The following is a 56,201-nucleotide window of genomic DNA, read 5'->3' as shown; positions in this document are numbered from 1 at the left end:
TGGATGTTGGAGACGACCTTGGAGTGCACGAGCGCGGAGTGCCGCGGCGACGGCACGAGCACGAACACCGGCTGCCCCGGCTCGATCAGCGCGATCGGACCGTGCTTGAGCTCGCCCGCGGCGAAGCCCTCGGCGTGGATGTAGGAGATCTCCTTGAGCTTCAGCGCGCCCTCGAGGGCGATCGGGTAGCCCACGTGACGGCCGAGGAACAGCACCGAACGGGTGTCGGCCATCCAGCCGGCGAGCTGGGTGACGTGCTCGTGCTCGCTCTCCAGCACCTTGGCGACCTTCTCCGGCAGCGCGGCGAGCTCCTCGACATCGGTCGAGGCGTCGGCCACCACACCGCGGACCCGTCCCATGTGCAGGCCGAGCAGCAGCAGGGCCGTGATCTGGGCGGAGAACGCCTTGGTCGAGGCGACGGCGACCTCGGGCCCGGCGTGCGTGTAGACGACGGCGTCCGACTCCCGCGGGATCGTCGCGCCCTGCGTGTTGCAGACCGACAGCGTGCGGGCGCCGCGCTCGCGGGCGTACTTCACGGCCATCAGGGTGTCCATGGTCTCGCCGGACTGGCTGATGGAGACCACGAGGGTGTCGGCGCCGATGACCGGGTCGCGGTAGCGGAACTCATGGGCGAGCTCGACGTCGACCGCCACCCGGGCCCACTGCTCGATCGCGTACTTGCCGACGAGCGCGGCATACGAGGCCGTGCCGCACGCGGTGATGATGACGCGGTTGATGCCGACGAACAGGTCGTCGAGACCGTCGAGCTCCGGGATCACGACCTGGCCGTCGCGGATGCGGCCGCGGATCGTGTTGGCGACGGCCTCCGGCTGCTCGGCGACCTCCTTGGCCATGAAGCTCGACCATCCGCCCTTCTCGGCGGCGGCGGCGTCCCACGACACGTCGAACGGCTCGGCGGTGACGGGGGTGCCAGCGAAGTCGGTCACGGTCACCGCGTCGGGGGTGATCGACACGATCTGATCCTGACCGATCGCAAGGGCCTTGCGGGTGTGCTCGACGAAGGCGGCGACGTCGGAACCGAGGAAGTTCTCACCCTCACCCAGACCGATCACGAGCGGCGAGTTGCGGCGAGCGCCGACGACGAGTCCGGGGTGGTCCTGGTGCATCGCGAGGAGGGTGAAGGCGCCCTCCAGGCGGTTGACGACAGCACGGAACGCGAGGGCGAGGTCGTGCCCGTTGCCGGCGTACTCGCGGCCGAGGAGCGCCGCAGCCACCTCGGTGTCCGTCTCGCTGCGGAAGGAGACGCCGTCGGCGAGGAGCTCGTCGCGCAGAGCCGCGAAGTTCTCGATGATGCCGTTGTGGATCACCGCGAGCTTGTCGTCGTCGGCGAGGTGGGGGTGCGCGTTGACGTCGGTCGGGCCGCCGTGCGTCGCCCACCGCGTGTGCCCGATGCCGGTCGTGCCGTCGGCGAGGGGCGCATCACCGAGCGAGTCGCGCAGCATGGCGAGCTTGCCCGCCTTCTTGCGCATGCCCAGCGTTCCCTCGCCATCGATCACGGCGATGCCCGCGGAGTCATAGCCGCGGTACTCGAGCCGGGCGAGGCCGGCGAGAAGGATGTCCTGGCTGGGCCGCGGGCCCACGTATCCGACGATTCCACACATGGGGATAAGGGTAAGCGGGATTTTTTGCGAGTCGTCCGAACAATAGAGGGCTGCAGGAGGGGCTCAGAGCTTGCGCAGGAGCACGCTCTCCACGTCGTGATCCGCGCCCTTCCGCAGGACCAGCCGCGCGCGGTGCCGGGTGGGCATCACGTTCTCGACGAGGTTCGGCATGTTGATCTCGTTCCAATATCCCAGTGCGGTCGTGATCGCCTCCTCGTCGGTGAGGTGCGCGAACACGTTGAAGTAGGACGACGGGTTGCTGAAGGCTCCCTGCCGCAAAGCGAGGAACCGGTCGACGTACCACTTCTCGATGTGCGTGGTGTCGGCGTCCACGAAGATCGAGAAGTCGAAGAGGTCGCTGACCGCGACGTCGTTCGGGGCCGGCGGGGGCTGCAGGACGTTGAGCCCTTCGACGATGACGACATCGGGGCGGCGCACCACGACGTGCGCGTCGGGGACGATGTCGTAGCGCATGTGGGAGTAGAACGGCGCCCGCACCTCAGGGGCTCCGCTCTTGACCTCCGTGAGGAACTCGATCAGCGCCCGGCGGTCGTACGACTCCGGGAAGCCCTTGCGATCCATGAGACCGCGACGCTCGAGCTCGGCATTCGGGTAGAGGAAGCCGTCCGTCGTCACCAGCTCCACCCGCGGCGTCCCCGGCCATCGGCTCATGAGCTCGCGGAGGAGCCGGGCGATGGTCGACTTGCCCACGGCCACGGAGCCGGCGACACCGACGACGAACGGCGTGGTCGTGTCGTCCTCCTGGAGGAACGACGAGGTGGCCGCGCCGAGCTGCTTCGTCGCGCTCGCGTACAGGCTCAGCAATCGGCTCAGCGGGAGGTAGACCTCGCGGACCTCGGTGAGGTCGAGGCGGTCGCCGATACCTCGTAGCTCCACGACCTCGGTCTCGGTCAGGGGCTGGTCGAGTCCGGCGGCGAGACGCGCCCATTCCGCGCGCCCGATCTCCCGGTACGGCGACAGCGGCAGCGTGGGGTCGGCGGTGGTCACGTCGTCCATCGTAACCGCGCGCGAGTATCCTCATCCCGTGCGCCTGGGAGTCCTCGACATCGGATCCAACACCGTCCACATGCTCGCCGCCGATGTGCGGCCGGGCGGACGACCACTCGCCACCACGAGCGACCGGACCGTGCTGCGCCTCATGCGCTACCTCACACCGGACGGGGCGATCGCGGAGCAGGGCGTGCAAGCCCTGGAAGCGGCCGTCGCGCAGGCGCGCCGGGTGGCGGAGGAGGAACGCGTGGACGCGCTCCTCGCCACGGCCACGAGCGCCGTCCGCGATGCCCGCAACGGGGCTGAGGTCATCGCCCGCATCGAGGCCGTCCTCGGCCAGCCGCTCCAGGTGCTCGACGGGGAGACCGAGGCCGCGCTCACGTTTCTCGCCGTGCGGCGCTGGTTCGGGTGGTCTGCCGGCCAGCTGCTGCTCCTCGACATCGGCGGCGGCTCCCTGGAGATCGCCGCCGGTGCCGAGGAGGTGCCGGACGTCGCCGCGTCCGTCCCCCTCGGAGCCGGGCGCATGACCGTGCAGTTCCTTCCGCAGGACCCTCCGGGTGAGGACGACGTGGAGCGCCTCCGGGCGCACGCCCTGACGACGCTCGACGGGGTCACCTCGCGGTTCCGCAGCCTCCCCCGTCCGGACCACGTCGTGGGCTCCTCCAAGGCGATCCGCTCACTGGCCCGGCTCGTCGGCTACCCCGTACCCGGCTGGTCGGGCATCGAGCGGATGCTGCTCCCCCGCGACGCCCTCGGGTCGTGGATCCCGCGTCTCGCGCGCCTCCCCGCCTCGGCACGGCAGGAGCTCCCGGGGATCACGCCCGACCGGACCTTCCAGATCGTGGCGGCGGCGGTGTCGCTGCATGCCGCCATGAGCGCGCTGGATGTGGAGGAGCTGGAGGTGTCGCCGTGGGCGCTGCGCGAAGGCGTGCTGCTGCGGTACATCGAACAGCTCGGCGGCTGACCGCCCCGGCCCGGAGACGACGAACCGGCCGGCCGCCGAGGCGACCGACCGGTTCGGAGACGACGGGCTCAGAGCGCGAGGCGCTCCTGCACGACCGCCGCGAGACGTTCGGCGTAGGTGCGGGCCGACTCAGAGTCGGCGGCTTCGACCATGACGCGCACGAGCGGCTCGGTCCCGGACTTGCGCAGCAGCACGCGCCCGGTGTCGCCCAGTTCGGCCTCCACGTCGCGGACGGCCTGCTGCACGACCTCGTCGTCGGCGACGCGATCCTTGTCGACGTCGCGGACGTTGATCAGCAGCTGTGGGTAGACCGTCATGACCGAGGCGAGCTCGGCGAGGGACTTGCCCTGCCGCGCCATCTCGGCCACGAGGTGGAGTCCGGTGAGCAGGCCGTCGCCCGTGGTCGCGTACTCGCTCATGATGACGTGGCCGGACTGCTCGCCGCCGAGCGCGTACCCGCCCTCGTTCATGTCCTCGAGCACGTAACGGTCGCCGACGGCGGTCTGGCGCACCGTGATGCCGTGCTCGCGCATCGCGACGTGCAGACCGAGGTTGCTCATGACCGTCGCGACGAGCGTGTCGTCGGTGAGGCGTCCGCGCTCCTTCATCGACAGGGCCAGGATCGCCATGATCTGATCGCCGTCCACGACGTTGCCCTGCGCGTCGACCGCGAGACAGCGATCAGCGTCGCCGTCGTGCGCGATGCCCACGTCGGCGCCGAGCCGGACGACGGCTTCGGCGAGCTTGTCGAGGTGCGTGGAGCCGACGCCGTCGTTGATGTTCCACCCGTCGGGGTCGGCACCGATCACGGTGACCTCCGCGCCGGCGTCGCGGAACGTCTCGGGAGAGACTCCGGAGGCGGCACCATGGGCGCAGTCGAGCACGACGTGGACGCCCTCGAGACGGTGCGGCAGCGAGCCGAGCAGATGGACGACGTAGCGGTCCTCCGCGTCGGAGAAGCGGTCGATGCGACCGACGCCGGCGCCGGTCGGGCGCAGCATCTCGCCGTGCATGGCCTCTTCGATGCGCTGCTCTACCACGTCGGGGAGCTTGCGTCCGCCGCGGGCGAAGATCTTGATCCCGTTGTCGGGCGCCGCGTTGTGCGATGCCGAGATCATCACGCCGAAGTCCGCATCGCGATCCGCGACGAGGAATGCCAGAGCGGGCGTGGGGATGACCCCTGCCTCGAGGACATCGACGCCCGAGGAGGCGAGGCCCGCGGCGACGGCAGCGGTCAGGAAGTGCCCGGAGACCCGCGGGTCACGGGCGACGACGGCGGTGAGTCGCTTGCCTTCGGCCTTGCGAGCCTCCGCCGTACGGCCCTGGCCCAGGACGACAGCAGTCGCCTGGGCCAGGGTGAGCGCCAGGTCGGCGGTGAGGATGCCATTGGCGAGTCCTCGCACGCCGTCCGTGCCAAAGATCGGCATCGGAGCAGTGGACCTTAACGCTTCGAGTACTGAGGCGCCTTACGGGCCTTCTTGAGTCCGGCCTTCTTGCGCTCCTTGACGCGGGCGTCGCGCGAGAGGAAGCCGGCCTTCTTCAGGGTCGGACGGTTGTTCTCCGCGTCGATGCCGTTGAGGGCACGCGCGATGCCGAGACGCAGGGCGCCGGCCTGGCCGGAGTCGCCACCACCCGAGATGCGGGCGATCACGTCGTAGGCACCGGCGAGGTTCAGCGCGGTGAACGGGTCGTTGATGAGCTGCTGGTGCAGCTTGTTCGGGAAGTAGTCCTCGAGCGTACGGCCGTTGACCGTGATGGTGCCCGAGCCGGGAACCAGACGCACGCGGGCGATGGCCTGCTTGCGACGGCCGACAGCGGCGCCGGGGACGCTCAGCACGGGGCGGGGAGCCGCCTCGACCGCGTCGGTCTCCGGGGTCGACGTCGAGAAGTTCTGGAGGTTTTCGGTGGAGTCCTGGATGTCAGCCACGAGTATGTCCTTAGTCTGTACGGCGCTTACTGGGCGACCTGGTCGAGGGTGTACGGCTGGGGCTGCTGCGCGGCGTGCGGGTGCTCGGCACCGGCGTACACCTTCAGCTTCGACAGCTGCTGGCGGCCCAGGCTGTTCTTCGGGAGCATGCCACGGATGGCCTTCTCCACGGCGCGGACCGGGTTCTTCTCGAGGAGCTCGGCGTAGCTGACGGCCTTGAGGCCACCCGGGTAGCCGGAGTGGCGGTACGCCATCTTCTTCTGGAGCTTCTGACCGGTGAGCGCGACCTTGTCGGCGTTCACGATGATGACGAAGTCACCCGAGTCGATGTGGTTGGCGAAGGTCGGCTTGTGCTTGCCACGCAGGAGCGTCGCCGCGTGCGAAGCGAGACGGCCGAGAACGACGTCGGTGGCGTCGATGACGACCCAGTCGCGCTGGACTTCGCCAGCCTTGGGGGTGTAAGTGCGCGTCACGATAGTGCTGCTTTCTTGTCGAACGGAGGTGTTCGTGAATCCCACTCCGGGGTGGTTCTTCCCGACGGGGAGGAACACGCCAGTGGAGGGCTCACGTTCGGATGTGCATCTTCCCCGCAGGCAGGGAAGGGCACCAAAGAGTCAGCATACGCCACCGGAACGGCATTCCCAAACCGGCTCGGACCGGCGGCGTCAGTTCGGCCGGACGGTCACGAGGATCGGGCGGTGATCGCTGGAACGCTGCGGGAGCGTGGTGATGCGTTCGATCTCGAAGCCGGACGAGGTCGCGAAGTCGTAGTGCCCACGGAAGACCCGGTAGCGGGTGTACGTGTGGTCATCGCTGAGGGACAGGGCGTAGCCCTGGTCGCGGACCGCCTGCCCGAGGTTCTCCTTGAACACGGGGTAGTTGTAGTCCCCCACCATGAGCTGCGGCAGCCCCTCGCCCAGCGTCGCGAGCTCGGCGAGCGCGGCGCGGATCTGGTGCCGGCGGAGTGAGTTCAACGCCGTCAGGGGCGCGGCGTGGAAGGACGCCACGATGAATTCTCCGCCGTCGTCGATGTCACGCAGGCGGGCGCCGAGGACGCGCTCGTGCGCCGGTTTCGCGATCCGGTCGTGCAGCGACTTCTTCAGGCCAAGGGTGCGGATGCCCTGCAGCCGATAGGTGCTCTCCCGGTAGAAGAGGGCGAGGCCGAGGCGGTTGCCCTGCGTCGCATCCGCCAGGACGAGGCCGCCGATCCGATCCGGAAGCTCCGGGACGTCGCACTCCTGGAGGCAGAGGATGTCGGGATCATGCTCATCGACGAGCGCCGCGAGCTCGCCGGCGGCGCGGTGCTTGCGCAGGTTGTAGGAGATGACCTTCATGATCGTCCCCACGCTACCCGCCCCATCTGTGCCCCGGCTCCCGATCCCGGCGATCAGTCGCTCTCGCGGTCGCGTCGGGCCCTGGTCTGCGCGGCCCTGGCCGCCAGCAGCTCGTCGGCCGGATACCCGACCTCGGTGAGCGTGAGACCGCGGGCGGCGAGGAGCTTGAACTCGCTCGTCCGCGTCAACGCATCGCGGAGCACGACGAGGTCGTCCACATCGAGTCGCCCCTCCCCCACCGCCGCGCAGGCGCCGACCAGCGCCCGCACCATGCTGTGGCAGAACGCGTCCGCCTTCACCTCGGCCACGAGCACGCCCTCCGCATCCCGCTGCCACCGGTAGTCGAGCAGCGTCCGGATGGTGGTGGCCTCCTCGCGCGGCTTGCAGTAGGCCGCGAAGTCGTGCAGGCCGATGAGGGTCCGGGAGGCGGCGTCCATGGCCTCCGCGTCCAACCGGCCCCGGATGGTGGTGGTGTCGAGCCGTCGCAGCGGGTCGTAGCCGGCCAGGTCGTCGGCGAGCCGGTAGCGATAGCGTCGCCAGACCGCGGAGAAGCGCGCGTCGAAGCCCTCGGGGGCGAGGGAGGAGCGCACGACCGTCACGTCGGGGTAGGCGCCGAGCACACCACGCATCCGCGCGGCGATGCTGCCCGCCGGGTCCTGCGCTGCACGGCCGTGACGCGCCTGGATCCGCGCCCACTGCGCCTCGTCGAGATCCACGTGCGCGACCTGTCCGCTCGCGTGCACGCCGGCGTCCGTCCGCCCGGCGACGACGAACCGCACCTCGGAGCCGACGATCCGGGCGAGCGCCGCCTCCAGCGTCCCCTGGACCGTGCGGAGTGTGGGCTGCGTGGCCCACCCGCGGAAATGGGTGCCGTCGTAGGCGATGTCGAGCCGGATGCGCACGAGGCCAGCCTAGGACAGCCGCGCGCGCACCCTGCGCCTCAGATGCCGCCGTCGACCGAGCGGATCATCGCGCCCGGCTCCTCCGGCACCATCACCTCGGTCTCCCGGTTCAGGCTCTCGCCCCGGAAGAACCGCTTCGACCGCGGGAACAGGTACCAGAGGAACATCAGGACGAGGCCGATCGCGAGCGACCCGATGCCGATCACGAACGTGCCGCCGATGCCGAAGAGCACGGTGTAGCCGTAGTCGACGTCCCACATGTCGATCGCCGACTGCACGAACGCGCCGGTCAGCAGCAGCGCTCCGAGCAGCGGGAAGATGCCCTTGAAGAACAGGTCGCGGGTCGAGCGGCGCAGGTCGGCGCGGAAGTACCAGACGCAGGCGAACCCGGTGATGGCGTAGTAGAACGCGATCGCGAGGCCCAGCGAGAGGATCGAGTCCTGCAGGATGTTGTCGCTGATCAGGGTCATGCCAACGTAGTAGAGGGAAGCCACCACGCCCATGACGATGGTCGAGAACGACGGCGTCTTGTAGACCGGGTGCACGTCCTTGAACTTCGCCGGGAGCGCCCGGTACACGCCCATCGCGAGCGTGCCGCGGGCGGTCGGGAGGATGGTCGTCTGGGTGGACGAGATCGCCGAGATGATGACCGCGACCACGAGCACCCAGCCGAACGGACCGAGCAGCCCATCCTTGATGGCCAGGAAGAAGTCGTCGGCGTTGGCCTCGTTGCCGAGGCCCGTGCCGTCCTCGCCGAGTCCGGCGTACATCATCGCGGCGATCGTCACCGCGACGTACGTCACCAGCAGGATGACGCAGGTGAGCACCGCGGCCCGGCCGGGGATGCGCTTCGGATCCTTCGTCTCCTCGTTGAGGGCGAGGCAGGTGTCCCACCCCCAGTAGATGAAGAGCGCCAGGAGGATCGCCTCCGTGAAGCCCGACCAGTCGGTGAAGCCGAACGGGTTCAGCCACTCCCACGAGAACGGGGTGGCGTCGGGGGCGTCGCCCGTGAAGAACTGCCAGAGGGCGGCCACGATGAAGATGGCCAGCGCGAGGTACTGGATCGCGAGGAGCACGTTCTGGATGCGCTCGCCGATCTCGACCCCGCGCCAGCTCACCCAGGTCATGGCCGCGATGAAGAGCACCGCCACGACGACGACGCGCCAGTCGTTGTTCTCGAGGTCCTGCCCGATCAGCGACCAGAAGTACACGGAGGCGATCTGGGCGAGGTTCGCGAGCACGACCATGCCGGCGACCGCGACGCCCCAGCCGCCCATCCAGCCCACCCACGGCCCGAAGGCCTTGGTGCCCCAGGTGAACGTGGTGCCGCAGTCGGGGACGGCGTTGTTGAGCTCGCGATAGGCGAAGGCGATCAGGAGCATCGGCACGAAGGCGATGATGAAGGCGATCGGCGCCTGCGCGCCGACGGCGAGCACGACGAAGCCGAGCGTCGCGACGAGCGAGTAGACGGGGGCCGTGGAGGCGAGCCCGATGACAGTGGAGCCCCACAGGCCGAGGGTGCCTGCGGCCAGGCCCTTGCCGTCGGGACGTTCGAGGTGGATGGGCGTCGTTGCCATGTCCTGAACAGTACGGCGCGCCGCGGTATCCCGTCAATCCTTTTGTTTCTGCAACGGAATCCATGTGCCGCGTTCAGATACGCGAAGGATTCCGTGGGTCAGTCGCGACCGAGCATCCCGTCGGCGTGCGCCGCGACCCACTCCATCAGAGGAAGCATCCGCTCCATGAGGTCACGCCCGAGCGGCGTGAGGCTGTACTCGACGTGCGGGGGCACGGTCGGCAGCGACTCCCGGTGCACCAGGCCGTCATCGGTGAGGGTCCGCAGGGTCGAGGCGAGCATCTTCTCGCTGATGCCGTCCACCTCCCGACGCAGCTCACCCCAGCGCCGCGTGCCGTCGGAGAGGCAGGAGAGCACGAGCACACCCCACTTGCTCATGATGTGGTCGAGGATGACGCGCGTGCCGCATCCCTGGTCGAAGAGAGCAGGCCGCGAATCGCGGATCTGCGCAAAACTCACCGTCATGTGGGTACCTTACCGAAAAGTGGGTACCCACCGGAAGGAATGCGCGGCACGGGCGCGAGGGTTGTCCGGGGAGTCAGCTACGAAAGGACTCTCATGACCATCCTCGTCACCGGTTCGACCGGTCACCTCGGCCGCCTCATCGTCGCCGCCCTGCTCGAGCGCGGCGTCGACCCGCAGGCGATCCGCGCCGGTGCGCGCGACATCGCCAAGGGCGCCGACCTCGGCGTGCCCGTCGTCCGTCTCGACTACACCGACCAGGAATCGGTCGCCGCGGCGCTCGACGGCGTGGACACGGTCGTGCTCGTGTCGGGCTCGGAGGTGGGCCAGCGCGTCGCGCACCATCGGGCGGTCATCGACGCCGCAAAGGATGCCGGGGTGTCGAAGTTCGTCTACACGAGCGCCCCGAAGGCCACCACGAGCTCGCTCGTCCTGGCTCCCGAGCACAAGGCCACCGAGGAGCTCATCGCGGCCGCAGGTCTTCCCGCGGTGATCCTCCGCAACAATTGGTACACCGAGAACTACGCCGCCGACCTCGCTCGTGCAGCGGAGACCGGCACCCTCAGCGCCGGCACCGGAGAGGGCCGCGTCGCCTCCGCCAGCCGGAAGGACTACGCCGAGGCCGCCGCCGTCGTCGCCACCGAGGACGGACACCTCGGTGCGGTCTACGAGCTCGGCGGGGACGTCGCATGGACCTACGCCGACCTCGCCGCCGCGATGACCGAGGTGACGGGCCGCGAGGTCGTGTTCGTCCCGCTGTCGGCGGACGAGCAGCTCGCGGCGCTCCGAGCGGCCGGTCTCGATGAGGGCACCGCCGGGTTCGTCGTCGCCCTCGACGCCGGCATCCGCGATGGCGCCCTCGCGGACACCGACGGCACCCTCCGCCGCCTCATCGGCCGCCCGACGACGCCGCTCGTCGAGGGCCTCCGCGCGCTGGTGTGACGCGAGGAGCGCCGCCGGCCCCCGTCACGGGCGGCGGCGCTCCCCCGGCGCCGGCTCCACGGCGCTCTGCACGTAGGCGACGGTCAGCGTGATGCTGCCACGGCGCAGGCCCTCCGCACGCAGCACCGCGTCCACGGCGTCACGAGCGTGCCGCAGTGTCGCGACACTGCGAACCCGCCCGTCGACGCCGATCGCCGCCTCCACCGCCACGCCCTCCGCTCCGGCGGCGACGGACACGATCGGTTCGGCTCCGCGCTCGTTCCCCCACGCCGACGCGCCCGCACGCAGGAGGTTGGAGACGAGGGAGCCCGATCGGTACACGCCGCGCACCCCGGAGCAGGCGCGCAGCGCCGCCTCGATCCGGAGCGCGAGACCCGCGCGCTCCTCCTTCGACAGCTCGGTGCCGGTCATCATGCCCCCTCCCTGACGTCGGTGATCGCGACATCGATCGCCGCGACCCGCAGGTCGGTATGACGACGCAGCTGGTCCTCCACCTCCGCGCGCAGGCGGTCGGCGACGCGGCGGAGCGGGTCGCCGAGGCGCACGCTCACATCGATCGCCACGCGCACGGGCGCTCCGGGCTCGGTGACGTCGCCGTCCAGCCGGCACCGGCCGACCAGCACGCCGGGCACGGCCTCCTCCGCGGCACGGACCAGTCCGCGCACGGCGCCTTCCGTGATGGCCAGGTCCACGTCCGGATCGTCGGAGGCGAAGGGGATGCGGCGTCCCGCCTGAGCGTCCATGGCGATGCCGCTGAGGATCCGGTCCACCCACCTCTCGTCCACGGGCGGTGCGGACGCGGCCTCCTCGTCCATCAGCGCGGTGCCGAGACCCCGCAGTCTCTCCAGGGCGTCGAGGGCGAGCTGGCACCCCGGAGACTCCTCGATCGCAGGGTTCCTCGGAGTTCGTCCCGCGTCCAGGTAGTCACCGAGCTCCTCGATGGTGTGCCCGTCCAGATCGGCGGGCTCCAGGCCGAGGCGGCGCAGCGGGTCGTCCTCGTGGTGATCGGTCATCGCCACGCCTCCATCCGTGTGATCAGGAACCGTCGCGCGCGGGACAGCAGTCCGCGCACCGTGCTGACGGGGATGCCGAGCTCCTCGGCGATCTCCTCGTAGCTGTAGCCGCCCAGCTCCCGCAGCACCCAGCACTCGCGCTGGGCCTCCGGGAGTTCGCGCAGAGCCGCGCCGAGGGCCGCCACGCCCGCTCTCGCCTCGATGACCGCGTCCGGCCTGGTCTGCGGCGGTGCCGGACGATCGAGCTCGTCCACATCGAGGGCGGGCCGCGTCAGGCGCAGCCGATCCACCGCCTTGCGACTCACGATCCGCATGAGCCAGCTCTTGACCTTCGCGGGGTCCTCCAGCTCACCGAACCGCTGCCATGCCGTCACGAACGCGTCCTGCACGATGTCGTCGACCTCCGCCGACGCGTTGAGCATCCGCTGTGTGTAGGCCCTCATCATCGGCGTGTACCTGCGCACGAGCACCGCGAACGCGGCGACGTCGCCGTCCATCGCACGACCGGCGACGATACGGTCCCCGGCGTGCTCCAGCGCCTCGCCCCAGCGATCGGCTGCCATTCCCCCACCCCTCGTTCACGGTTCCCCAGGCGTTCGGAGCCCGCGCCGGATCGGATCGAGGCGACCCGACGCGCGCGGGCGGAGGAGACGCCCCTCCGGGCGTCTCCTCCCCTTCCGTCACTTGGTGAACGTGTCCTTGACATCCTCGGCCGCGTTCCTGACGTCGCCCTTGGCCTGCTCGGCCTTGCCCTCGGCGACGAGCTTGTCGTTGTTCGTGACCTCGCCGACGACCTCCTTGGCCTTGCCTGCGACCTTCTCGGCTGCGGCCTTGATCTTGTCCTCCGCGCTCATGGCGCCTCCTTTCCTCACACGACCCCGACGGTCGGGGTCGATGTCTGTGTGCTGTGCGGCTCACGCGCCGCCGTGCTCTGTCCGGCCACCAGTGAACGGCGCATCCGCTGTCGGGAGCGGAAGAGCTCCCGCCAGCCGCGGTCCGCGATGTGCACGACGACCGGCATCCGCGTCCCGGTGACGGCGTCCCACTCCTGCACGACCGCATCGGCGGCGGCGAGCACCTGCCCCAGGGCCGCGCCGGGGCGCGGAGTGACCACGAGGCCGAGAGCGATCTCGCGGCCGGCCTTCCGGCTCGTCACCCGGGCGGCCAGCACGTCCGCTCGATCGGCGAGGGGGGCTGCGAGCAGCTGCTCCGCCACACTCCGGTCGACGGTGGTCGTGCCGCCCTCACCGGCGAGCCGGAGAAGGGTGCGCTCCCGCCGCGGCCTGCGGGTGAGCAGGAACGCGAGGAGGAGGACGACGAGCAGCACCGCGGCGGCGAGCCCCGCGAGCGCCCACAGCGGCACGAAGCCCGCACCGGGGATGTCGAGGCCCCATGCCCCCGACCACGCCACGAGGCCGTCGGCCTGGACGAGTACATCCTCGGCGGGGGCCGGAAGCGCCCCCGCGCTCCGCAGTCCCGCAGCGAGGAGGACGACGCCCCCACCCAGAAGCATCGCGGCTCCTCCGAGGAGGACGATCCGGTTCGCGACGGTCCCTGCCGACGTCATGCGATCACTCCATCCCGCGCCACCTGCACCCGCGGCGAGAGCCGGAATCCGGTCTCGTCCAGCACGCGCAGGGCCGCGTCTCGCGCGGCGGCCGCATCCACCGGGACCCCGCTCGTGGGCGTGACCCGGATCAGCACCGTGCGTCGTCCCACGGTCACGCGCACCTGGCCGCGTGGCACGCCGATCCGGCGCGCGGTGCCGTCGGCGATGGCGTCGGCGAGCACCCCGTCGTCGATCACGAGCGCCGCCCGCGCGGCGAGCCGCGTGCGACGGGCGCGCCGGCCGGGAAGCACGGCGAGTCCGAGGAGGAGCAGCGCCACCACCACGAGCACGGTCCCGGCGGCGATCATCACCGCAGGCGCCGCGGCGGAAGCCGTGACGGGCGTGAGCCATCCGGTGATCTGCGCGCGGAACCCCGCGTCGAGAGTCCCGGCGACCACCGCGCCCAGCAGAGCGACGAGGAGCACCGCGAGGACGACCGCGAGCGCGATCGCCGGACCCCGGCGGGTCGCCCTCGCCTCTCGACGAAGCAGTCGCCGCGACGTCGTTGTGTTCGCCGTCATGCCACTCTCCTCCCGTCCTCACGTCGAACTCCGGTGAAACGCACGTCCACCGCTCCCACGCGGCGCGCCGCGAGATCCCGCATACCGCCCACCACGGCGTCGCGGACGGCGTCCGCCCGTGCGCCCACGGTGTCGGCGCCGCGGGGCCCGCGCACGACCGGAACCTCCACGGACACGCGCAGGTCGCCGCGGCGGTCCGCGAGCTGCACGCTCACGTCTCCGGCACCGACCCGCACGACGTCCCGGACGATTCCGACCGCGAGGCGGTGCAGCGCCCGGGCCTCGACGACCGTGGCCCCCGCCACGGTCGTCGGCCCGTCCGTCACTGCGACGCTCATGAGGACGATCGCCGCCCGCGCACCACGTCGGCGAGCGCCCGCACGTCCAGGCGACCGTCGACGATGCGGCCGACGACCGCGCCGACGAGCATCGCGAGGGTGACGAGCAGGAACGCCCAGAACCCCCAGACGATCCAGGTCAGCGCGAGCACCGTCGCCGCAGCTCCGCCGATCACCGAGGCGTTCACTGGACTCGCGCCTCCGGAGCCTCGTCGTCATCCTCGGACGGGATGTGCACGTCGTTGACGGTCACGTTCACCTCGGCGACCTCCATGCCCACCAGCTCCACCATGGCCCGGTGGATCGCGGCTCGCACCTGGTCGGCCACCTTCTGCAGGGACACGGGGTACTCCGCCACGATCGTCACGTCGACGGCCACCTGCGTCTCGCCCACCTCGACGCTGATCCCCTGCGCGAGGTCGGTCGTGTTGAGGGCGTCGCGGATCGCGCCCATCATGCGTGCGGCGCCGCCGCCGAGTGCGTAGACCCCGTCCACCTCTCGCGCCGCGATGCCGGCGATCTTCGCGACCACCGCATCCTCGATCGTGGTCTTCCCCGCCGCCCCCTGCGAGGCCGGAACGACCTGAGCCTTGGGCTGGGTGCCCCCAGTCACGTTCGCCATCTCGAGCTCCTTCATCCGTGTGACCACGCGGTTCCCGCGCGGGCCGTGTTCTCACGACACCACTAAGACGGTCGGGGAGCACAGAATGTCACAAACTTCTCCGAATGAATTTCGTCTCGCCTCTCTGCGGCGACTCTCAGTGCACTCCAAGGTTCAGAGTGCAAAGTTGCACTTTATGGAGAACAGTGCAGAATCCACGCGGGAGCAGCGCAAGCGTCGGACCACGCGCGCGCTCACCGAGGCCGCGCGCCGCTTGACCACCGAGCGAGGCTTCGCCGGCTTCACCGTCGAGGAGCTGTGCGCCGACGCCGGGGTCTCCCGGCGCACGTTCTTCAACTACTTCGAGAGCAAGGAGAACGCCGTCTTCGGCTTCGCCGTCATCGACTCCCGCCAGGAGGAGCTCGAAGCGGCCTTCCTCGACCGCGAGGGCGATCTCCTGGACGACTTCGTGCAGCTCACCGTCGAGCGCTTCGCCCTCTTCGATCCGATCGAGCACGCCGCGGAGCTATTCGCCGTCATCGAGCAGGAGCCGCGGCTGCTGCGGGCCGCCTTCGAGCAGCAGGAGAAGCACGAGCGCCGCGACATCGCCCTCGTCGCCCGCCGCCTCGACACGGAGCCGGACGCGGAGCTGCGCGCCGAGGTACTCGTCCACTCCGTCGGCGCGCTCGTGCGGTTGTGCATGGAGCAGCTGCTGCACCATCACTCCACCGAGCCGTTCGCCGACCTCATCACCCGCCGGCTGCGCCTCGCGCGCGACCTCTACACCCCTGCACAGAAAGACCACTGATGTCCGCCACCGCCACCGCGGATGCGCCCTTCCTCCTCACGAAGCGCCGCATCTGGATCATCTTCAGCGCCCTGATCGCGGGCATGCTGCTCGCGAGCCTCGACCAGACCATCGTGTCGACCGCGATGCCGACCATCGTCGGCCAGCTCGGCGGCGTCGACCATCAGGTCTGGATCACCACGGCCTACCTGCTCGCCACCACCATCGTCATGCCCATCTACGGCAAATTCGGCGACGTGCTGGGCCGGCGGTCGTTGTTCCTCGTCGCCATCGCGCTGTTCACGCTCGCCTCGGTCGGCTGCGCGTTCGCGTCGGACTTCTGGATGTTCGTGGTGTTCCGCGCCCTCCAGGGTCTCGGCGGCGGCGGCCTCATGATCCTCTCGCAGGCGATCATCGCCGACATCGTGCCCGCCAACGAGCGCGGCAAGTACATGGGTCCGCTCGGTGCGGTGTTCGGCCTCTCCGCCGTCGCCGGACCGCTCCTCGGCGGCTTCTTCGTCGATCACATGACCTGGCAGTGGGCGTTCTACATCAACATCCCGGTCGGCATCGCCGCGTTCCTCATCGCCCTCGTGGCCCTGAAGCTCCCCAGCAAGAAGGCGGAGAAGCCGATCGACATCCTCGGCGTGCTCTTCCTGTCCGCCGCCACGACCTGCCTCATCTTCTTCACCGACTTCGGCGGCGACGCGGCGTTCGGCTGGGATTCCCTGGCGACCTGGGCCTGGGGCGCCGGGCTCGTGGTGTCGGCGACGGCGTTCGTCATCACCGAGTCCCGGGTGCAGGACCCGATCATCCCGCTCAGCCTCTTCCGCAATCCGATCTTCGTGAACGCCACCGCCATCGGCCTCGTCCTCGGCATCGGCATGTTCGCCGCGATCGGCTTCGTCCCGACGTTCCTGCAGATGTCCTCCGGCACATCCGCCGCCGCATCGGGTCTGCTGATGATCCCGATGATGGTGGGCCTCATGGGGACCTCGATCTTCTCCGGCATCGCGATCTCGAAGACCGGGAAGTACAAGATCTACCCGATCCTCGGCACGATCATCACCGGCATCGCGATGGTCGCCATGACCACCCTGTCGGCGGAGACGCCGATCTGGCTGATCTGCGCGTTCCTGTTCGTCTTCGGCGCCGGGCTCGGCCTCATCATGCAGGTCGTCGTGCTCGTCGTGCAGAACGCCGTCCCGGCGGGCGAGATCGGCACCGCCACCAGCACGAACAACTACTTCCGCGAGGTCGGCGCCTCGCTGGGGACGGCGGTGTTCGGCACGATCTTCACGACGCGACTGACCGAGAACCTCCTCGGCGTGTTCGCCGGCGCCGGAGCGTCGCCCGAGGCCGCATCGGAGGCCGCGTCCACGATCGACCCCGCCACGCTGAACAGCCTCCCGGACGAGGTGCGCGACGGCATCGTCACGGCGTACGCGGACGCGCTCGCCCCGGTGTTCTGGTACCTCGTGCCCTTCATCGCCCTCGCCCTGATCCTGTCGCTGTTCCTCAAGCAGATCCCGCTGTCGGATCAGGCCGGTCTCGTGGCCCGCGGTGAGGCGATCAGCGGCGAGGAGGCCGAGCGTCTGGAGGCGGAGCTCCGCGCCGGAGGGCGGGTCGACGCCGCACGCGCGGACGCCGAGCCGGGAGAGACCGGCTCGGCGCCCACAGGCAAGTAGCCCGCGCTAGGGGAGGTCGGCGACGTCGACGTCGTCGTCGTCCTCCCCGCCGCCCGTCGCCGGAAGCTCGTCGGGCTCGGGGTCGTGATCGGTGGTGACGAAGTCGGGGTCGACGCCGATGGCCTCGATCTCCTCCTGGTTGTCCTGGCTGTTCGACGTGTCGGACATGGCGCCTCCTGACGTTGGGGATCCGGACGGCCAGTCTGGGCGGGCGGCCTCCCGGGGCCGAGGGGGTTGACACGGCGTGTCGTCCGGCGCTTTCGTCGGGTCCGGCACGGAACCACCAGACTTGAGCCGTCCGCCCCTTCCCCCCACAGAGGAGCACCCATGACCGACGCCGCACCGCACCGTTCCGCCTGGCAGCGCTTCTGGGATCGCGGAGGCTGGTGGCGCGCCCTCCTACTCGCCGCCGTGTACTACGGGCTCTATCAGCTGCTCTCGCTGGCCTTCCTCCCGCTGGCCGCGCAGGTGGACGACCCGGCGAGTGCGGCCGGCGTCCTCGTCTACGACGTCCTGCCGATCCTCGTCGGGGGTCTCCTGCTCGTCGGGTTCATCGCCTCGGTCGGGTGGTGGCGCCCCGTGTTCGGGCGCCAGCCGATCCGGGGAGCGGGATGGATGTGGATCGCGATCGTCGCCGTCCTGCTGTTCAACGTCCTCCGCTTCCTCACGATCGAGGACGGCAGCGTCGGGGTGGATGTCGTGGCGACCTGGTTGCTCGCCGGCCTCGCCATCGGCTTCGCGGAGGAGGTCCTCACGCGCGGCCTCGTCGTGAAGATGATGCGGGACGCGGGGGCGCGCGAGCTCGTCGTCGCGGTGATCTCCGCGGCGATCTTCGCCGGGCTGCACGCGGGCAACCTCCTGACCGGCCAGGATCTGCTCCCGACCCTCTTCCAGCTCGTCTACACCTTCGCGTTCGGCATCTGCATGTACCTCGCGCTCCGCGTCACCCGGACCATCGTGGCCCCGATCCTCCTCCACGCCAGCACCGACCCGAGCATCTTCCTTCAGACGCTGCACCCCGCCGAGGGTGGGCTGACGGCGCTCGCGGCTCTGGGGGAACATCGTCGTGGTCGTCGTGGGCCTCGTGCTGATGGTCTTCATCCGCGGGCGGGTCGAAACCTCCGCACCCCGCACCTTCGCCTCTCGGCGCTGACAGCGCGCGTCACGCCGCACGCCAGACGGCGTGGGTGCCGACCGCCGCCATCGCGAAGACCAGCACAGCCACCCGGTGCGCGTCGCCGGCGGACAGGGCCGCGTCGGAGGCGCCGATGAGGTCGTCGGCGACGCCCGCCACCATCGTCCGCGACACGACGGCGTCGTCCATCTCGGCCACGCCGTCCGCGAGCCACCCCGTGACGAGCCGGAGGGATCGCGGCCCGAGCTCGACCCCGAGAGGGACCTCGGGACAGCTCAGCACGTCGGCGACGGTCACGCCGTGCCGCAGCATCCCGGCGAGTGCCCCGGCGAGGGCGCCGGTCAGCAACGCGCGCCCGTAGCCTTCGGCGACCAGCACGTCCCAGGACTCGTGCGGCGCGAGCGTTTCGAGCCCGAGGCAATGACCGCGCCCGTCCGCGACGGCGTCCTCCAGGGCTCGCCGGGCGTCCCGGAACACGGTGCTCGCACGGCGATCGGGTGCAGACACGGCAGACCTCGTCCCTCGATGCCCGCCATCTCGGTGGCCGGCTGCGAAGCCGACGCGTCACACACTCTAAGACGCTCCGCGCGGGGTGAGGACGGTATCCCGGCACGGAGGTCGGAGACGACAAAACCCCCGGAACGTTCCGGGGGTTTCATTCTGTAGCAGGAGCGGGGCTTGAACCCGCGACCTCACGATTATGAGTCGTGCGCTCTCACCAACTGAGCTACCCTGCCGCACGGCATCCGCATCGCAGATGCGAACTCCGAGCCCCGAGTCAGGATTGAACTGACGACCCCTTCCTTACCATGGAAGTGCTCTGCCACTGAGCTATCGGGGCGCGCTGCCTCTCGCGGGGCAACCACACGAGAATACCATCACTGTGGCGTCCTCATGAAATCGAGACGGTCACTCCTCCGAGGTGAGCGACGTGCGTCCGGCGTTCTTCTTGAGCCACGGCATCGGGTCGATGGTCGTCCCGTTCACGATGAGCTCGAAGTGCAGGTGCGCCCCGTAGGAGCGGCCGGTGTTACCGGTCTTGCCGACGATGTCGCCGACCTTGACCTTGTCGCCCGCCTTGACCTGCAGCGAGCCGTACTGCATGTGCGAGTAGTGGCTCGTGATGACCGAGCCGTCGATGACGTGGTCGATGTAGACCGTGACACCGTAGGCGGCACCCTGCTCGGTGGCGATGCGGACGGTGCCGTCGGCGATGGCCTGGATGGGCGCACCGTTGCCCGGAACGAAGTCGATGCCCTCGTGGAGGCGGCCGCTGCGCATGCCGTAGCCGTAGCTCATGCCCACACCGACGAGGAACGGCCACTGGATGGCGGCATCCGGGTCGTTGGTGAAGATCTCGCCCGAGTAGTTGATGCCCTGCTCGGCGGCGACCTCGACGAGCGACACGGTGCTGAAGTTGTCGGCACGAGAGAGCGGCTCGTTCTGCACGCCGGACGGCGCGACGAAGGCCTGAATCTCGTCGTCCGCCGAGCCTGCCGCGTCAGCGGCGGCCGCGGTGACGAGGGACGTCGAGGCGAGCGATCCGCCCTGGGCGGCCGCGACGGCCTCCGCCGGCAGGGTCATGGACACGGCCAGGAGTCCGGCGAGCCCCATCGCGCCGACGGTGGCACCGGCGGCGAGGGTCTTGCGGATGCGGCGGGTGCGGCGAGGACCGACGGCGGCGAGGCCGGCGGTGTCGATCTTCGGCGCAGCCTGCGATGCGGCGTTCGCGACGAAAGCCGAACGGCGGGACGCCGACGACGTCGGGATGGAGCCGGTCTCGCGGAAGGCGCGGGAGGCGCGCTCGAACGCGTCGCCCTCGGCGTCAGCCTCGGCGACGAAGGGCTCGGACGCCGGGGCGATGTCCTCGACCGGAACCGTGTCCTCTGACTTCTCGACGATCTCGGCGACGACGGGCACCGCGGGGACATCGGCGATGACGGGCGCAGCCGCGGCGATGAAGGGCTCCTCAGGTGCGACCGGCACCGGGGGTACCTCGGCCTGGCGCTGACGCGCGGCGCGACGGGAGAGCGGGATGACAGCAGCGAGGGCGATCACGGTCTCCGCGTCAGCGAGGGGTGCCGTCGACCCGCTCGCCGAGGCCTCGGAGGCCGCAGTGCGAGGGCGGCTGGACCGGCGCGTGGGCGCAGCGGCAGCCTGGGGGTTCTCGAAGGGCAAAGCTAATCTCTCGCTCGTTCGTGATGCTCGGGGGCGCAATGACAACTCTCACCTTCGGGTGGTGAAAGTAACGATCGGGTAAACACTACCCCGATCCTCCTGTGAAAGCCATGGATCGGTCAGGGTTTCTCCTCATCGAGGATATCCCGGAGTCGGTCGTGCACGGTCACGCCACCCGCGATCAGGAAGGGCCGCGGCGATTCCCGGTCGATCCGGCTCACCCGGCCGCCCGCTTCCTGGACGAGCAGGGCGCCCGCCGCGTGATCCCACGGTTTGAGGCCGCGCTCGAAGTATCCGTCCAGTCGGCCCGCCGCCACGTAGGCCAGGTCGAGGGCCGCCGATCCCATACGGCGGAGATCCCGGGCGATGGGCATCACCCGGCGGACCGTCGCGAGGTCGCCGTCGTGCGTCGCCGGGTCGTAGCCGAACCCGGTCGCCAGGAGTGCCCCGGCGTCGGTCACCGCGGTCGCCGCGAGCCGGACGCCGTCCGACCAGGCACCGTGCCCGCGAGCGGCCGAGAAGGTCTCCCCTACAGCGGGCGCGTGCACGGCGGCGGCCAGCGCCTCCCAGGCGTCCGGCTCCGGAGGACCGCTGACGGCCGCGATGCTCACGTTGTACGCCGGGATGCCGTAGGCGTAGTTCACCGTGCCGTCGATGGGGTCGACCACCCACGTGATGCCGCTGTCGCCGGCGGCCGCACCCGACTCCTCACCGAGGAAACCGTCCGCCGGCCGGGCCGCGCGCAGTCGCTCGCGGATGAGCGCCTCCACCTCGCGGTCCGCCTCGGTCACGATGTCGGCGAGCGTCGACTTGGTCGCCGCGAGCCGGACGCCCTCCCGACGTCGGGTACGGGCGAGCGCACCCGCCTCCTCGGCGATCTCGGTCGCCAGCGCGCTGAGCTCGAGAGCGTCGATCACGGCGCCGGGTGCGAGGGTGCGGGCGGCGGCGGCGGGAAGGCCGGGGGCTCACTCTGGGTGGGCGGAGCGGGCTGCGGCGGCGCCGGCTGCGCAGGTGCCGCCGAGGGCGACGCCGGCTGCGGCGGCGCCGGCAGGTCGGGCGCGGGAGGCACAGGGCCAGGAGCGGGAGGCGCCGCGAAGTCGGGAAGGGCCGGAGCCGTGGGCGCCAGGGGCGGCGTCGCCACGGGGAACGCCGCGGCGGGCGCCTGACCCAGGGCCTGGGGAGTCGCCGAGGGGTAGCCCGTGTAGAACGCATTCCAGTCCGGACTCCCGTCCGGAAGGACCGGGAGGGGCGTGATGCCATCGGCGTAGGTCGGCCAGGACGGCGCGGAGGCGATGGGCCGGGCGGCAGGAGCCTTCTTCGGCGCGAACAGGGCGTTCAGCAGCGGGATGAGCGTCGTGCCGACGGCGACGAGGATCGTGAGGGCGACGACGATGCGCCAGTACAGCTCGGTGTAGTCGAAGGTGTTGGGGAACGCGAGGAAGAACACCAGCAGTGCGACGAGGGCGCCGAGGAAGACGATCGTCACGATGTGGATCACCTTCGTGAAAGTCGTGACATGGCGCTGCGCGGCACGGGTGAAGAGCCGCACATGGAGCAGTGCGAGCTGCAGGATCCCGATCACGAACAGCAGTTGGAAGAAGCGCTCCGCGCCGAAGTAGAACCCGTCTTCCGGGAGCCAGATCTTCACGAGGCCGACGAGGAGCGCGACGACCCAGGTGACCATGCTCGCGAGCTGGAGCCAGTCCGGCCGGTTCGGCGCGAGGCCCGCCTCGAGGATGGCGATCCCGGCGAAGGCGGCGAGCAGGAGGATCGTGAGGAAGGCGCGACCGATGAGGCCGTTCTGATCACCGACCAGGACCCACACGACGCAGACCAGAGCCGCGGCGATGAGGGCGCCGATCGCGACCCACAGCGAGCCCCTGATGAGCAGCGACATGTTCTTCTTGTCACCCTGCGGCTGCAGCCGGGCGGTGTCCGGATGGGACATGGGGATCCTCTCGTCGAGCGGCGATGCCTTCATCCTGCCACGCGCGGGCCCGCTTGTTCCGGCTTCCCTCGAGTGCGAAGGAGATCAGGGACCGCCCGCGCCCTGGGGAGGAAGGGTCAGCCGGCCTTCTTCGCGGAGGCCGCCGCGAACGCCGCGACCCGCGCCTGCGCGTCCGGGGTCTCCAGGGCGGCACCGATCGACCGAGCCTCCTCGCTCAGCTGCTCGGCGAACGTGCGCTCCGGCTGCGACCGCACCAGCCGCTTGGCCTGCCCGTACGCGTCCGCCGCCCCGGCGAGCCAGAACCGCGCGACCTCCTCGGCCCGTGCACGGACTCGGTCGGCTTCCGTCCTGCCGTCCTCGCCCTCCACGACCTCGGCCACGAGCCCCCAGTCGAGGGCCTCCGCGGCGGTGAGAAGCCGGTCCTGCAGCACGAGCTGCAGGGCACGGCGCTGGCCGACGGCCCGTGCGAGCTGGGCCGACACGGAGAGGTCCGGAGTGAGCCCGATATTCGCGTACAGGCTCCCGAGCTGCGACCGCGAGCCCACCACCGCGTAGTCCGTGGCGAGCAGGATGCCGAGTCCGCCGCCGGCCGTCGTCCCGTGCGCCGCGGCGACCACCGGCACGCTCGACTCCGTGAGCGCGCGGATCCCGGTGTTGATCACTTCCGCCAGCGCGGTGATCTCCGCCCCGGACGACCCCATGGTCGTCGCCATGTCGATCACGTCACCGCCCGCGCAGAACGCCGGTCCCGCCGCATCGATGAGGATGGCCTGCACGTCGTCTCGCGACGTCGCCTCGACGGTCGCGTCCCTCCAGGCGTACGCCAGATCGGCGTTGAAGGCGTTGAGGCGGGTCGGACGGTTCAGCGTCAGCCGCGCCATCCCCTCGTCGACGGCGAACAGGATGGCATCACTCATGGCTTCTCCTTCGAGCACAGGCGGATGCCTCCAGGCTAGTCGCGCTCAGGAGCCGTCCCAGACGCGAGCGACGAACCGCTCCATGCGCCGCCGGGTGCCGTCGAGCCGGAAGTCGACCTGTCCCGCCGCCCGGATCTCGTTGGGTGCCAGCGGATGCGCCAGGCGCACGTTCTCGTGGCAGGACAGATCGGCGCAGATGTACGTGCCGACCGAGTCGCCGCGCTCCCCCGCCTCTCCCGTGCGTCGCGCCGCGAACAGCGCCACCTGGTTGCCCGGCTGCATCGTGTGGCAGATGTTGCACATGCCGGAGCGCCCACGCCCGGGTTCCGATGCCCGCAGCACCACGCCGACCACGCGCCCCTCGTGCGGGATGAGGACGTAGCCGCGCTTGCCGGCACTCGGGTCACGCCAGGCGAAGAAGTCGAGGTAGTCCCAGTCCACGAGGAGGAAGTCGTGCGGCATCTCCATGACGCGCAGCTCATCGGCGTCCGCGTTCACGAACGAGGCCCGGACGTCGGCTTCGGTGAGAGGTCGCATCGCACCAGTCTAGGAACTCGGCGCGGACGTGAGGCCGGGAACGGGAGAAGCCCCCGCGAGCGGGGGCTTCTGTGGTGGCGAGTGAGGGATTCGAACCCCCGAAGTCGAAGACGGCTGATTTACAGTCAGATCCCTTTGGCCACTTGGGTAACTCGCCAGAGCGCACCCGTCCGACTTGAACAGCCAACCGGGGGCACGAAGAACAATCATACCTGTCGGATGCGGGCGCGAGAAATCGAGGCGTCAGCTTCCGTACACGCCGCGGTCGGCGGCGGCCAGCGACTCCGGTGTGCGCAGCAGCCCGCCCTCGGCGCGGCAGGTCGCAGCGGCCACATCCATCGCGCGCTCGAGCAGGGCGGACCATCCTTCGACCGCCTTCGGGGAGCCTTCCACCAGTCCGGCGGCGACGGCGGCGAGCGTCGCGTCCCCCGCGCCCACGGTATCGACCACCCGACCCGGGAGCGCCGAGATGGGGGCCGAGACCGAGCCGGCGTCCGACTCGAGCACGGCGCCGTCTGCTCCGGCCGTCGCCAGCACCGCCGTGACGCCGAGGCTCCGGAGCCGCGCGCGCAGGGCGTCGAGGTCGCCGTCATAGAGCACGGCGGCGTCGTCGGCGCCGACCTTCACCAGGTCCGCCCGCCCGGCCAGCCGCTCGAAGCCGCGGACGAACTCCTCGCGGTCGGACAGCATGCCCGTGCGCGGGTTCGGGTCGATCGCCAGCCGCGCGCCCTCCACCGCGGCGGCGAGGGCCTCGACCTCGGCCGGGACATCGAAGGGGAAGCAGCTCACCGCGACGATGTCCGCGTCGCCGATGGCGGCCCTCGCCTCGTCCGAGTACCGGACGGCCCGCTCCTGGGCCGCGCGGTTGAAGACGTAGCTCGGCTCGCCGTTCGCGGCCCGGGTCACGACGGCCCGCGACGACCCGTGCGGCGCCGCGCTCGCGATCAGCCGCACGCCGTGATCGGCCAGATACTCGCGGATGTGCGCGCCGGCGATGTCCTCCCCCACCATCGCGATGAGCGTCGTGGGGATTCCGAGCCGGCGCAACCCCACCGCGACGTTCAGCGCTGCTCCGCCGACGAACTCGCGGACGCCGCTGTCATCCCGGATCTCGTCGATCAGGGCGTCTCCGATGACGACGGCCGCGCCGCCGGGGGAAGTCTCAGTGCTCACTCGCCGACCCTACCGTGCCGCCCGCGCCCCGAAGCAGCGCCGAACCGTGTGCATAACTCAGGAGACCTGGGCCTCCATGCCGTCACGAGCAGCCCACGGCGGCCCGCCGTCCCGGATCTCCTGAGTTGTGGACACCCGAACGGGCCGAGCGACGACGAAGGCCCCGGGGAGAACCCCGGGGCCATCGTTCACTCACTCACACCTCAGTTGTAGGTACCGGGGGTGATGTCGTCCGTCGAGAACGCGTCGAAGTCGACGTAGCCGAAGTCGCCGTCCGCGTACGCGCCGTCGGATGCGAAGATCCGGTTCGGGTAGCGCTCGCTCTTGGCTTCCTCGGTGGCCTCGACCGTGACGTCGCGGTACTTCGAGAGACCGGTTCCGGCGGGGATGAGCTTTCCGATGATGACGTTCTCCTTGAGACCGACCAGCGGGTCGCGCTTGCCCTCCATGGCGGCCTGCGTGAGCACGCGGGTCGTCTCCTGGAAGGACGCAGCGGACAGCCACGACTCGGTCGCGAGCGACGCCTTCGTGATACCCATCAGCTCCGGGCGACCGGACGCGGGGCGCTTGCCCTCGGCCACGGCCTCGCGGTTGATCTGCTGGTAGCGCTTCAGGTCGACCATCTCACCCGGCAGCAGGGTCGTGTCGGCGTGGTCGACGACGGTGACCTTGCGGAGCATCTGGCGGACGATGACCTCGATGTGCTTGTCGTGGATCGGCACACCCTGCGAGCGGTAGACGCCCTGGACGCCGCCGACGAGGTACTTCTGCACCTCGCGGGCACCCATGACGCGCATGACCTCCTTGGGGTCGAGCGTGCCGACCTGCAGGGGCTGACCGACCGAGACGTGCTGGCCGTCCTCGACGAGGAGGGTCGCACGCTTCAGCACCGGGTAGACGACCGGCTCGTCGCCGTTGTCGGGCGTGAGGATGACCTTCTTGGCCTTCTCGGTCTCGTCGATCGTGATGCGGCCGTCGGCCTCCGCGATCGGCGATGCACCCTTGGGGGTACGCGCCTCGAACAGCTCCTGCACACGGGGCAGACCCTGCGTGATGTCATCCGCCGACGCCGAACCACCGGTGTGGAAGGTACGCATCGTCAGCTGGGTACCGGGCTCACCGATCGACTGGGCCGCGATGATGCCGACGGCCTCGCCGATGTCGACGGTCTTGCCGGTCGCGAGCGAACGGCCGTAGCACTGCGCGCACACGCCGACAGCGGAGTCGCAGGTCAAGACCGAGCGGACCTTGATGGTCTCGACGCCCGCGGCGACCAGCTTGTCGATGAGCACGTCGCCCACGTCGTCGCCGGCCGCGGCCAGGACCTCGCCCGACGCGTTCACCACGTCGGAGGCCAGCGTGCGGGCGAACACCGAGTTCTCGACGTTCGCGTCGCGCACCAGCTCACCCTGCGAGTTCGGAGCGGCGATCGGGAGCTCGAGGCCCTTCGACGTGCCGCAGTCCTCTTCGCGGATGATGACGTCCTGCGAGACGTCCACCAGACGACGGGTCAGGTAACCCGAGTCGGCGGTACGCAGAGCGGTGTCGGCCAGACCCTTACGGGTACCGTGCGTCGCGATGAAGTACTCCGCCACCGACAGACCCTCGCGGTACGAGGAGATGATCGGACGCGGGATGATCTCACCCTTGGGGTTGTTCACCAGACCACGCATACCGGCGATGTTCCGGATCTGCAGCCAGTTACCACGGGCGCCGGAGGACACCATGCGGTTGATGGTGTTGTCCTCCGGGAAGTGCGCCTTCATCGCGGCCTGCACCTCGTCGGTCGCCTCGGTCCAGATCTTGATGAGCTCCTGACGACGCTCGGCGTCGGTCGTGAGGCCCTTCTCGTACTGGGACTGGACCTTCGCGGCCTGCTTCTCGTAGCCCGCGACGATCTCCGCCTTGTTCGGCGGGGTGAGGATGTCGCTCAGCGCGACGGTCACACCCGAACGGGTCGCCCAGTAGAAACCGGCATCCTTGATGCGGTCCAGCGTGGCGGCCGTCTCGACCTTGGGGTACTCCTCGGCCAGCTTGTTGACGATCTGCGACAGCTTGCCCTTGTCGGCCTGCTCGCGCACGAACGGGTAGCCCTTCGGCAGCGCGTCGTTGAAGATCGCCTGACCCAGCGAAGCGTCGACCAGGCCGTGCTTCTCGTAGCCCTCGGGAGCCTCGCCCTCGAGGAAGGCCAGACCCGGGATGCGGATGCGGACCTTCGCCTGCAGGTCGAGCGTGCCCTCGTCGTACGCGAGCTGCGCCTCGCCGACGGAGCCGAACGCACGGCCCTCGCCCTTGGCACCGGCCTTGACCGTGGTCAGGTGGTGCAGACCGATGATCATGTCCTGCGAGGGCAGGGTCACCGGACGGCCGTCCGACGGCTTCAGGATGTTGTTCGACGCGAGCATGAGCACGCGGGCCTCGGCCTGAGCCTCGACCGACAGCGGCAGGTGGACAGCCATCTGGTCACCGTCGAAGTCGGCGTTGAACGCCGCGCAGACGAGCGGGTGCAGCTGGATGGCCTTGCCCTCGACGAGCTGCGGCTCGAACGCCTGGATGCCGAGACGGTGCAGGGTGGGTGCACGGTTCAGCAGCACCGGACGCTCGCGGATGATCTCCTCGAGCACGTCCCAGACCTCGGGACGGGTGCGCTCGACGGCACGCTTGGCGGCCTTGATGTTCTGCGAGTGACCGAGGTCGATCAGGCGCTTGATGACGAACGGCTTGAACAGCTCGAGCGCCATCTGCTTGGGCAGACCGCACTGGTGCAGCTTGAGCTGCGGGCCGACGACGATGACCGAACGGCCCGAGTAGTCGACGCGCTTGCCGAGCAGGTTCTGGCGGAAGCGACCCTGCTTTCCCTTGAGCATGTCGCTCAGGGACTTCAGGGCGCGGTTGCCGGTACCGGTGACGGGGCGACCGCGGCGGCCGTTGTCGAACAGCGCGTCGACGGCCTCCTGCAGCATCCGCTTCTCGTTGTTGACGATGATCTCGGGGGCACCGAGGTCGATCAGGCGACGGAGACGGTTGTTGCGGTTGATCACGCGGCGGTACAGGTCGTTCAGGTCGGAGGTCGCGAAGCGGCCACCGTCGAGCTGGACCATCGGACGCAGCTCCGGCGGGATCACCGGGACGACGTCGAGCACCATCGCGGCCGGGCTCATGCCGGTCTCGAGGAACGAGTTGACGACCTTGAGGCGCTTGATCGCACGGATCTTGCGCTGACCCTTGCCCTCCGAGATCTGCAGGTGCAGGCTCTCGGCCTCGGCGGCCAGGTCGAACGCGGCCAGGCGACGCTGGATCGCCTCGGCACCCATGTAGGCCTCGAAGTACTGGCCGAAGCGGTCCTGCAGCTCGTGGAAGACGTCGTCCTCCGGACGCAGAGCACCGACCTCGAGCGTACGGAAGTCCTCCCACACGCGCTCCAGCTTCAGGATCGCCTCGTCGGCACCCTTGCGGATGAGCGACATCTCCTTCTCGGCGGCGTCCTTGACCTTCTTCTTGGCGTCGGCCTTGGCGCCCTCGGCCTCGAGGGCCGCGAGCTCCTCCTCCAGCTTCGCCAGGCGCTCCGCGATCTTCGCGTCGCGGCGGTCGCCGAGCGTCTTCAGCTCGAGACGGATGTTGTTCTCCTGGGTGCCCAGGTCGCGGTGACGGGCATCCTCGTCGACCGAGATGACCATGTACGCGGCGAAGTAGATGACCTTCTCGAGGTCCTTCGGCGCCATGTCCAGCAGGTAGCCGAGGCGCGAGGGCACGCCCTTGAAGTACCAGATGTGGGTGACGGGAGCGGCGAGCTCGATGTGACCCATGCGCTCACGACGGACGGAGCTCTTGGTGACCTCCACGCCGCAGCGCTCGCAGACGATGCCCTTGAAGCGGACGCGCTTGTACTTGCCGCACGCGCACTCCCAGTCACGGGACGGGCCGAAGATCTGCTCTCCGAAGAGACCGTCCTTCTCCGGCTTGAGGGTGCGGTAGTTGATGGTTTCGGGCTTCTTGACCTCGCCGTAGGACCACGCGCGGATGTGGTCTGCGGTCGCCAGGCCGATGCGAAGCTCATCGAAGGTTGTGGACTCGAGCACTAGTTCTCCTGTGTCGGAAATTCTTTTTGAGAAGTCTGGGCTTCGACCGGCTCAGCCGTCGCGGGGACGGCTGAGCCCGTCGAAGGATTAGATCTCGTCGATCGAGGCGGCCTCGAAGCGGCTGGAGATGTTGATACCGAGTTCCTCTGCGGCGCGGAACGCCTCGTCGTCGGTGTCGCGGAGGTTGACCAGCGTGCCGTCGGCCGAGAGGACCTCGACGTTCAGGCAGAGCGACTGCATCTCCTTCATGAGCACCTTGAACGACTCGGGGATGCCGGGCTCCTGGATGTTCTCGCCCTTGACGATGGCCTCGTACACCTTGACGCGACCGAGGATGTCGTCGGACTTGATCGTGAGGAGCTCCTGGAGGGCGTACGCCGCACCGTAGGCCTCGAGGGCCCACACCTCCATCTCACCGAAGCGCTGTCCACCGAACTGCGCCTTACCACCGAGCGGCTGCTGGGTGATCATCGAGTACGGACCGGTGGAGCGGGCGTGGATCTTGTCGTCCACCAGGTGGTGGAGCTTCAGGATGTACATGTAGCCCACGGAGATCGGCGCCGGGAACGGCTCGCCGGAGCGGCCGTCGAACAGCTGCGTCTTGCCGCTCGAGTCGATCAGGCGGAGGCCGTCACGGGTCGGGAGCGTCGAGTCGAGCAGACCGGAGATCTCCTCCTCGCTGGCACCGTCGAACACCGGGGTGGCGACCTTGGTGCCGGGTGCGGCCTCGAACGCCTGCTGCGGCAGCTTGGCGGCCCACTCCGGGGTGCCCTCGACCTTCCAGCCCTGCTTCGCGATCCACCCGAGGTGGGTCTCGAGGACCTGGCCGAAGTTCATTCGACCCGGGATGCCGAGCGGGTTGAGGACGATGTCCACCGGGGTGCCGTCCGCGAGGAACGGCATGTCCTCGACGGGCAGGATCTTCGCGATGACACCCTTGTTGCCGTGGCGGCCGGCGAGCTTGTCGCCCTCGGTGATCTTGCGCTTCTGGGCGATGTAGACCACGACGCGGCGGTTCACGCCGGAGCCGAGCTCGTCGTCGCCGTCCTCGGCGTTGAACTCCTTGACCGCGATGATCGTGCCCTGCTCACCGTGGGGCACCTTCAGCGACGTGTCGCGGACCTCGCGGCTCTTCTCGTTGAAGATCGCGCGGAGCAGACGCTCCTCGGCCGACAGCTCGGTCTCACCCTTCGGCGTGACCTTGCCGACGAGGATGTCGCCGGGGCGGACCTCGGCGCCGATGCGGATGATGCCGCGCTCGTCGAGGTCCTTCAGGAGCTCCGGGCTGACGTTGGGGAGATCACGGGTGATCTCCTCCTTGCCGAGCTTCGTGTCGCGGGCGTCGACCTCGTACTCCTCGATGTGGATCGACGAGAGGGTGTCGTCCTTCACCAGGTCCTGGCTCAGGATGATGGCGTCCTCGAAGTTGTAGCCCTCCCACGTCATGAACGCGACGAGGAGGTTCTTCCCGAGGGCCAGCTCGCCGTTCTCGGTGGCGGGGCCATCGGCGATGACCTCTCCGACCTCGACGCGCTCACCGGCCGAGACGACGACCTTCTGGTTGTAGGAGGTGCCCTGGTTCGAACGGTCGAACTTGCGCAGGTGGTACTCCTGCGTGCCGCCCTCGTCGAGCATGACGACGACGCGGTCCGCGGAGACCTCGGAGACGACACCGGCCTTCTCGGCGGTGATCACGTCACCGGCGTCGATGGCCGTGTAGCCCTCCATACCGGTTCCGACGAGCGGCGAGTCGCTGCGGAGCAGCGGCACGGCCTGACGCTGCATGTTGGCGCCCATGAGCGCGCGCTGCGCGTCGTCGTGCTCGAGGAAGGGCACGAGCGAGGTCGCGACCGAGACCATCTGGCGCGGCGAGACGTCGATGTAGCCGATCTCCTCCGGGAGGAACAGGTCGACCTCACCGCTGCCGCCCTTGGGGCGCGCGAGCACGTGGCTCTCGCGGAAGCGACCCTTCGCATCGAGCGGCGCGTTGGCCTGCGCGATGTTGAAGTCGACCTCCTCGGAGGCGGTCAGGTAGTCGATCTGGTCGGTCACGACACCGTCGACGACCTTGCGGTACGGGGTCTCGATGAAGCCGAACGAGTTGATGCGCGCGAAGGTCGCGAGCGCACCGATCAGACCGATGTTCGGGCCTTCCGGCGTCTCGATCGGGCACATGCGGCCGTAGTGCGAGGGGTGGACGTCACGGACCTCGACGCCGGCGCGGTCGCGGCTCAGACCACCGGGGCCCAGAGCCGACAGACGGCGCTTGTTGGTCAGACCCGCGAGTGGGTTGTTCTGGTCCATGAACTGCGACAGCTGCGAGGTTCCGAAGAACTCCTTGATCGCGGCGACGACCGGGCGCACGTTGATCAGGGTCTGCGGCGTGATGGCCTCGATGTCCTGCGTGGTCATGCGCTCGCGGACGACGCGCTCCATGCGGGACAGACCCGTGCGGACCTGGTTCTGGATCAGCTCGCCGACCGCGCGGATGCGACGGTTGCCGAAGTTGTCGATGTCGTCGGTCGCGAGGCGGATCTCGGTCTTCTTGCCGCCGCGGATGCCCTCGAAGGTCTCCTCGGTGCCCGCGTGCAGACGCACGAGGTACTTGATCGTGGCGACGATGTCCTGCACCGTCAGCACCGACTCCGTCAGCGGGGTGTCGAGACCCAGCTTGTGGTTGATCTTGTACCGGCCGACCTTGGCGAGGTCGTAGCGCTTCGGGTTGAAGTAGAAGTTGTCGAGCAGCGCGCGGGCGGCCTCGGCGGCCACCTGCTCGCCCGGACGCAGCTTGCGGTAGATGTCGCGCAGCGCGTCTTCCTTGGTGACGATCGTGTCCTTCGCGAGCGTCTCCTCGATGGAGGTGTAGCCGGCGAACTCCTCGAGGATCTCCTCGCTGGTCATGCCCAGCGCCTTGAGGAAGACCGTCACGGACTGCTTGCGCTTGCGGTCGACGCGGACGCCGACCTGGTCGCGCTTGTCGATCTCGAACTCGAGCCAGGCACCGCGGCTCGGGATGACGCGCGCCGAGACGATGTCCTTGTCACTCGTCTTGTCGGGGGTCTTGTCGAAGTAGACACCCGGCGAGCGCACGAGCTGCGAGACGACGACGCGCTCGGAGCCGTTGATGATGAACGTGCCCTTGTCGGTCTGCAGCGGGAAGTCGCCCATGAAGACCGTCTGGGTCTTGATCTCACCCGTGAGGTGGTTCATGAACTCGGCCTCGACGTAGAGCGGGGCCGCGTACGTCTTGCCACGCTCCTTGCACTCCTCGATGGAGTACTTCTCGGGCTCGAGGTACGGGTTCGTGAACGACAGCTGCATCGTCTCGCCGAGGTCCTCGATCGGGGAGATCTCCTCGAAGATCTCGCCCAGACCGCTGTTCTCGTTCACGTCGGTGCGACCGGCGGCCTTGGCCTCGGCCACGCGCGCCTTCCAGGCGTCGTTGCCGACCAGCCAACCGAAGGACTCGGTCTGCAGGGCGAGAAGGTCGGGGACCGTCAGCGTGTCGGAGATCTTGGCGAACGAGAGACGGGAAGCTCCGCGTCCGTTCTTGGTGGTGGTGGATGTGGATGCGTTGGGAGCAGCAGCCAAGGGAATAACCTCCGTGAGCCCCGCAGGGCTTCTCGATTCCTTTGTCGTCAGGTGGAGTGCGCTCAGAAGCTCACGAGATGCCGACCACCATATGAGGGCAGGGAGAAGCGAGCGCAACTACCAACTATAGACGCGATCTCGCGACATGGCAAGCGCAATCCTTGACCAATCTTCGATGCTGCGGTAATGGGACCGCCGAGACCCCGCCTGCGCGTCGAAACCCCGCCCTCGCCGCGGAGGCAGGGCGGGGTTTCGACGTGAAACCGGGGTCTCGGGTCAGGTCGGCTCGGCGACGGTCAGGAGGCGATGTTGAGCTCGTTGCCGGGGATCGAGGCGAGGAGGCGGCGCGTGTAGGGGTCACGGGGGTTCGTGAAGATCTCCTCCGACGACGCCGCCTCCACGAGCTTCCCGTCCTTCATCACGCACACGTAGTCGCTGATGAGCCGCACCACCGCGAGGTCGTGCGAGATGAACAGGTAGCTCAGCCCGTACTCGCGCTGGAGGTCGCCGAGCAGCCGCAGGATCTGATCCTGCACGAGCACGTCCAGCGCCGACACGGGCTCGTCGCACACGATGAGATCCGGCGAGAGGGCCAGGGCCCGCGCGATCGCCACCCGCTGACGCTGCCCGCCGGACAGCTCGGACGGGTAGCGCCGCAGCATCGACTGCGGCAGCGCGACGTCGTCCAGGAGCTGCCGCACGCGCTTGCGCCGGTCCGCCCCGCTCCCCCGCTTGTAGAACTCCAGCGGCTCCGCGATCAGGCGCTCGATCGTGAACATGGGGTTCAGGCTGGAGTACGGATCCTGGAAGATCGGCTGCACCCGCTGCCGGAAGTCCTTCGTCTCCGCACGGCTCAGCGTCGAGATGTCCTTGCCCTCGTAGCGGATGAGGCCGCTCGTGGGCTCGATCACCTTGAGCAGCATGCGCGCGGTCGTGGTCTTGCCCGATCCGGACTCCCCCACGATCGCGACGGTCTCCCCGCGCGGGATCGCGAGCGAGACGTCGTCGACGGCCACGAAGTCCTCGTGCTTGCCACGCACGGGGTACACCTTCGTGAGGTTCTCGATCTCGACGATGTTGCCCTTCGACGAGCTCAGGGACCCAGGCCCCTCGTGGGTCGCTGAGCCTGTCGAAGCGCCGGACTGGGTCGCTGAGCCTGTCGAAGCGCCCGCTGGGCCTGTCGAAGCGTCCCGTACGAAGGCCTCCGGACGGAGCCGCGCCACCGCCACCGACGGCGCCGCCTTCACGAGCGACTGGGTGTACGGATGCTGCGGGTCCTCGAGGATCCGCCGCGCGGGGCCCTGCTCCACGACCTTGCCACGGTGCATCACGATCACCCGCTCGGCCCGCTCGGCGGCGAGCCCGAGGTCGTGCGTGATGAGGAGCACGGCCGTGCCCAGCTCCCTCGTCATCTCGCCGATCTGGTCGAGGATGGTCTGCTGCACCGTCACGTCCAGGGCGCTGGTGGGCTCGTCGGCGATGAGCAGCCGCGGCTTGCACGCCAGCCCGATGGCGATGAGCGCCCGCTGGCGCATGCCGCCGGAGAACTCGTGCGGGTACTGCTTGGCCCGACGCTCCGGATCAGGAAGACCGGCGGCGGTCAGCGCCTCGACGACCTTGGCCTGCACGTTCTGCCGGGTGGCGAGGCCGTGGGCGAGAAGCGTCTCGGCGACCTGGGTGCCGATCTTCGCGACCGGGTTGAGGTTCGACATGGGGTCCTGCGGCACCAGGCCGATGTCCCGTCCGCGGATCGATCGCAGCTCGTTCTCGGAGGCACGGGAGATGTCGCGCCCGTCGAGCTTGATGCTGCCGGCGGCCACCTTCCCCCCGCCCGCGAGCAGCCCGATGATCGCCATCGCGGTGGTCGACTTGCCGGAACCGGACTCGCCGACGATCGCCACGGTCTCCCCGGGGCGGATCTCGAGGTCGACGCCCTCGACGGCGTGCACGACGCCGTCCATGGTGGCGAAGTCCACCGCCAGGCCCTCGACCGACAGCAGGGGCTGGTCCGCCATGCCGTTCTCCTTCGCGGCGCGCACGGCGCCCTCGTCGCGGATGTTCATCGTGCCCTCGTCCTCGGGTCCATGGCCTCACGCAGCGCCTCACCGAGCAGGGTGAAGCCGAGCGCGGTGACGGCGATGCAGATGCCGGGGAGGAACGCCAGCCACGGGGCGATCGCCAGCTCCGCCTGCGCGTACGTGAGCATGCGGCCCCACTCGGCCGTCGCGGGGCCGCCGCCGCCGAGACCGAGGAACGACAGCGCCGCCGCATCGATCACGGCGGTCGCGAGGGTCAGGGTGCCCTGCACGATCACGGGCCCGATCGCGTTCGGGAGGACGTGCGACATCGTGATCCGGCCGCGGCCGAGACCGAGCGTCTGCGCCGAGAGCACGTAGTCGCTGGAGCGCTGCTGGAGCATGGACGCCCGCAGCAGGCGCGCGAAGATCGGCACCTGGGAGGCCCCGATGGCGATCATCACGGCGTACGGCCTCTGTCCGAGGATCGCGGCGATCGACACCGCCAGCAGGAGGTTCGGCACCGAGAGGATGATGTCGACGACGCGCATGATGACGGTGTCGACCCAGCCGCCGAACGTGCCGGCGAGGAGCCCGAGGATCATGCCGCCGACGAGACCCATCGCGGTGGAGACCACGCCGATCAGCAGCGACGCCTGGGCGCCCCAGATGAGCTTGGACAGCACGTCGCCGCCGAACCGATCCAGACCGAGGGGGAACTGCGGCAGCTCCCCCGGGCCGGGGATGTGCGTCGGCGTGATCTCCTTCGCCCCGGGGAGCGCGGTCTCCGGGTACGGGGCGAGGACCGGCGCGAGCACCGCGACGAGGAGGAAGAGGAGCACGATGACGGCGCCGATCCACGCCGTCGGATTGCGGCGGAGCCGGCGGAACACGTCCCGCCAGAACCCGCCGCCGCTCTCCTTGAGGTCGGCCTGGGCGATGGCGACGGTGTCGATGCTGCCGCCGCTCTCGGCGGACGGCCCCTGTGCGGGAGGGAGGGCGATGCTCATGCGAGCGCCTCCTTTCGGATGAGGGAGGAGGACATCACTGCACTCTCACTCTCGGATCGATGAAGCTGTACGACACGTCCACGGCCAGGTTGATGAGGGCGTAGGCGATCGCGATGAAGATGATGAACCCCTGTAGCACCGGGAAGTCGCGCGTGAAGATGGCCCGCGCGAGGAACGACCCGATGCCGGGGAAGGCGAAGACCGTCTCGGTGAGCACCGCCCCGGAGATGAGCAGTCCGGTCTGCAGGCCGATCGTCGTGATGACCGGGAGCATGGCGTTCCGGAGGATGAACCGGCTGCGCAGCGTCGCCGAGCCCACGCCCTTCGCCCGACCCGTACGCACGTAGTCGGCGTTCTGCACCTCCAGCACGCTCGCCCTGGTGATGCGGACGATGATCGCGAGCGGGATGGTGCCGAGGGCGAGCGCCGGGAGGATCAGATGGAGGATCGCATCCCACGCGGCGTCGAACTCCCCCGTGATGATGCCGTCCCAGACGTAGAACCCGGTGGGATGGGTGGCATCGATCCGGGGATCCTGCCGACCGTCCGAGGGCAGCCACCCCAGCTGCACGGCGAAGACGTACTTGAGGATGAAGGCAAGGAAGAAGACCGGGATCGTGATGCCGATGAGGCTCAGCACGACCGACGCGTGATCGGTGAACTTGCCGTGGCGACGGGCAGCCCAGTATCCGAGCGGGATCCCGACGCCGATCGCGAAGATGAGCGCCGCGACGCTCAGCTCGATCGTCGCGGGGAAGCGGCGGAGGAACTCCTCCGTGACCGGCCGGTTGGTCTGGATGGACGTGCCGAAGTCGCCCTGCAGCAGCCGGGTGACCCAGATGAAGTACTGCTCGATGAGGGGCTTGTTGAAGCCGTAGAGCTCGTTGACCCTGGCGATGGCCTCCGGGGTGGCCTTCTCGCCGAGGAGGGCGACCGCGGGGCCGCCGGGGAGGGCCCTGACCCAGGCGAACAGCAGGATGCTGAGCCCGAACAGGGTGGGGATGAGGAACAGCAGTCGCCTGCCGATGGTGCGCAGCACAGAGTTCTCCGTCGATCAGAAGGTACGCCGTGCCCCGGTCCCGCGAGAGCGGAACCGGGGCTCGGCATATCAAATGGTCAGGCCTACTTCGTGAGGACGATGTCCGTGAAGACCTCGTCGTTCACCGGGCTGGCGGGGTAGCTCTCGACGCGCGGGTCGAAGGCGAGCGTCGGCGCGGGGTGCGCGAGCGGGACACCGGGGATGAACTCCGCGACCATCTCGTTGATGTCCTCGTAGAGCGCCGTCTGGTCGTCGAGGTTGGAGACCCCGCGCGCCTCGGTCAGCGCCTGGAACAGCTCCGGGTTGTCGAAGCCCCACTCGGAGCTCTTCTGGCCGAAGAACACGCCGACGAAGTTGTCGGTGTCGTTGTAGTCGCCGGTCCAGCCCAGCAGGTGGATGCCGTGGTCGGAAGTGCCGGTGGTGCGGTCGAGGTACTCGACCCACTCCTCGGAGACCGGGGTGGTCTCCACGCCGACCTCGGAGAGCTGCGACGACAGGACGGTGTAGATCTGCTCGGGGTCCGGCATGTACGGCCGCGAGACGTTGACCGGGTAGTTGAAGTCCAGCGCCAGCGGGTTGGCCTCGTCGTAGCCGGCCTCCGCGAGCAGCTCCTTGGCCTTCTCCGGGTCGTAGTCGTAGGTCGTGACCTCGTCGTTGTAGCCGTTGACCACCGGCGGGACGAACTGCGTCGCCTTCTCGGTGCCCTCGGGAAGGACCTGGCTGATCAGGGCGTCCTTGTCGATCGCGTAGGACAGCGCCTCACGCACCTTCGGGTCCTGCAGCTCCGGGATGGCCTGGTTGAAGGCGAGGTAGAGGATCGTGAACGGGGGACGCGACACCATGGTGAAGTCGTCCTCCTCCAGGGCCTTCGTGTCGGCGGGGCCCACGAGGTCGTAGCCGTCGATGGAGCCCGACTCGAGCGCCTGGCGACGCGCCGTCGGGTCGTCGATGGTGCGGAAGATGATCTCGTCGATCTGTCCGGCCTCGCCCCAGTAGTCGTCGTAGGCCTTGAGCTTGACCTGCTCGCCCGGCGCCCACTCCTCGAACTGGTAGGGGCCCGTGCCGACCGGGTGGCCCATGGCGTACTCGGACAGCTGCGGGGCCTCGGCGGTGCCGCCGACCTCGTCCGCGCCGAACTCCTGCATGGCCGAGGGGCTCTGCATGCCGAAGGCCGGGAGCGAGAGCGAGGCGATGAAGCCGGCGAACGGCTTGTTCAGCTCGATCGTGACGGAGTTCTCGCCGTCGGGCGTGCAGGACTTGTAGACCGCGTCCTCCGGGTTGGAGGCGTAGCCCTTGAAGAGCTTGTTGTAGTAGTAGCCGAAGGCCTCGGAGGCGGCGAGACCGGTCCAGTTGTACCAGCGGTCGAAGTTGGCGCAGACGGCCTCGGCGTTGAACGGCGTGCCGTCCTGGAAGGTCACGCCCTCCTTCAGCGCGAAGGTGTGGGACATGCCGTCCTCGGACGACTCCCACGACTCCGCCAGCAGCGGCGCCGGGTCGGCCGTGCCGGGCTCCGTGCCCACCAGACCCTCGAAGATCTGGCGGGAGACGCGGAAGGTCTCGCCGTCCTGCGCGAACGCCGGGTCGAGGCTCGCGGGATCCGACGAGGCGGCGAAGACGAAGGTGCCGTCGACGTCACCCGATCCTTCCGACCCGTTGTCCCCGCGCTCGCTGGCGACGCATCCGGCGAGTGCGAGAGCGGCGATGGTCGCTCCGGTGACGGCGGCGAGTCCTCGCCGAGGCATGGCTGACTGGTGCATGTGTGTATGACCTTCCCTGTCGGGCGCTTCCTTGCGCGTCTCCGGGCATCGTCGCCGCGGAGACGGTGATTCCTCGAAGGTACCCAGCGGTCCGGCGGATGCCAAGAGTCCGAGGTTGCGATCCGGTATCGACGCGGGGCCGCTCCTGATCCGGTAATGTCCAGAACGTGCCGGACACCACTCCCCGCGTCGTGTGCCTGGGCGAGGGCCTGGTCGCCCTCGTCGCCGCCACCGCCGGACCGCTCGAGACATGCCGCACGTTCCACCGCTCCCTCGCCGGGGCCGAGTGGAACACCGCCATCGCGCTGGCCTCCGCGGGCATCCGCACCGCGGTCGTGTCCCGCGTCGGCGACGACGGCTTCGGACGCTTCCTCACCGCCGAGCTCCGTGCGCACGGCGTGGACGATCGGGCCGTGGAGGTCGACCCCGTCGCACCGACGGGGATCTACGTCAAGGAGCTCTCACCCCGGGCGGACGGCGCCGTGGAGGGGACAATGCACTACTACCGCGCCGGATCGGCCGCGGCGGCGCTGTCGCCGGCGTCGCTGGAGTCGTCCGTGGCGGTGGACCTGCTCGCCGCGGCGGCCCTCGTGCACACCTCCGGCATCACGCCCGCACTCTCGCCCTCCGCACGCGCCGCCCAGGAGGCCCTGGTCGCAGCCCCGCGACCAGGTCGTCTCGTCAGCTTCGATCTGAACTGGCGCCCCGCGCTGTGGCGGGGCCGGGAGGACGAGGGACGTGCCGTCCTCACCGATCTCGCCCACCGCGCCGACGTGCTGTTCTGCACCCGCCCCGACGCCGAGGCCGTGTTCGGGACGAGCGCGCCGGACGACCTGCGCACGCTGTTCCCCGAGCCGCGGTACCTGGTCGTGACCGACCCCTCCGGCGCCGTGGCGTTCGACGGCGCCGACCGTGCCGCGAGCGATGCCCTCGATACGCCGGTCGTGGAGACGATCGGGGCGGGCGACGCGTTCGCCGCCGGCTTCCTCGCCGGCGTCCTCACCGGCCTGACGCTGCACGGAAGCCTGGCCCGCGCCCACCGCATCGCGACGCGCGCGATCGCCAGCACGCGCGACCACGTCGACTGAGCAGGCGGCGGCTCAGTCCGCGGGGTGCCCGCGCCGTGGCGGGACCGCATCGTGCGTGCGCTGCAAGGACACCGCGACGTGCTCGCCCCGGTGCTGCACGATGCGCACGAAGAGCACGTCGATGAGCGCGAGCTGCGCGATCCGGCTCGACATGGCGGCCATCCGGAACGGCGATTCCTGGGCTTGGCTGAGGAGCACGACGTCGGCGAGGGCCGCGAGCGGGGAGTCCGCCGCGCTCGTCACGGCCACTGCAAGGGCGCCCGCGGCCCGGGCGACCTCCAGGGCGCGGACCGTCTCGGCCGTCTCGCCGCCGTGCGAGAAGGCGATCGCCACATCCGCGGAGGACCGCAATGCAGCCGCGGTGACTGCGAGATGCGGATCGGCCGAGTGGGTCACGGAGCAGCCGATCCGGGAGAGCTTGAGCTGGAGATCCTGCGCCGTCAGCGACGAGGCCGCCTGCCCGAACAGGTCGATGTGGCGGGCGACGACCACCGCCCGCGCCACCCGGTCGAGGGCGTCCGCATCCAGGGCCCTGGCCGTCTTCTCGATCGCGTCGATCTCCTGCGCAGCGAGCTTCGCGGCGATCGCGGCCGGGCCGTCGTCGCGGTCGATCGCCGTGGAGTCGAGTCCGAATCGGGCCTGCTGGGCCTGGGCCAGGGTGACCGCCCGCGCCACGGCGACCCTCAGCTCCCGGTAGCCGCTGTAGCCGAGCGACTGCGCGAAGCGGGCGACGGTCGACAGCGAGGTCTGGCAGAGCTGCGCGAGATCGTTGATCGCGAGGTCCACCACGAGGGTGGGGTCTCCGAGGATCCTCTCGGCGACGCGTCCCTCCGCCGCGCTGAGCTTGGGGAGGGAGCGCCGCACCACGGCCAGAACGTCGTCGTCCATGCGCTGATCCCGTCTCAACCGGTGGCGGTCGTCCTCTGTCGTGGCCGGAACCGGCCGAGGATCGCGTCCCGCGCGGTCTGGGCGCCGAGCCGGCTGGCGGCGCCGACCTCGACGGTCGGCAGCGGCAGCGGCTCCTGCACGGGCAGGCCGACGTTCACGACGACCGCACCCGGGTCTCGGAGCGCGGTCCGCTCGATCAGCGCCCGCTGCGCCGGCTCGGCATCCGGTCGATCCACGAGGACGACCGTCGTGCCGGTCGCCGCGGCGACCTCGTCGATCACGGCGTCCTGCTCGGCCACGGGGCGTGCGGCCACGTCGAGCCGCACCCGGATGCCGTCGCCCGCGAGCGCCTCCGCGACGTACGAGGCGGCGCTGTCCACCGCGAGCGTCGAGCGACGCCGGGCATCGATCACCGCCAGGGCCTCCGCGGCCTCGGGGACGTCGCCGGTGAGCGACACGGACCGGCGGACGATCTCGGCGGCGTCGAACGCGGCGGCCTCCTCGTCCGAGGTCGCGCTCGCGCGCAACCGGGTGGCGAGGGCCGACACCCGCGCGGCGGCCTCCTCGACGCGCTCCCGGGAGAGCGAGCCGTCCCGCAGCGCGGCGACGATCCCGTCACGGGCGGCGAGGAAGTCGCGCCGGTCCTGGTCGGGAAGAGCGGCCTCGCCGGGGTTGGTCGGGTTGCCGATGCACAGCAGGTCGGCGCCGGCGGCCAGAGCGAGGGCGGCGCCCCCGCCGAGTCCGACGGTCTCTCGGATCGCGGCCATGTCCAGCGCGTCGGTGATGATGACGCCCCGGAAGCCCCACTCCCGCAGCATGCCGAGCACGCGCGGGTTGAGGGTGGCCGGCTGCGCGCCCCACGCGGGGACGACGATGTGCGCGGTCATGATCGCGTCCACCCCCGCCTCCACGGCGGCGCGGAACGGCTCGAGGTGCACGCGCTCGTACTCGGCGACGTCGAGCGCGATCTCGGGCAGCGCGTGGTGGGAGTCGAGGTGGGTGTCGCCATGGCCGGGGAAGTGCTTGACGCACGCAGCCACCCCGCCGTCCTGGATGCCGTCGACCGTGGCGACGACGTGTCGCGTCACCAGCGCCTCCTCGGAGCCGAACGAGCGCACGCCGATGACGGGGTTGCGGGGGTCGGTGTTGACGTCGGCGACCGGACCGAGCACGACGTTCGCCCCGACGGCGCGCACGCGGCGGGCGAGTTCCGACCCGGTCCGCTCCGATGCGACGACGTCGTCGAGGGCGCCGAGCTGCGCGGCACCGGGGAGGGTGGAGCCGCTCCCGGACTCCAGACGCGTGACGCTGCCGCCCTCCTCATCCACACCGATCAGGGCATCCGGGTTGGCGTCGAGGATCTGCGCGCTCAGCGCGGGCAGTCCCTCGCCGACGTTCTGGCCGAAGTACACGACGCCGGCCAGGCCCTCGCGCAGCTCCTCCACGAGCCAGGCGGGGGCCGTGGTGCCGAGGAATCCGGGCCAGAGCACGCCGTTCGCGAGGCGCTCGAGCTCGTCGGTCATCCCTTCACCGCCCCCGCGACCATGCCGGCGGAGAGCCGGCGCTGCACGATGACGAAGAAGATCATGACGGGCACGGTGATGATCGTCGAGGCGGCCATGATGCTGCCCCAGTCGTTGGAGTACAGGCCGAAGAACGACTTGAGGCCGATCGAGACCGTGTACTGGTCGGTCTGCGCGCCGAGGATCGTCATGGCGAAGATGAACTCGTTCCACGCCGTGATGAAGCTGAAGATGCTCGTCGCGACGAGACCGGGCATCACGAGCGGCAGCAGGATCGAGCGGAACATCCGCCACCAGCTCGCGCCGTCGATGTAGGCGGCCTCCTCGAGCTCGACCGGGACGGCCGCGACGAAGCCGCGCAGCATCCAGATGCCGAACGCGAGCGACAGCGCCACGTAGACGACCATGAGGCCGATGATGCTGTTGAGCAGACCGAGGCTCTTCACCTGGAGGAACAGCGGGATGACGAGTGCCTCGAGCGGCACCATCTGCACCACGAGGATCATCATCAGCACCGTGGTGCGGAACTTGAAGCGGAAGCGCGCGACGGCGACCGCCGCGAGCAGGCAGACGATGGCGCTGACGAGCACCGTGACGAGGGCGACGATCGCCGAGTTGCGCAGGTACGTGCCGAAGCCGCCCTCGGTGAGCACGAAGGCGAAGTTGTCCCACGTGAACTCCTGCGGGAGGAGCGACTGCCCGCCGCTGGATGCCTTGGCGTCGAACGCGCTGGAGACCATCCAGTACACGGGGAACAGGGTGAAGACGAGGACGGCGGCGACGCCGATGCCGAGTCCGATGCGCGACCGGAGCCTGGGGCGGGGGTTCACAGCTCGTCCTCCTTCATGAGGGAGCGGATGTAGACGATCGTGATGCCGATCAGCACGAGGGTCAGCAGCACGGCCAGCGCGGCGCCGAATCCGTAGCGGTTCTGACCGAACGACTCCACGTACGACCACACGCCGAGGTTGAGCACCTGGCGGTTGCCGCCGCTGCCGCCGGGCATGAGGTAGACCTGCGCGAAGACCTTGAAGTCCCAGATCGTCGACAGGATGATGACGACGGAGAAGACGGGCTTGAGCGTCGGGAAGATGATCTTCCAGAAGCGGCGCCATGCGCCGGCCCCGTCGAGCGCCGCCGCCTCGAGCATCTCCTTCGAGACGCCCAGGAGCCCGGCGAGCACGGTGATGGCCACGAACGGGAAGCCGTGGTGGACGACGTTCAGCAGCACGATCGCGTAGAACGACCACTGGTTGGTGAACCAGTTGACCTGGCCATCGATGAGGCCGAGGTCCTGCAGGACGCTGTTGAAGATGCCGCGGTCGGCATCGAAGATGAAGGTCCAGACGTACGTGCCGGTCACGGCGGGCATCGCCCACGCGACCATGATGCAGCTGGAGACGATGGTGCGCCAGACGGTACCCAGGCGCGCCAGCAGCAGCGCGACGAGGGTTCCGAGTGCGACGGTGGTGAACACCGCGACGGCCGCGAAGCCGACCGTGTTGGGGAGCACCACCGTCCACAGGGTCGGATTGGTGAGCGCCTCGGCGTAGTTGGCCAGCCCGATCCAGTTGCTCTCACCGGTGTTGATCTCGCGCAGACCGTAGTCCTGCAGCGAGTAGAGGAACACCTGCACGAGCGGCCAGAGCATGAGCCCCGCGAGGATGATCAGCCCGGGGGCGAGGAGGAGCCAGGGGCGGGCCGTGACGATCGAGAGACCGCGACGCTTCCGGCCGCCGGCCACGGAGGCGGAGGAGGGCTCCGCCTTCGTGGCCGGCAGTGGCGCTTGCACCATCGACATGGAAGGAATGGTTCCTTACTGGTTGAGCAGTTCGGTCATCTCGGCGGCGGCGTCCTTCGTCGCGGTCGCGACGTCCTTCTGCCCGCTGAGGATGGCCTGGATCATGGCGTTGGTGGTCTTCTTCGCCTGCACGGCGCCGAAGTTCGGCGTGACCGGGACGGACGCGCCGCCGTCGACCATCTGCTCGGCGAACGGAGCGACGAGCGGGTCGGTCGAGGCGAGGGCCTCCTCCATCGCGGACTGGACGCCCGGGAAGTAGCCGGTCTCGTCGGACCACTGCTCGGCGAACTCACCGGTGGTCATGAGCTTGACGAACTCCCACGCGAGGTCGGCGTTCTTCGTGGTGTTGAACACCGACAGGTGCGAGCCGCCGAGCACGGACGGAGCGATGCCGCCGTCCTGGCCGGGGATCACGGCGGCGCCGATCTTGCCCTCGAGCTCGGGGTTGGCCTCGATGAGGGCGTTCGGCGTCCAGGAGCCGGAGAGCATCATCGCGACGTTGCCCTGCGTGAAGGCGTCCCGGAGGTCGGTCTCCTTCCACGTGGTCGCACCGGCCGACGAGAAGCCGTGCTCGGTGGCCAGGCCCGTGTAGAACTCGATGCCGGCCTGCGACTCGGCGCTGTCGAGCTCGCTGGTCCAAGTGTCGCCGTCCTTCGTGGCGATCTCGCCGCCGGCGCCCCAGACCCAGGGGTAGACCTGGAACTCGGCGTCACCCGCGACGGGGAAGGGCAGCATGTCGGGCTTGGCGGCCTTGATGGCCTCACCCGCGGCGACGATGTCGTCCCAGGTCTTCGGAGCCTCGAGACCGAGCTCCTCGAAGACGTCGGTGCGGTAGACGATGGAGCGGACACCGGCGTACCACGGCATGCCGTACAGCTCCTTGTCGTAGGTGCCGGCGACGGCGAGGCCCTCGACGAGGTCGTCACGCAGGCCGTCTTCGGCGTCGACGTACTCGTCGAGCGGGAGGAGCGCGCCGGCGTCGGCGAACTCCGCGGTCCAGGTGGTGCCGGTCTCGGCGATGTCCGGGGTGGTGCCACCGGCGATCGAGGTGACGAAGCGGTCGTGGGCGTCGGCCCACTGGATCTCCTCGATGGTGACCTTCGCTCCGGTCTCCTCCTCGAAGGCGTCCGAGACCTTGTCGTAGAAGGCGGTCGCGTCGGGGTTGGTCCCCTTCATGATCCAGACCGTCAGCTCCTGGCCCTCGCCATTGGTCGAGCCGTTGTCGCCGCTGCCGCCGGCGCAGCCGGCCAGAGCGATCGTGGCAGCGGCGCCGAGCGCCACCGCCGGAAGAATGCGCTTGTGCATGGGGGGATCTCCTCTTTGAAAGTCCAGGTGTGCATCGGGTGCGTACCGGGGATAGGAAAAAGTATTCACGACTAACTAATTCCCTGCAAGTTCCTCCCAGAATCGTCATACCCCCGTAACATCAGGCCTCCGGGGTAGGCTCCCCGCATGCCCCGCCGTGGATCAGACGCCGACCGCCCTCCGCTCCCCCGGCACGCACCGCCGTCGACGCGCGGCCGGACTTCCCGGGTCCTGCGGGGCCTCGCGATCGGGCTCGCCGTCGTCCTCGTCTCCACCGCGGCGGTGGCGGGATTCCTCGTCTGGGACGTCTTCAACCGCGTGGGCGACGGGGCCGTCACCCTGGAGGGCGCCCCGCAGGTCGACCCGCCCACCCTCGGCGCGTATCCCGACGACAAAGCCTTCAGCCTCCTCATCGTGGGGACGGACGAGTGCGGCCCGAAGGCCACCGCACTCTTCGACGAGCGCTGCGCCGAGGCGGACGGACTCAGCCGGAACGACGTGAACCTCCTCGTGCACGTCTCCGCCGCACCCCGGAACGTGACCGTCGTCTCGCTCCCCCGCGACCTCGGCGTTCCCGTACCGGAGTGCACCCGTGAGGACGGCTCCGTCGCATCCGCGATGGAGAAGGCATCGATGAACTCGCTGTTCGAGCACGCCGGCCTCTCCTGCATCGCGAAGACCGTGAGCGAACTGGGTGACATCCCCGTGGAGTTCGCCGCCAAGATCAGCTTCGACGGTGTCATGGCTCACGGACGCAATCGGCGGCGTCGAGGTCTGCATCGCCGGCGACGGCATCCGCGATCGTCACACCGGCATCGACTGGCCGGCGGGCCTGCGGACGGTCTCGGGCGTGGAGGCCCTCCAGTTCATCCGCACCCGGCACGGCGTGGGGGACGAGAGCGACCTCGCGCGCATCTCCAACCAGCAGCAGTACATGTCACGGCTGGCCAAGAAGGTGCTCAGCGAGGACACTCTGACCGACATCCCCAAGGTGCTTCGCCTGACGAACGCCATCGCCGACAACATCGATCCCAGCGACGAGCTCGCCGACCCGCTGCGCCTTGCCCAGCTCGCACTCGCCCTCAAGGATGTGAACTTCAGCGACTTCGTGTTCGTGCAGTACCCGAACGTCGTCGACCCGTTCGACGACGACAAGGTCGTGCCGGACGAGGAGGCCGCGGCCGCGCTGTGGGACGCGGTGCGCGCTGGCCGCCCCCTGCAGCTCACCGGCGACGTGACGACCCATCGCGGCGTGGAATTGGTCACCCCCGCACCCACGGCGCCGGAGACGCCGGAGACGCCGGAGACGGAATCCACTCCCGAGGCGAGCGCCACGCCGGACGCGCGCGCGACGCTCCCGCCGGAGGTGTCGGGTCAGACCCTCGAGCAGGAGACCTGCGCGGTGGGCAACCAGCGCTGACCACCGCGCCCGCGGCGTAGGCTCGACAGCATGGGACGGACGCGAGCACGGGACGCCGAGCACCCGCAGGCCCGCCTCGACCACGGTGGTCTCGCCCGCATCGTCCCCTCGGAGTTCACGAGCGGCTTCGAGCTCGTCGTGGACGACACCCCGCAGTCGCACGTCGACCTCGACGATCCCACGCACCTGCACTTCGAGTACATCGTGCGGATGGGGGCGGTGATCGACCAGCTCCGCCCCGGTCCGCTCACCGCGGTGCACCTCGGCGCCGGGGCCCTCACCATCCCTCGGTACATCGACGCGACCCGCCCCGGGTCACGCCAGCAGGTCATCGAGCTGGAGGCCCCGCTGGTGCAGCTCGTCCGCGAGCACCTCCCGCTGCCCAAGGGGGCGGCCATCCGGTTGCGCATCGGCGATGCGAGGGAGGGGGTCCGTAAGCTTCCGGCGGCCCTGCACAGCGCCTGCGACCTCGTCGTCTCGGATGTGTACTCGGGCGCGCAGACGCCCGCTCACCTCACGAGCGTGGAGTTCTACCGGGAGCTCGCCGCGCTGCTCGCGCCTGGCGGCGTCCTGCTCGTCAACGTCGCCGACGGTCCCGGTCTCGCGTTCGCCCGCCGACAGGCCGCGACCATCGCCGAGGTCCTTCCCGAGATCGGGATCCTCGCCGACACCCAGGTGCTCAAGGGCCGCCGCTTCGGCAACCTCGTGGTGGCGGCCTCCGCCGCCCCTCTCCCGACGGAGTGGCTGCCGCGGATGCTCGCCGCGGGTCCGCATCCGGCGAAGATCGCCCAGGGGGACGAGGCCCGCGCCTTCCTCCAGGGCGCCCGGATCGTCACGGACGCCGACGCCGTCGCGTCCCCGCGACCCGATGCGTCGCTGTTCCTCCGCTGACGTGGCGCGCCGCCCCGAGGAGCGCGGAAGCGGCAGGCAGACTGGACGGGGACAGGTGCGGGGACGCGCGGAAGGAGAGCAATGAGTTTGATCCGGGGATACGACCGGGAGAGCCTCCGCGAACAGGTCGATCTCGACGAGTGCGCGGCACGCCTGGCCGAGATCGAGGAGCAGCGCAGCCTTCCCGCCCTGCTGGAGCGGGTCTGGCTGCTGAAGGTGCTGGGACGCCTCGACGACGCCCTCGCGCTCGCCGACGAAGCCGTGCGGCAGGCCCGGATGGCCGGCACCCGCAAGGACGTGCTCCGCGCCCGTGTACTGCACGCGACGATCCTGCAGTACCGGGGCGCATACGCCGCGGCCGAGCAGGAGCTGGCGACCTGCGCCGCGGAGGCGGAGGGGCAGCGCTGGCTGTCGATCGCCGCTTTCGCCTATCAGCACCACGGCAAGAACGCCTACGACGCCGAGGACTACGAGACCGCGCGGGAGAGCTTCAAGCAGTCGCTGTTCCTGCGGCGCGAGTCCGGCGCGGAGGACCGGGAGCTGGAGACCGTGCTCCTCGCCATCGAGGCCGTGGAGCGCCGTCGTCCGGCACAGCTCGTCGCCGGCTGACGTCGTTGCGCCCGAGTGTCCGCGGCATGCCTTAGCCTGAGCGCATGGCGGAACTTGACCGCGTGCGCGTCTGGGGCGAGGCACTGATCCGGTTGCATCTCGACGACAGCTGGTCGTTCGACTTCGACCATGCCAAGCGTCGCGCCGGCCAGTGCGACTACACACGCAAGCGCATCACCGTATCGCGGTATCTCGCCGCCCGCTTCGAGGACGACGAGATCCATCAGGTGCTCCTGCACGAGGTGGCCCACGCCCTCGCCGGGCACCAGGCCGCCCACGGCCCCACCTGGAAGCGCGTGGCCCGCGACCTGGGCTATGTCGGCGGCACGACGCACCGCGGGGAGACCGCCGTCGAGCTCGCTCCGTGGGTGGGCCGCTGCCCGGCCGGTCATGTCACGTATCGACACCGCCGCCCGAGCCGGGCCACGTCCTGCGCCCGCTGCTCCCGCACGTTCGATGCCCAGCACCTGTTCGCCTGGACGCGTCGCGAGATCACGACCGACGCCCGCCTCGCCGCGCAGGCCCCGCGCTGAGGGCCGAGGGAGCGGGGCCGCCGCTCCCGCTTCAGTCGGAGGAGCTGCCGGAATGCGGCTTTTCCTCGGAAGCGGAGGTGTCCCCCTCGGCAGGCGTGGCGTCCTCCGCGTCCGCGTCAGCGGCCGTCGGAGCAGGCTCCGCGGCTGCGTCCGGGTCCGCCGCGGAGTCGACAGCCGCGGGAAGTCCTGTTCCGCTCTCGGTCTCGGTCTCGCGAGGGCTGCGGCGTCGACGGACGAGCGCGGCGAGACCACGCCAGCCGAGCAGGAACGCGCCGAGCACGAGCGTGGCGACGATGATGAAGGGCAGCTCCGCGGTGTCGCCGCTGACCAGCCGCAGCAGCATCCCGCCGACGACCGTCACCGCCCAGACCACCGCGCCCCACGGCAGCGACCACGGCCGACGCGGCCGTCCAGGGAGCAGCAGCGCGGCGGCGTGTCCCAGCAGCAGGGCCACGAGGAAGGGCCAGGCCGTGAGGAGGAACCCTGCCGGGTCCTCCTGGTGGGAAGCGCGGCCGATGGCGGCGAAGACGAGGACGAGGACGGCATCGACGAGGAGAGCGGGGAGGAACCTCATTCCTCGACCCTACGCGGATCGCGTGCTCACTCGAAGCGCGTGAACCGCCCGTCGCGCAGAACGGGGACCGCGTCCACCGCATCCAGGACGGCCGCGTCGGCGGTGCTCGTCGGCACCAGTCCGGCGGCCCGGATCCGGTCCGTCGCGGAGACCCCGGCCTGCAGCTCGCGTCCGGAGCCCGTCGCCCCGATCAGGTGCTTCAGCGCACGCCGCAGGGCGCGGAAGCCCTCTGCGGCCACCGCGGCGTCCGGGGCCGTGTGGTCGATGCCGAGATCGGTGAGCGCCGCGGCGATCGCTCCGGCCCCGAGCTGGTCCTCCACGGCGACGCGCAGCTCGCCCGCGGCATCGAGCTCGCCGGCCGGGATCAGCGCCACCGAGGTGCGACCCTGGCGGCGTTCCTGCTCCACCTGCACGGCCCTGGCCACGGCACCGGCGTTGCGGATCGCTCCCAACAGCACCGTGGCGCCGGTCGGGGCGGCGGCTGCCACCGCCGCCCCATTCCGCGACCAGTCGAGCGCTCCGGCCAGCTCGACCTCCGCTCCCGCGGCCACCGCATCGGCGACCGTCGAGGAGAACCGGAGGACGTCGATCACCACGACGACGTCGGCCGGGGCGAGACGGGCGAGCCCGGACACCCCCCAGTCGAGTCGGACCTGATACGGGGACTGATCGAACGGCGACGGCATCCGTCCAGCCTAGAGCCGTCAGTCGGCCGCGAGCGCCTCGACGGGAGCCACCCTGGTCGCCAGTCGGGTCGGCGTCGCGGCGGCCACGAGCGTGAGCAGCGCGGTCGCGGCGACGATGATCACCACGGGGAGCCACGGCACCTGCGGGGCGATCAACCCGGCGGGCGTGAACTCCGGAAGGACGGGCACGGAGCCGAGCAGCGACTGCGCCGCGATCCACCCGTACAGCACCCCGAGCACGAGACCGGTGAGGGTCGCCGCCACCGTGATGTGCGTCGCCTCCAGCAGCACCATGCGGCGCACCTGGCGGTTGGACAGACCGATCGAGCGCAGCAGTCCGAGCTCGCGGCGCCGCTGCACGACGCCGATGGTCAGGAGGTTGACGAGGCCGACGGCCGCGATCACGGCCGACACCGCGACGAGCACCATCATGATGGCCGCGAAGGCGTCGTACGGCGCGAAGAACTCGGCCGGGATCTCCTCCGTGGTCTGGCTGGTCATCAGGCGCTTCGACGACTCCAGCGCCACCGCGAACATGGTCACCAGGGTCACGCCCATGACGACGCCGATGGCCATCCGCGACGACCGCTCCGGGTACCGCAGAGCGTTCTCGGCCGCGAGACGCGCGGTCGCGCTCGAGCCGAAGAGGCGCCCCACAAGCCGGAGCACCGGCGGCATGAACAGCACGGACCCCAGGGCGAGTCCGGTGAAGGAGAGGATGCCGCCGAAGAACGCGACCACGACACCGAGCGGTGTGACGAGTCCGAGGACGACGCCGCCGGCGAGCAGAGCCGCGCCGGAGATCAGCAGCACCCAGGCCCCGACATGGCGGCCCTTCCGCCCGGAGACCTCGTCGCGCGTGCGCTCCACCGCGCCGCCCAGAGCCTGCAGCGGCGTCACCGCGAGCACGCGACGCGAACCCACCCAGGCGGCCGCCCAGGTGGTGAGCGCGACGCCGACCGCCGGGAGGGCGAGAGCGGGCTGGGCGAGCGAGAAGGACGACGGCGAGGTGGCGACGAGCTGTCCGCCGAGCTGGACGGCCGCCGCGGAGAGGAGGAGTCCGGCGAGCAGGCCGAGCCCCGCGCCGAGGAGCCCGACGACGAGCCCCTGCCGGCCGACCTGCGCCCGCTGCGAGCGCGCGGTCGCCCCGATGAGACGCATCAGCGCGATCTGCCGGGTGCGTCCCGCGATGATCGTCGAGAACGTGTTCGCCGTGACGATCGCGGCCACGTACATCGCGACGGCGGTGAGCAGCACCGACAGGATCGCGACGACGACCGCGAGCGTGCCGCTGTCGCCGATGAACGGATCGGCCTGGAGGACGGCGCCGATGTAGGCCGTGATCTCGACGAGGAAGACGCCGAACGCCGAGGACAGCGCCGCGACGAGGACGCTCGCGCCCATGCCGCGGTCACGGAGCCAGGCCAGCCGGGGTCCGGTCGTCCGCGTCTCCGGGACGACCGTGGCGAGCGCAGTCATGCCGACACCTCCGCGGCGAGCATGTAGGCCGAGATCTGCTCCGCGGTCTGCCGCGGGTGATCCGCCACGATCCGGCCGTCGCCGAGGTAGAGCACCCGGTCGGCGTGGCTCGCCGCGATCGCGTCGTGCGTGACCATCGCGATGGACTGGCCGTGCTCCCGGCTGGCGGCCGCGAGCAGGCGCAGCACCTCCCGTCCGGTCTGAGAGTCGAGGTTGCCCGTGGGCTCGTCCGCGAACACGAGGTCGGGGGCGGTGGCGAGGGCTCTGGCGATGGCGACGCGCTGCTGCTGTCCGCCCGAGAGCTGGTGCGGCCGGTGGCCGAGGCGCTTGCCGAGGCCGAGCGTCTCGATGAGGCCGTCGATCCGTGCCCGCTCGATGGCGCTGGGGCGGCGGCCGTCGAGCTCGAACGGCAGCAGGATGTTGCCGAGGGCGTCGAGCGTGGGGACGAGGTTGAACGCCTGAAAGATGAACCCGACGCGGCGGCGGCGCAGGATGGTCAGGTCGAGGTCGCCGAGACCCGTGATCTCGTTGTCGCCGATCCACGCCCGCCCCTCCGTCGGACTGTCGAGGCCGGCCATGATGTGCATGAGGGTGGATTTGCCGGATCCGGACGGACCCATGATGGCGGTGAACTGTCCGCGGCGGATACCGACGCTCACATCGTCGAGCGCGCGGACGGTGCCCTCGCCCGAACCGTAGGTCTTCTTCAGGTGCTGGACGCGGGCGGCGAGCCCGAGGTCGGTGGTCGTGATCTCCATGTCCACGACGCTATTTCCGCGCCCCCGGCCCCCGCGTCGCCCGCCGGGAGCATCCCGCTACATCGGGAGGATGATCCCGCGTCCTCCCGACCCACCCCCTTGCGCGCCTCCCACCCCTCTACGGGCCGCCGCAAGGGGCCGGGTCGAACGGAAGGGGGTGGGTCGGCGTCAGGCGAGGCCGTGCTCGAAAGCGAACACGACGAGCTGCACGCGGTCGCGGAGCGCGAGCTTCGTGAGGATGCGGCTGATGTGGGTCTTCACCGTGGCCTCGCTGAGGAACTCCCGCGCGGCGATCTCGGCGTTCGAGAGCCCCCGGGCGGCGAGCGCGAAGATCTCCCGCTCGCGCTCCGTCAGCTCGGCGTACTGCGGCGGCACGGGCTTCGGAGCCTCCGCGAAGTGCTCGAACAGTTCCCGGGTCGCCGAGGCCGCGATCACACTCGATCCCGCGTGCACGGTGCGGATCGCGGCGAGCAGGAACTCCGGATCGGCGTCCTTGAGGAGGAAGCCGCTCGCCCCCTGCCGGATCGCCCGGGCCGCCGCCTCGTCGAGGTCGAACGTGGTGAGCATGACGATGCGCGGGGGTTCCGGGCGGGACAGGATCTCCGCGGTCGCGGTCAGCCCGTCCATGACCGGCATCCGGATGTCCATGAGGACCACGTCGGGCCGGGTCGCGGCGACAACGGCGAGCGCCTCCTGCCCGTTCCCCGCCTCCCCCACGACCTCGAGGTCCGGCTGGGAGGCCACGAGCATGCGGATCCCGGCCCGGAACAGCGCCTGGTCGTCGACGAGCACGACTCTGATCACTGCGGGGCTCCGATCGGAAGGCTGCTCTGGACGACGAACTGCGCACCACGGCGCTCGGCTTGCAGACTACCGCCCACGAGCTGCGCCCGCTCACGCATGCCGATGAGGCCGTGTCCTCCGGGGGCCCCCGGCATCGACTCCGGCGAGACGGTGTTGCGGACCTCGATGTCGACGCGATCGGGGAGCCATGCGAGATGCACGTCCACCGCGCCGTCGCCGTGGCGGATCGCGTTGGTCAGCGCCTCCTGGAGGATCCGGTAGACCGCGAGCTGGATCGCCCCCGGCGGCTCCCCCGGGGGCATGGGGTCGACGGTGACCCGCGGCTCGATGCCGGCCTGGCGCACCTGGGCGAACAGCGTCTCGAGGTCGGCGAGGGTCGGCTGCGGACCGTCCCCCTGCCGATGACGGAGCTGGGTGAGGAGCATCCGCACGTCGCTCAGGGCTCCGCGGGCGGTCTGCGCGATCGTGCCGAGGGCCTCCGTCGCGATCTCCGGCTTCACCGCCGCGGCATAGCGGGCACCGTCAGCCTGGGCGATGACGACCGCGAGCGAGTGGGCCACGACATCATGCATGTCCCGCGCAATGCGCACCCGTTCCTGCTCCTCGGCGGCCAGGGCCTCGGCCTGCAGCTGCGCCGAACGCGTGCGCCGGTTGCGCAGCACGACCCGCCAGAGGAGACCGCACACCCACGCGAACCCCAGCGCCATGATGGAGGCCGCGACGAGCAGGGTGCCGCCGGTCACGAGCTCCCATCCGCTGCCGGAGCCGAACATGACGCCCCCGACGACAACCATGTACAGCGCGGCGACGATGCCGCCGACGATCACCGATCCGAACCCCCACCAGAGCACGCGGCGGGTGCCCCACGCGGAGGTCGCGTACAGCACGAGGAGGATCGCGAAGTCGGTCGGCAGCGGCCCGAACCCGGCGAGCATCTGCACGATGGCGCCGGCCCAGGCCGCGGCGAGCGCAAGACCGGGGGCCAGGCGTCCGATCGCGACACCGCCGAACAGGAACACCGACGACGAGATCAGACCGATGACGTTGACCGCGGAGGACCCGGCCAGGTCCGGTTGGGGCGCATAGAACACGACCCCGAGCGGCGTCAGAAGCGCGAACAGCAGCACCGCCCCGACGATGTCGAGGACGAGGCCGGTACGGGACAGCGGACGGATCACTCCCCCACGCTACGCGAGCGCCCGGGGACTGGCATCCGTCGCGGGATGTATCCGTCAGGCGCGGGCGAGGATCTCCCCATGCGGCACGAGGAACCAGCCGTCGCCGTCGTCGGACCAGCGCTTCCAGGCGTCGCTGATCTCCTGCAGGTCGGCGGCGGAGGCCATCTCCTGGTCCACGAGCTGCCGCGCGAGCGCCGACTCCAGGATGCGGTCGGCCCACATCCCGCCCCACCAGGCGCGCTCGGACGGCGTCGCGTAGCACCAGGTCGACGCGGTCGCCGAGACGTCCTCGAAGCCCGCCGCCCGCGCCCAGGCCAGGAGGCGGCGGCCGGCGTCCGGTTCTCCGCCGTTCGCCCGGGCGGCGGCGCGGTACAGCGCGAGCCAGCGGTCGATTTCCGGAAGCACGGGGAACCACAGGAAACCCGCGTAGTCGGCGTCGCGGGCGGCGATGAGTCCCCCGGGCTTCGCGACCCGGCGCATCTCCCGCAGCGCCTGCACCGGATCGGCGACGTGCTGCAGCACCTGGTGCGCGTGCACGACGTCGAAGGAGTCGTCGGCGAAGCTCAGCGCGTGCACGTCCTCGACGGAGAAGGCGATGTTCGTGACGCCTCGCGCGGTGGCGAGGTCCCGGGAGAGGGACAGCGCAGCATCGTCGATCTCGGTCGCCATGACGTGCGCGACCACACCCGCGAAGTCCACCGTGATCGACCCGGGTCCCGCTCCCACGTCGAGGAGCCGGGTTTCTGCCGTGAGGTGCGGTCGAAGGTAGGCCGCCGAGTTCGCGATGTCCCGCACACTGTGCGAGCGGAGGACGGATTCGTGGTGTCCATGCGTGTACGAGGCCATGCCCTCAGTCTGGCACTCCCGCCGACCCACCCCTTTCCGTGTGTCCCGGCCCCTTGCGGCCGTCCGGAAGGGGCCGGGTCGGCGCGAAAGGGGTGGGTCGACGGGCTAGAGGGAGGCGACCATGCGGCGGATCGCCTCGCGGTCGGGTTTGCCGGAGGAGAGGACGTCGAGTTCGTCCACGAGGATCAGGCGGGACGGACGGGCGTGGGCGCCGATCTCGCCGGCCACCGCCTCCCTGGCCTGGGCGAGCTGCTCGGACTCGCTGCGCCGCAGGGCCTCCCCGCGCGCCGCGACGATGACCGAGGCCTCCCCCCAGCGGTCATCCGACACCCCCACGACCACGGCCTGATGCAGCCCGGGGACCGAGCGGACGATGCGCTCCACCCGGTCGAGCGAGATGTTGATGCCACCCGACACGATCACGTTGTCCGCGCGACCGTGCACGCGCACCACGCCGTCCTCGAGGAGCCCGAGGTCGCCGGTGCGGTACCAGCGGATGCCGTGCTCGTCCCTGACGAACGTGCGCGCGGTCAGTGCCGGGTCGCCCAGATAGCCCTCCGCGAGCATGGGGCCGGCGATCCGCAGCTCGCCGTCGACCGCCCGGACGTTCACGGTGTCGAGCGGGACGCCGTCGTACACGCAGCCGCCGCTGGTCTCCGTCGAGCCGTAGGTCCGCACGAGACGCACTCCGAGGTCGGCCGCCCGCTCCCGCAGCGGCTCTGGCAGCGCCTGGCCCCCGACGAGGATGGCTTCGTAGGCTTGCAGCGCCGCGAGCACCCCCGGCTCGGTACTCGCGTCGAGCAGCGTCGCGATCTGCGCCGGGACGAGGGAGGTGTAGAGGGCGGGGAGGACGCCCGCGGTCGTGACGTGCCGCATGCTCCGCGTGGCCTCGGCGAACGCCCGCGGGGTGAACCGCCCCTCGATCCGGGTCGGCTCCGTGCCCGCGAGGATCGACCGCACCATCACCTGCAGCCCCGCGACGTAGCCGGCCGGGAGAGCGAGCAGCCAGCGACCGCTGCCGATCCGTGCGGCGGTGGCCTCCGCACTCGCCCGCAGGGCCTCGCCGCTCAGCGCCACCCGCTTCGGGACGCCGCTGGATCCGGAGGTCGCGATGACCGCGGCGATGCCGTCGTCCACCTCCG

The 56,201-nt window shown here is 70.1% G+C and carries 54 protein-coding genes, 3 tRNA genes and 1 pseudogene (2 of these 58 only partly in view); 10 read left to right on the top strand and 48 right to left on the bottom strand.

Features of this window, described 5'->3' with window-relative positions; genetic code table 11:
• Positions 1-1,622 carry the 5' portion of a glutamine--fructose-6-phosphate transaminase (isomerizing) gene (glmS, locus tag BLU02_RS13705; protein ID WP_060922140.1) on the bottom strand. It extends 226 nt beyond the left edge of the window, so only the first 1,622 of its 1,848 coding nucleotides appear in the window; it begins with the start codon at positions 1,620-1,622; the stop codon falls past the left edge of the window.
• Between the two features lie 63 nt (positions 1,623-1,685).
• A complete protein-coding gene (gene coaA / locus BLU02_RS13700) occupies positions 1,686-2,639 on the bottom strand; it encodes a type I pantothenate kinase (protein ID WP_060922141.1) in 954 nt (317 codons plus the stop codon).
• A gap of 28 nt (positions 2,640-2,667) precedes the next feature.
• On the opposite strand from coaA, the gene BLU02_RS13695 reads away from it, so the two are divergent.
• Entirely contained in the window at positions 2,668-3,597 is a 930-nt protein-coding gene (locus BLU02_RS13695; RefSeq protein ID WP_060922149.1) for a Ppx/GppA phosphatase family protein, read from the top strand.
• A gap of 68 nt (positions 3,598-3,665) precedes the next feature.
• Here BLU02_RS13695 and glmM read toward each other — a convergent pair whose 3' ends face one another.
• From glmM to BLU02_RS13660, 7 genes are all read right to left on the bottom strand, one after another.
• Positions 3,666-5,024, bottom strand: a complete 1,359-nt coding sequence (gene glmM / locus BLU02_RS13690) for a phosphoglucosamine mutase (protein WP_060922142.1) — start codon at positions 5,022-5,024, stop codon at positions 3,666-3,668.
• Between the two features lie 14 nt (positions 5,025-5,038).
• The gene (gene rpsI / locus BLU02_RS13685; RefSeq protein ID WP_025104384.1) at positions 5,039-5,524 is read right to left on the bottom strand and encodes a 30S ribosomal protein S9; all 486 of its coding nucleotides are present in this window, start codon (positions 5,522-5,524) and stop codon (positions 5,039-5,041) included.
• Positions 5,525-5,550: 26 nt separating this feature from the next.
• Positions 5,551-5,997 carry a 50S ribosomal protein L13 gene (rplM, locus tag BLU02_RS13680; protein WP_025104385.1) on the bottom strand — a complete coding sequence of 149 codons (447 nt, stop codon included), beginning with the start codon at positions 5,995-5,997 and terminating at the stop codon, positions 5,551-5,553.
• Positions 5,998-6,189: 192 nt separating this feature from the next.
• The gene (locus tag BLU02_RS13675) at positions 6,190-6,858 is read right to left on the bottom strand and encodes an endonuclease/exonuclease/phosphatase family protein (RefSeq protein ID WP_060922143.1); all 669 of its coding nucleotides are present in this window, start codon (positions 6,856-6,858) and stop codon (positions 6,190-6,192) included.
• Positions 6,859-6,911: 53 nt separating this feature from the next.
• A complete protein-coding gene (gene truA / locus BLU02_RS13670; protein ID WP_060922144.1) occupies positions 6,912-7,760 on the bottom strand; it encodes a tRNA pseudouridine(38-40) synthase TruA in 849 nt (282 codons plus the stop codon).
• Between the two features lie 38 nt (positions 7,761-7,798).
• The gene (locus BLU02_RS13665) at positions 7,799-9,337 is read right to left on the bottom strand and encodes an APC family permease (RefSeq protein ID WP_060922145.1); all 1,539 of its coding nucleotides are present in this window, start codon (positions 9,335-9,337) and stop codon (positions 7,799-7,801) included.
• 98 nt (positions 9,338-9,435) lie between these two features.
• Positions 9,436-9,801 (bottom strand): winged helix-turn-helix transcriptional regulator, encoded by a 366-nt coding sequence (locus BLU02_RS13660; RefSeq protein WP_060922146.1) that lies wholly within the window; start codon positions 9,799-9,801, stop codon positions 9,436-9,438.
• A 93-nt stretch (positions 9,802-9,894) separates the two neighbouring features.
• Between BLU02_RS13660 and BLU02_RS13655 the strand changes: the two genes are divergently transcribed.
• Entirely contained in the window at positions 9,895-10,740 is an 846-nt protein-coding gene (locus BLU02_RS13655) for an SDR family oxidoreductase (RefSeq protein ID WP_060922147.1), read from the top strand.
• A gap of 24 nt (positions 10,741-10,764) precedes the next feature.
• Here BLU02_RS13655 and BLU02_RS13650 read toward each other — a convergent pair whose 3' ends face one another.
• The 9 genes from BLU02_RS13650 to BLU02_RS13610 all read right to left on the bottom strand — a co-directional run bounded on the left by BLU02_RS13650 (position 10,765) and on the right by BLU02_RS13610 (position 14,843).
• On the bottom strand, positions 10,765-11,154 hold the full coding sequence (locus tag BLU02_RS13650; RefSeq protein ID WP_231919581.1) for a hypothetical protein: 390 nt from the start codon (positions 11,152-11,154) through the stop codon (positions 10,765-10,767).
• The gene (locus BLU02_RS13645) at positions 11,151-11,753 is read right to left on the bottom strand and encodes an Asp23/Gls24 family envelope stress response protein (protein WP_060923628.1); all 603 of its coding nucleotides are present in this window, start codon (positions 11,751-11,753) and stop codon (positions 11,151-11,153) included. The genes BLU02_RS13650 and BLU02_RS13645 overlap by 4 nt, the downstream gene beginning before the upstream one ends.
• On the bottom strand, positions 11,750-12,316 hold the full coding sequence (locus BLU02_RS13640) for an RNA polymerase sigma factor (protein WP_060923627.1): 567 nt from the start codon (positions 12,314-12,316) through the stop codon (positions 11,750-11,752). The genes BLU02_RS13645 and BLU02_RS13640 overlap by 4 nt, the downstream gene beginning before the upstream one ends.
• 117 nt (positions 12,317-12,433) lie before the next feature.
• Positions 12,434-12,607, bottom strand: a complete 174-nt coding sequence (locus tag BLU02_RS13635) for a CsbD family protein (RefSeq protein ID WP_025104394.1) — start codon at positions 12,605-12,607, stop codon at positions 12,434-12,436.
• A gap of 14 nt (positions 12,608-12,621) precedes the next feature.
• Positions 12,622-13,320 carry a hypothetical protein gene (locus BLU02_RS13630; RefSeq protein ID WP_060923626.1) on the bottom strand — a complete coding sequence of 233 codons (699 nt, stop codon included), beginning with the start codon at positions 13,318-13,320 and terminating at the stop codon, positions 12,622-12,624.
• Positions 13,317-13,883 carry a hypothetical protein gene (locus BLU02_RS13625; RefSeq protein WP_083371012.1) on the bottom strand — a complete coding sequence of 189 codons (567 nt, stop codon included), beginning with the start codon at positions 13,881-13,883 and terminating at the stop codon, positions 13,317-13,319. The genes BLU02_RS13630 and BLU02_RS13625 overlap by 4 nt, the downstream gene beginning before the upstream one ends.
• A complete protein-coding gene (locus tag BLU02_RS13620) occupies positions 13,880-14,221 on the bottom strand; it encodes a hypothetical protein (RefSeq protein ID WP_157547060.1) in 342 nt (113 codons plus the stop codon). The genes BLU02_RS13625 and BLU02_RS13620 overlap by 4 nt, the downstream gene beginning before the upstream one ends.
• Positions 14,218-14,409 (bottom strand): DUF2273 domain-containing protein, encoded by a 192-nt coding sequence (locus BLU02_RS13615; RefSeq protein ID WP_025104398.1) that lies wholly within the window; start codon positions 14,407-14,409, stop codon positions 14,218-14,220. The genes BLU02_RS13620 and BLU02_RS13615 overlap by 4 nt, the downstream gene beginning before the upstream one ends.
• Complete coding sequence (locus tag BLU02_RS13610; protein WP_025104399.1) at positions 14,406-14,843, bottom strand: Asp23/Gls24 family envelope stress response protein; 438 nt, start codon at positions 14,841-14,843, stop codon at positions 14,406-14,408. Before BLU02_RS13610 ends, BLU02_RS13615 begins: the two co-directional genes overlap by 4 nt.
• Positions 14,844-15,018: 175 nt before the next feature.
• Here BLU02_RS13610 and BLU02_RS13605 point away from each other — a divergent pair, with 175 nt between their 5' ends.
• On the top strand, positions 15,019-15,630 hold the full coding sequence (locus tag BLU02_RS13605) for a TetR family transcriptional regulator (RefSeq protein WP_060923341.1): 612 nt from the start codon (positions 15,019-15,021) through the stop codon (positions 15,628-15,630).
• Positions 15,630-17,297, top strand: a complete 1,668-nt coding sequence (locus BLU02_RS13600) for an MDR family MFS transporter (protein WP_060923342.1) — start codon at positions 15,630-15,632, stop codon at positions 17,295-17,297. The genes BLU02_RS13605 and BLU02_RS13600 overlap by 1 nt, the downstream gene beginning before the upstream one ends.
• Positions 17,298-17,303: 6 nt before the next feature.
• Here BLU02_RS13600 and BLU02_RS17450 read toward each other — a convergent pair whose 3' ends face one another.
• Entirely contained in the window at positions 17,304-17,465 is a 162-nt protein-coding gene (locus BLU02_RS17450) for a hypothetical protein (protein ID WP_157524002.1), read from the bottom strand.
• A gap of 159 nt (positions 17,466-17,624) precedes the next feature.
• On the opposite strand from BLU02_RS17450, the gene BLU02_RS13595 reads away from it, so the two are divergent.
• Complete coding sequence (locus BLU02_RS13595) at positions 17,625-18,569, top strand: CPBP family intramembrane glutamic endopeptidase (RefSeq protein ID WP_231919580.1); 945 nt, start codon at positions 17,625-17,627, stop codon at positions 18,567-18,569.
• On the opposite strand, the gene BLU02_RS13590 is transcribed toward BLU02_RS13595, so the two are convergent.
• From BLU02_RS13590 to BLU02_RS13515, 16 genes are all read right to left on the bottom strand, one after another.
• The gene (locus BLU02_RS13590) at positions 18,460-18,939 is read right to left on the bottom strand and encodes a hypothetical protein (protein ID WP_060923343.1); all 480 of its coding nucleotides are present in this window, start codon (positions 18,937-18,939) and stop codon (positions 18,460-18,462) included. The genes BLU02_RS13595 and BLU02_RS13590 overlap by 110 nt on opposite strands.
• A gap of 156 nt (positions 18,940-19,095) precedes the next feature.
• A tRNA-Met gene (locus tag BLU02_RS13585) sits at positions 19,096-19,169 on the bottom strand.
• 32 nt (positions 19,170-19,201) lie between these two features.
• Positions 19,202-19,273 (bottom strand) — tRNA-Thr (locus BLU02_RS13580).
• Positions 19,274-19,341: 68 nt separating this feature from the next.
• Positions 19,342-20,610, bottom strand: coding sequence for a M23 family metallopeptidase (locus BLU02_RS13575; RefSeq protein ID WP_060923344.1), 1,269 nt, complete (start codon positions 20,608-20,610; stop codon positions 19,342-19,344).
• A 119-nt stretch (positions 20,611-20,729) separates the two neighbouring features.
• Positions 20,730-21,524, bottom strand: a complete 795-nt coding sequence (locus BLU02_RS13570; RefSeq protein ID WP_083371086.1) for an inositol monophosphatase family protein — start codon at positions 21,522-21,524, stop codon at positions 20,730-20,732.
• Positions 21,524-22,558: a hypothetical protein gene (locus BLU02_RS13565; protein WP_157547059.1), complete on the bottom strand. Its 1,035-nt coding sequence runs from the start codon at positions 22,556-22,558 to the stop codon at positions 21,524-21,526. Before BLU02_RS13565 ends, BLU02_RS13570 begins: the two co-directional genes overlap by 1 nt.
• A 116-nt stretch (positions 22,559-22,674) precedes the next feature.
• Entirely contained in the window at positions 22,675-23,475 is an 801-nt protein-coding gene (locus BLU02_RS13560; RefSeq protein WP_025104407.1) for an enoyl-CoA hydratase/isomerase family protein, read from the bottom strand.
• A 45-nt stretch (positions 23,476-23,520) separates the two neighbouring features.
• Complete coding sequence (locus tag BLU02_RS13555) at positions 23,521-24,012, bottom strand: FBP domain-containing protein (RefSeq protein ID WP_060922589.1); 492 nt, start codon at positions 24,010-24,012, stop codon at positions 23,521-23,523.
• Between the two features lie 72 nt (positions 24,013-24,084).
• Positions 24,085-24,169: transfer RNA gene (locus BLU02_RS13550), tRNA-Tyr, on the bottom strand.
• Between the two features lie 86 nt (positions 24,170-24,255).
• Positions 24,256-25,185 (bottom strand): PfkB family carbohydrate kinase, encoded by a 930-nt coding sequence (locus BLU02_RS13545; protein ID WP_060922590.1) that lies wholly within the window; start codon positions 25,183-25,185, stop codon positions 24,256-24,258.
• Positions 25,186-25,388: 203 nt separating this feature from the next.
• A complete protein-coding gene (gene rpoC / locus BLU02_RS13540) occupies positions 25,389-29,264 on the bottom strand; it encodes a DNA-directed RNA polymerase subunit beta' (protein WP_060922591.1) in 3,876 nt (1,291 codons plus the stop codon).
• An 87-nt stretch (positions 29,265-29,351) separates the two neighbouring features.
• Positions 29,352-32,855 (bottom strand): DNA-directed RNA polymerase subunit beta, encoded by a 3,504-nt coding sequence (gene rpoB / locus BLU02_RS13535; protein ID WP_025104411.1) that lies wholly within the window; start codon positions 32,853-32,855, stop codon positions 29,352-29,354.
• Between the two features lie 296 nt (positions 32,856-33,151).
• Entirely contained in the window at positions 33,152-34,918 is a 1,767-nt protein-coding gene (locus tag BLU02_RS13530) for an ABC transporter ATP-binding protein (protein WP_082750086.1), read from the bottom strand.
• Positions 34,915-35,880 carry an ABC transporter permease gene (locus BLU02_RS13525; protein WP_060922592.1) on the bottom strand — a complete coding sequence of 322 codons (966 nt, stop codon included), beginning with the start codon at positions 35,878-35,880 and terminating at the stop codon, positions 34,915-34,917. Before BLU02_RS13525 ends, BLU02_RS13530 begins: the two co-directional genes overlap by 4 nt.
• Positions 35,881-35,914: 34 nt before the next feature.
• Positions 35,915-36,919: an ABC transporter permease gene (locus tag BLU02_RS13520; RefSeq protein WP_060922593.1), complete on the bottom strand. Its 1,005-nt coding sequence runs from the start codon at positions 36,917-36,919 to the stop codon at positions 35,915-35,917.
• An 83-nt stretch (positions 36,920-37,002) separates the two neighbouring features.
• Positions 37,003-38,676 carry an ABC transporter substrate-binding protein gene (locus BLU02_RS13515; protein WP_060922594.1) on the bottom strand — a complete coding sequence of 558 codons (1,674 nt, stop codon included), beginning with the start codon at positions 38,674-38,676 and terminating at the stop codon, positions 37,003-37,005.
• Between the two features lie 167 nt (positions 38,677-38,843).
• Between BLU02_RS13515 and BLU02_RS13510 the strand changes: the two genes are divergently transcribed.
• On the top strand, positions 38,844-39,764 hold the full coding sequence (locus BLU02_RS13510) for a sugar kinase (RefSeq protein ID WP_060922595.1): 921 nt from the start codon (positions 38,844-38,846) through the stop codon (positions 39,762-39,764).
• Positions 39,765-39,776: 12 nt separating this feature from the next.
• Here BLU02_RS13510 and BLU02_RS13505 read toward each other — a convergent pair whose 3' ends face one another.
• From BLU02_RS13505 to BLU02_RS13485, 5 genes are read right to left on the bottom strand one after another with little or no spacing between them, the layout of a single operon-like run.
• Positions 39,777-40,652 carry a MurR/RpiR family transcriptional regulator gene (locus tag BLU02_RS13505; RefSeq protein WP_025104417.1) on the bottom strand — a complete coding sequence of 292 codons (876 nt, stop codon included), beginning with the start codon at positions 40,650-40,652 and terminating at the stop codon, positions 39,777-39,779.
• A 14-nt stretch (positions 40,653-40,666) separates the two neighbouring features.
• Positions 40,667-42,175, bottom strand: a complete 1,509-nt coding sequence (locus tag BLU02_RS13500) for a glycoside hydrolase family 3 protein (RefSeq protein ID WP_083371011.1) — start codon at positions 42,173-42,175, stop codon at positions 40,667-40,669.
• Positions 42,172-43,005 carry a carbohydrate ABC transporter permease gene (locus BLU02_RS13495; RefSeq protein WP_025104419.1) on the bottom strand — a complete coding sequence of 278 codons (834 nt, stop codon included), beginning with the start codon at positions 43,003-43,005 and terminating at the stop codon, positions 42,172-42,174. The genes BLU02_RS13500 and BLU02_RS13495 overlap by 4 nt, the downstream gene beginning before the upstream one ends.
• On the bottom strand, positions 43,002-43,976 hold the full coding sequence (locus tag BLU02_RS13490; RefSeq protein ID WP_025104420.1) for a carbohydrate ABC transporter permease: 975 nt from the start codon (positions 43,974-43,976) through the stop codon (positions 43,002-43,004). The genes BLU02_RS13495 and BLU02_RS13490 overlap by 4 nt, the downstream gene beginning before the upstream one ends.
• Before the next feature lie 15 nt (positions 43,977-43,991).
• The gene (locus BLU02_RS13485) at positions 43,992-45,281 is read right to left on the bottom strand and encodes a sugar ABC transporter substrate-binding protein (protein WP_060922337.1); all 1,290 of its coding nucleotides are present in this window, start codon (positions 45,279-45,281) and stop codon (positions 43,992-43,994) included.
• Positions 45,282-45,428: 147 nt separating this feature from the next.
• On the opposite strand from BLU02_RS13485, the pseudogene BLU02_RS17920 reads away from it, so the two are divergent.
• The 4 genes and pseudogenes from BLU02_RS17920 to BLU02_RS13465 all read left to right on the top strand — a co-directional run bounded on the left by BLU02_RS17920 (position 45,429) and on the right by BLU02_RS13465 (position 48,734).
• Positions 45,429-46,701 (top strand): annotated as a pseudogene (locus tag BLU02_RS17920) (LCP family protein).
• 30 nt (positions 46,702-46,731) lie between these two features.
• Positions 46,732-47,592 (top strand): spermidine synthase, encoded by an 861-nt coding sequence (locus BLU02_RS13475; protein WP_060922338.1) that lies wholly within the window; start codon positions 46,732-46,734, stop codon positions 47,590-47,592.
• Positions 47,593-47,673: 81 nt separating this feature from the next.
• Positions 47,674-48,201: a hypothetical protein gene (locus BLU02_RS13470; RefSeq protein ID WP_025104424.1), complete on the top strand. Its 528-nt coding sequence runs from the start codon at positions 47,674-47,676 to the stop codon at positions 48,199-48,201.
• 44 nt (positions 48,202-48,245) lie between these two features.
• On the top strand, positions 48,246-48,734 hold the full coding sequence (locus tag BLU02_RS13465) for a SprT-like domain-containing protein (RefSeq protein ID WP_060922339.1): 489 nt from the start codon (positions 48,246-48,248) through the stop codon (positions 48,732-48,734).
• A gap of 31 nt (positions 48,735-48,765) precedes the next feature.
• Here BLU02_RS13465 and BLU02_RS13460 read toward each other — a convergent pair whose 3' ends face one another.
• The 8 genes from BLU02_RS13460 to BLU02_RS13425 all read right to left on the bottom strand — a co-directional run.
• Complete coding sequence (locus BLU02_RS13460) at positions 48,766-49,308, bottom strand: DUF3054 domain-containing protein (RefSeq protein WP_082750066.1); 543 nt, start codon at positions 49,306-49,308, stop codon at positions 48,766-48,768.
• 26 nt (positions 49,309-49,334) lie between these two features.
• Positions 49,335-49,994: a 2-phosphosulfolactate phosphatase gene (locus tag BLU02_RS13455; protein ID WP_060922340.1), complete on the bottom strand. Its 660-nt coding sequence runs from the start codon at positions 49,992-49,994 to the stop codon at positions 49,335-49,337.
• Positions 49,995-50,012: 18 nt separating this feature from the next.
• The gene (locus BLU02_RS13450) at positions 50,013-51,473 is read right to left on the bottom strand and encodes an ABC transporter permease (protein ID WP_060922341.1); all 1,461 of its coding nucleotides are present in this window, start codon (positions 51,471-51,473) and stop codon (positions 50,013-50,015) included.
• Positions 51,470-52,231 carry an ABC transporter ATP-binding protein gene (locus tag BLU02_RS13445; protein ID WP_060922350.1) on the bottom strand — a complete coding sequence of 254 codons (762 nt, stop codon included), beginning with the start codon at positions 52,229-52,231 and terminating at the stop codon, positions 51,470-51,472. Before BLU02_RS13445 ends, BLU02_RS13450 begins: the two co-directional genes overlap by 4 nt.
• Positions 52,232-52,399: 168 nt before the next feature.
• Positions 52,400-53,035: a response regulator gene (locus BLU02_RS13440; RefSeq protein WP_060922342.1), complete on the bottom strand. Its 636-nt coding sequence runs from the start codon at positions 53,033-53,035 to the stop codon at positions 52,400-52,402.
• Positions 53,032-54,213 (bottom strand): sensor histidine kinase, encoded by a 1,182-nt coding sequence (locus BLU02_RS13435; protein WP_060922343.1) that lies wholly within the window; start codon positions 54,211-54,213, stop codon positions 53,032-53,034. Before BLU02_RS13435 ends, BLU02_RS13440 begins: the two co-directional genes overlap by 4 nt.
• A 54-nt stretch (positions 54,214-54,267) precedes the next feature.
• Positions 54,268-55,059, bottom strand: a complete 792-nt coding sequence (locus BLU02_RS13430; RefSeq protein ID WP_060922344.1) for a class I SAM-dependent methyltransferase — start codon at positions 55,057-55,059, stop codon at positions 54,268-54,270.
• A 105-nt stretch (positions 55,060-55,164) separates the two neighbouring features.
• A protein-coding gene (locus tag BLU02_RS13425; protein ID WP_082750067.1) for an AMP-binding protein crosses the window boundary here: on the bottom strand, positions 55,165-56,201 show its 3' portion. It continues 115 nt past the right edge of the window; only the last 1,037 of its 1,152 coding nucleotides appear in the window; its start codon lies beyond the right edge, outside the window; it ends in the stop codon at positions 55,165-55,167.

This window comes from Microbacterium paraoxydans, from assembly GCF_900105335.1.
Classification (GTDB): domain Bacteria; phylum Actinomycetota; class Actinomycetes; order Actinomycetales; family Microbacteriaceae; genus Microbacterium; species Microbacterium paraoxydans.
Note: the sequence above shows the minus strand (reverse complement) of the source record. Positions and strands in the feature narration are given on the sequence as shown.

Coding starts and splice junctions, on each gene's coding strand:
- coaA (WP_060922141.1), bottom strand. CDS start 2,639: ATGGACGACGTGACCACCGCCGACCCCACGCTGCCGCTGTCGCCGTAC.
- glmM (WP_060922142.1), bottom strand. CDS start 5,024: ATGCCGATCTTTGGCACGGACGGCGTGCGAGGACTCGCCAATGGCATC.
- BLU02_RS13675 (WP_060922143.1), bottom strand. CDS start 6,858: ATGAAGGTCATCTCCTACAACCTGCGCAAGCACCGCGCCGCCGGCGAG.
- BLU02_RS13665 (WP_060922145.1), bottom strand. CDS start 9,337: ATGGCAACGACGCCCATCCACCTCGAACGTCCCGACGGCAAGGGCCTG.
- BLU02_RS13660 (WP_060922146.1), bottom strand. CDS start 9,801: ATGACGGTGAGTTTTGCGCAGATCCGCGATTCGCGGCCTGCTCTCTTC.
- BLU02_RS13655 (WP_060922147.1), top strand. CDS start 9,895: ATGACCATCCTCGTCACCGGTTCGACCGGTCACCTCGGCCGCCTCATC.
- BLU02_RS13650 (WP_231919581.1), bottom strand. CDS start 11,154: ATGATGACCGGCACCGAGCTGTCGAAGGAGGAGCGCGCGGGTCTCGCG.
- BLU02_RS13645 (WP_060923628.1), bottom strand. CDS start 11,753: ATGACCGATCACCACGAGGACGACCCGCTGCGCCGCCTCGGCCTGGAG.
- BLU02_RS13640 (WP_060923627.1), bottom strand. CDS start 12,316: ATGGCAGCCGATCGCTGGGGCGAGGCGCTGGAGCACGCCGGGGACCGT.
- BLU02_RS13635 (WP_025104394.1), bottom strand. CDS start 12,607: ATGAGCGCGGAGGACAAGATCAAGGCCGCAGCCGAGAAGGTCGCAGGC.
- BLU02_RS13630 (WP_060923626.1), bottom strand. CDS start 13,320: ATGACGTCGGCAGGGACCGTCGCGAACCGGATCGTCCTCCTCGGAGGA.
- BLU02_RS13625 (WP_083371012.1), bottom strand. CDS start 13,883: ATGACGGCGAACACAACGACGTCGCGGCGACTGCTTCGTCGAGAGGCG.
- BLU02_RS13620 (WP_157547060.1), bottom strand. CDS start 14,221: ATGAGCGTCGCAGTGACGGACGGGCCGACGACCGTGGCGGGGGCCACG.
- BLU02_RS13610 (WP_025104399.1), bottom strand. CDS start 14,843: ATGGCGAACGTGACTGGGGGCACCCAGCCCAAGGCTCAGGTCGTTCCG.
- BLU02_RS13605 (WP_060923341.1), top strand. CDS start 15,019: ATGGAGAACAGTGCAGAATCCACGCGGGAGCAGCGCAAGCGTCGGACC.
- BLU02_RS13600 (WP_060923342.1), top strand. CDS start 15,630: ATGTCCGCCACCGCCACCGCGGATGCGCCCTTCCTCCTCACGAAGCGC.
- BLU02_RS17450 (WP_157524002.1), bottom strand. CDS start 17,465: ATGTCCGACACGTCGAACAGCCAGGACAACCAGGAGGAGATCGAGGCC.
- BLU02_RS13595 (WP_231919580.1), top strand. CDS start 17,625: ATGACCGACGCCGCACCGCACCGTTCCGCCTGGCAGCGCTTCTGGGAT.
- BLU02_RS13565 (WP_157547059.1), bottom strand. CDS start 22,558: ATGTCCCATCCGGACACCGCCCGGCTGCAGCCGCAGGGTGACAAGAAG.
- BLU02_RS13560 (WP_025104407.1), bottom strand. CDS start 23,475: ATGAGTGATGCCATCCTGTTCGCCGTCGACGAGGGGATGGCGCGGCTG.
- BLU02_RS13555 (WP_060922589.1), bottom strand. CDS start 24,012: ATGCGACCTCTCACCGAAGCCGACGTCCGGGCCTCGTTCGTGAACGCG.
- BLU02_RS13530 (WP_082750086.1), bottom strand. CDS start 34,918: ATGAACATCCGCGACGAGGGCGCCGTGCGCGCCGCGAAGGAGAACGGC.
- BLU02_RS13525 (WP_060922592.1), bottom strand. CDS start 35,880: ATGAGCATCGCCCTCCCTCCCGCACAGGGGCCGTCCGCCGAGAGCGGC.
- BLU02_RS13515 (WP_060922594.1), bottom strand. CDS start 38,676: ATGCACCAGTCAGCCATGCCTCGGCGAGGACTCGCCGCCGTCACCGGA.
- BLU02_RS13505 (WP_025104417.1), bottom strand. CDS start 40,652: ATGGACGACGACGTTCTGGCCGTGGTGCGGCGCTCCCTCCCCAAGCTC.
- BLU02_RS13500 (WP_083371011.1), bottom strand. CDS start 42,175: ATGACCGACGAGCTCGAGCGCCTCGCGAACGGCGTGCTCTGGCCCGGA.
- BLU02_RS13490 (WP_025104420.1), bottom strand. CDS start 43,976: ATGTCGATGGTGCAAGCGCCACTGCCGGCCACGAAGGCGGAGCCCTCC.
- BLU02_RS13485 (WP_060922337.1), bottom strand. CDS start 45,281: ATGCACAAGCGCATTCTTCCGGCGGTGGCGCTCGGCGCCGCTGCCACG.
- BLU02_RS13475 (WP_060922338.1), top strand. CDS start 46,732: ATGGGACGGACGCGAGCACGGGACGCCGAGCACCCGCAGGCCCGCCTC.
- BLU02_RS13470 (WP_025104424.1), top strand. CDS start 47,674: ATGAGTTTGATCCGGGGATACGACCGGGAGAGCCTCCGCGAACAGGTC.
- BLU02_RS13465 (WP_060922339.1), top strand. CDS start 48,246: ATGGCGGAACTTGACCGCGTGCGCGTCTGGGGCGAGGCACTGATCCGG.
- BLU02_RS13460 (WP_082750066.1), bottom strand. CDS start 49,308: ATGAGGTTCCTCCCCGCTCTCCTCGTCGATGCCGTCCTCGTCCTCGTC.
- BLU02_RS13455 (WP_060922340.1), bottom strand. CDS start 49,994: ATGCCGTCGCCGTTCGATCAGTCCCCGTATCAGGTCCGACTCGACTGG.
- BLU02_RS13450 (WP_060922341.1), bottom strand. CDS start 51,473: ATGACTGCGCTCGCCACGGTCGTCCCGGAGACGCGGACGACCGGACCC.
- BLU02_RS13445 (WP_060922350.1), bottom strand. CDS start 52,231: ATGGAGATCACGACCACCGACCTCGGGCTCGCCGCCCGCGTCCAGCAC.
- BLU02_RS13430 (WP_060922344.1), bottom strand. CDS start 55,059: ATGGCCTCGTACACGCATGGACACCACGAATCCGTCCTCCGCTCGCAC.